Annotated in this window: 58 protein-coding genes and 5 pseudogenes; 36 read left to right on the forward strand and 27 right to left on the reverse strand. The window is 43.8% G+C overall.

Annotated elements, in window-relative coordinates; translation table 11 throughout:
- Nucleotides 1–50: 50 nt before the first annotated feature.
- Entirely contained in the window at nucleotides 51–1,799 is a 1,749-nt protein-coding gene (locus BJP37_RS04475) for a vWA domain-containing protein (RefSeq protein ID WP_229415194.1), read from the reverse strand.
- An 873-nt stretch (nucleotides 1,800–2,672) separates the two neighbouring features.
- Here BJP37_RS04475 and BJP37_RS04480 point away from each other — a divergent pair.
- The gene (locus BJP37_RS04480; protein WP_075896820.1) at nucleotides 2,673–3,623 is read left to right on the forward strand and encodes a DMT family transporter; all 951 of its coding nucleotides are present in this window, start codon (nucleotides 2,673–2,675) and stop codon (nucleotides 3,621–3,623) included.
- Nucleotides 3,624–4,113: 490 nt separating this feature from the next.
- On the opposite strand, the gene BJP37_RS04485 is transcribed toward BJP37_RS04480, so the two are convergent.
- Nucleotides 4,114–6,270 carry a serine/threonine-protein kinase gene (locus BJP37_RS04485; protein WP_075896821.1) on the reverse strand — a complete coding sequence of 719 codons (2,157 nt, stop codon included), beginning with the start codon at nucleotides 6,268–6,270 and terminating at the stop codon, nucleotides 4,114–4,116.
- A gap of 214 nt (nucleotides 6,271–6,484) precedes the next feature.
- Nucleotides 6,485–6,640, reverse strand: coding sequence for a hypothetical protein (locus tag BJP37_RS38470; RefSeq protein WP_158069415.1), 156 nt, complete (start codon nucleotides 6,638–6,640; stop codon nucleotides 6,485–6,487).
- An 89-nt stretch (nucleotides 6,641–6,729) separates the two neighbouring features.
- On the opposite strand from BJP37_RS38470, the gene BJP37_RS04490 reads away from it, so the two are divergent.
- From BJP37_RS04490 to BJP37_RS04505, 4 genes are all read left to right on the forward strand, one after another.
- Nucleotides 6,730–7,134 carry a type II toxin-antitoxin system RelE/ParE family toxin gene (locus tag BJP37_RS04490; RefSeq protein ID WP_198953953.1) on the forward strand — a complete coding sequence of 135 codons (405 nt, stop codon included), beginning with the start codon at nucleotides 6,730–6,732 and terminating at the stop codon, nucleotides 7,132–7,134.
- A 44-nt stretch (nucleotides 7,135–7,178) separates the two neighbouring features.
- Nucleotides 7,179–7,478: a helix-turn-helix domain-containing protein gene (locus tag BJP37_RS04495; protein WP_075896823.1), complete on the forward strand. Its 300-nt coding sequence runs from the start codon at nucleotides 7,179–7,181 to the stop codon at nucleotides 7,476–7,478.
- Between the two features lie 519 nt (nucleotides 7,479–7,997).
- A complete protein-coding gene (locus BJP37_RS04500) occupies nucleotides 7,998–8,984 on the forward strand; it encodes an SMODS domain-containing nucleotidyltransferase (RefSeq protein WP_198953954.1) in 987 nt (328 codons plus the stop codon).
- Nucleotides 8,962–9,561, forward strand: coding sequence for an SLATT domain-containing protein (locus BJP37_RS04505; RefSeq protein ID WP_075896825.1), 600 nt, complete (start codon nucleotides 8,962–8,964; stop codon nucleotides 9,559–9,561). Before BJP37_RS04500 ends, BJP37_RS04505 begins: the two co-directional genes overlap by 23 nt.
- Before the next feature lie 65 nt (nucleotides 9,562–9,626).
- Here BJP37_RS04505 and BJP37_RS43245 read toward each other — a convergent pair whose 3' ends face one another.
- The gene (locus tag BJP37_RS43245; RefSeq protein WP_269086942.1) at nucleotides 9,627–9,752 is read right to left on the reverse strand and encodes a hypothetical protein; all 126 of its coding nucleotides are present in this window, start codon (nucleotides 9,750–9,752) and stop codon (nucleotides 9,627–9,629) included.
- A gap of 57 nt (nucleotides 9,753–9,809) precedes the next feature.
- On the opposite strand from BJP37_RS43245, the gene BJP37_RS04510 reads away from it, so the two are divergent.
- Nucleotides 9,810–10,817, forward strand: a complete 1,008-nt coding sequence (locus BJP37_RS04510) for a zinc-binding alcohol dehydrogenase family protein (protein WP_075896827.1) — start codon at nucleotides 9,810–9,812, stop codon at nucleotides 10,815–10,817.
- 276 nt (nucleotides 10,818–11,093) lie between these two features.
- Here the strand turns inward: BJP37_RS04510 and BJP37_RS04515 are convergent, their stop codons facing one another.
- On the reverse strand, nucleotides 11,094–11,492 hold the full coding sequence (locus BJP37_RS04515) for a hypothetical protein (RefSeq protein ID WP_229415195.1): 399 nt from the start codon (nucleotides 11,490–11,492) through the stop codon (nucleotides 11,094–11,096).
- A gap of 591 nt (nucleotides 11,493–12,083) precedes the next feature.
- On the opposite strand from BJP37_RS04515, the gene msrA reads away from it, so the two are divergent.
- Complete coding sequence (gene msrA, locus BJP37_RS04520; RefSeq protein ID WP_070395020.1) at nucleotides 12,084–12,548, forward strand: peptide-methionine (S)-S-oxide reductase MsrA; 465 nt, start codon at nucleotides 12,084–12,086, stop codon at nucleotides 12,546–12,548.
- 3 nt (nucleotides 12,549–12,551) lie between these two features.
- Here msrA and BJP37_RS38475 read toward each other — a convergent pair whose 3' ends face one another.
- On the reverse strand, nucleotides 12,552–12,743 hold the full coding sequence (locus tag BJP37_RS38475; protein ID WP_158069416.1) for a hypothetical protein: 192 nt from the start codon (nucleotides 12,741–12,743) through the stop codon (nucleotides 12,552–12,554).
- A 15-nt stretch (nucleotides 12,744–12,758) separates the two neighbouring features.
- Nucleotides 12,759–13,223, reverse strand: coding sequence for a VOC family protein (locus tag BJP37_RS04525; protein WP_075896831.1), 465 nt, complete (start codon nucleotides 13,221–13,223; stop codon nucleotides 12,759–12,761).
- Nucleotides 13,224–13,638: 415 nt separating this feature from the next.
- Here BJP37_RS04525 and BJP37_RS04530 point away from each other — a divergent pair, with 415 nt between their 5' ends.
- The 6 genes from BJP37_RS04530 to BJP37_RS04540 all read left to right on the forward strand — a co-directional run bounded on the left by BJP37_RS04530 (nucleotide 13,639) and on the right by BJP37_RS04540 (nucleotide 18,150).
- Nucleotides 13,639–15,792: a Tex family protein gene (locus BJP37_RS04530; RefSeq protein ID WP_075896833.1), complete on the forward strand. Its 2,154-nt coding sequence runs from the start codon at nucleotides 13,639–13,641 to the stop codon at nucleotides 15,790–15,792.
- A 456-nt stretch (nucleotides 15,793–16,248) separates the two neighbouring features.
- Complete coding sequence (locus tag BJP37_RS34195) at nucleotides 16,249–16,512, forward strand: hypothetical protein (RefSeq protein ID WP_081431067.1); 264 nt, start codon at nucleotides 16,249–16,251, stop codon at nucleotides 16,510–16,512.
- Nucleotides 16,467–16,796: a hypothetical protein gene (locus BJP37_RS34200; RefSeq protein WP_143727464.1), complete on the forward strand. Its 330-nt coding sequence runs from the start codon at nucleotides 16,467–16,469 to the stop codon at nucleotides 16,794–16,796. The genes BJP37_RS34195 and BJP37_RS34200 overlap by 46 nt, the downstream gene beginning before the upstream one ends.
- Entirely contained in the window at nucleotides 16,793–17,140 is a 348-nt protein-coding gene (locus tag BJP37_RS34205) for a hypothetical protein (RefSeq protein ID WP_081431069.1), read from the forward strand. Before BJP37_RS34200 ends, BJP37_RS34205 begins: the two co-directional genes overlap by 4 nt.
- A complete protein-coding gene (locus BJP37_RS35620) occupies nucleotides 17,109–17,318 on the forward strand; it encodes a hypothetical protein (RefSeq protein WP_158069417.1) in 210 nt (69 codons plus the stop codon). The genes BJP37_RS34205 and BJP37_RS35620 overlap by 32 nt, the downstream gene beginning before the upstream one ends.
- Nucleotides 17,319–17,811: 493 nt before the next feature.
- Nucleotides 17,812–18,150: a hypothetical protein gene (locus tag BJP37_RS04540; RefSeq protein WP_229415196.1), complete on the forward strand. Its 339-nt coding sequence runs from the start codon at nucleotides 17,812–17,814 to the stop codon at nucleotides 18,148–18,150.
- Between the two features lie 57 nt (nucleotides 18,151–18,207).
- On the opposite strand, the gene BJP37_RS04545 is transcribed toward BJP37_RS04540, so the two are convergent.
- The gene (locus BJP37_RS04545) at nucleotides 18,208–18,780 is read right to left on the reverse strand and encodes a Uma2 family endonuclease (RefSeq protein ID WP_075896835.1); all 573 of its coding nucleotides are present in this window, start codon (nucleotides 18,778–18,780) and stop codon (nucleotides 18,208–18,210) included.
- Between the two features lie 203 nt (nucleotides 18,781–18,983).
- Here BJP37_RS04545 and BJP37_RS35625 point away from each other — a divergent pair, with 203 nt between their 5' ends.
- Both BJP37_RS35625 and BJP37_RS04550 read left to right on the forward strand, forming a co-directional pair.
- A complete protein-coding gene (locus tag BJP37_RS35625) occupies nucleotides 18,984–19,175 on the forward strand; it encodes a hypothetical protein (RefSeq protein WP_143727466.1) in 192 nt (63 codons plus the stop codon).
- A 29-nt stretch (nucleotides 19,176–19,204) separates the two neighbouring features.
- Entirely contained in the window at nucleotides 19,205–19,567 is a 363-nt protein-coding gene (locus BJP37_RS04550) for a hypothetical protein (RefSeq protein ID WP_075896837.1), read from the forward strand.
- A 52-nt stretch (nucleotides 19,568–19,619) separates the two neighbouring features.
- On the opposite strand, the gene BJP37_RS43250 is transcribed toward BJP37_RS04550, so the two are convergent.
- The gene (locus tag BJP37_RS43250) at nucleotides 19,620–19,751 is read right to left on the reverse strand and encodes a hypothetical protein (RefSeq protein WP_269086943.1); all 132 of its coding nucleotides are present in this window, start codon (nucleotides 19,749–19,751) and stop codon (nucleotides 19,620–19,622) included.
- Between the two features lie 40 nt (nucleotides 19,752–19,791).
- Between BJP37_RS43250 and BJP37_RS04555 the strand changes: the two genes are divergently transcribed.
- The 7 genes and pseudogenes from BJP37_RS04555 to BJP37_RS04585 all read left to right on the forward strand — a co-directional run bounded on the left by BJP37_RS04555 (nucleotide 19,792) and on the right by BJP37_RS04585 (nucleotide 24,419).
- Complete coding sequence (locus BJP37_RS04555; RefSeq protein WP_075905749.1) at nucleotides 19,792–20,049, forward strand: toxin HicA; 258 nt, start codon at nucleotides 19,792–19,794, stop codon at nucleotides 20,047–20,049.
- Nucleotides 20,039–20,368: a type II toxin-antitoxin system HicB family antitoxin gene (locus BJP37_RS04560; protein WP_075896839.1), complete on the forward strand. Its 330-nt coding sequence runs from the start codon at nucleotides 20,039–20,041 to the stop codon at nucleotides 20,366–20,368. Before BJP37_RS04555 ends, BJP37_RS04560 begins: the two co-directional genes overlap by 11 nt.
- 24 nt (nucleotides 20,369–20,392) lie before the next feature.
- A complete protein-coding gene (locus tag BJP37_RS43255; protein WP_269086944.1) occupies nucleotides 20,393–20,518 on the forward strand; it encodes a hypothetical protein in 126 nt (41 codons plus the stop codon).
- A 641-nt stretch (nucleotides 20,519–21,159) separates the two neighbouring features.
- Complete coding sequence (locus BJP37_RS40750) at nucleotides 21,160–21,495, forward strand: transposase (RefSeq protein ID WP_198953956.1); 336 nt, start codon at nucleotides 21,160–21,162, stop codon at nucleotides 21,493–21,495.
- Nucleotides 21,495–21,987 (forward strand): annotated as a pseudogene (locus BJP37_RS04575) (transposase). Before BJP37_RS40750 ends, BJP37_RS04575 begins: the two are co-directional and overlap by 1 nt.
- Nucleotides 21,988–22,619: 632 nt before the next feature.
- Nucleotides 22,620–23,387 (forward strand): beta-carboxysome assembly protein CcmO, encoded by a 768-nt coding sequence (gene ccmO, locus BJP37_RS04580; protein ID WP_075896843.1) that lies wholly within the window; start codon nucleotides 22,620–22,622, stop codon nucleotides 23,385–23,387.
- Between the two features lie 126 nt (nucleotides 23,388–23,513).
- Nucleotides 23,514–24,419, forward strand: coding sequence for a LysR family transcriptional regulator (locus tag BJP37_RS04585; protein ID WP_075896845.1), 906 nt, complete (start codon nucleotides 23,514–23,516; stop codon nucleotides 24,417–24,419).
- Between the two features lie 110 nt (nucleotides 24,420–24,529).
- Here BJP37_RS04585 and BJP37_RS04590 read toward each other — a convergent pair whose 3' ends face one another.
- A complete protein-coding gene (locus tag BJP37_RS04590) occupies nucleotides 24,530–24,646 on the reverse strand; it encodes a photosystem II protein Y (RefSeq protein ID WP_075896847.1) in 117 nt (38 codons plus the stop codon).
- Here BJP37_RS04590 and BJP37_RS04595 point away from each other — a divergent pair.
- The gene (locus BJP37_RS04595) at nucleotides 24,645–25,019 is read left to right on the forward strand and encodes a hypothetical protein (RefSeq protein ID WP_075896849.1); all 375 of its coding nucleotides are present in this window, start codon (nucleotides 24,645–24,647) and stop codon (nucleotides 25,017–25,019) included. The two genes, BJP37_RS04590 and BJP37_RS04595, sit on opposite strands and share 2 nt — an antisense overlap.
- A 494-nt stretch (nucleotides 25,020–25,513) precedes the next feature.
- Here BJP37_RS04595 and BJP37_RS38480 read toward each other — a convergent pair whose 3' ends face one another.
- Nucleotides 25,514–25,654, reverse strand: coding sequence for a hypothetical protein (locus BJP37_RS38480; protein ID WP_158069418.1), 141 nt, complete (start codon nucleotides 25,652–25,654; stop codon nucleotides 25,514–25,516).
- Nucleotide 25,655: 1 nt separating this feature from the next.
- Here BJP37_RS38480 and BJP37_RS04600 point away from each other — a divergent pair, with 1 nt between their 5' ends.
- Entirely contained in the window at nucleotides 25,656–25,991 is a 336-nt protein-coding gene (locus BJP37_RS04600) for a XisI protein (protein ID WP_075905753.1), read from the forward strand.
- Nucleotides 25,978–26,274, forward strand: a complete 297-nt coding sequence (locus BJP37_RS35630) for a hypothetical protein (protein WP_143727467.1) — start codon at nucleotides 25,978–25,980, stop codon at nucleotides 26,272–26,274. Before BJP37_RS04600 ends, BJP37_RS35630 begins: the two co-directional genes overlap by 14 nt.
- 68 nt (nucleotides 26,275–26,342) lie before the next feature.
- On the opposite strand, the gene BJP37_RS43260 is transcribed toward BJP37_RS35630, so the two are convergent.
- The 4 genes from BJP37_RS43260 to BJP37_RS04620 all read right to left on the reverse strand — a co-directional run bounded on the left by BJP37_RS43260 (nucleotide 26,343) and on the right by BJP37_RS04620 (nucleotide 31,036).
- On the reverse strand, nucleotides 26,343–26,465 hold the full coding sequence (locus tag BJP37_RS43260) for a hypothetical protein (RefSeq protein ID WP_269086945.1): 123 nt from the start codon (nucleotides 26,463–26,465) through the stop codon (nucleotides 26,343–26,345).
- On the reverse strand, nucleotides 26,431–27,705 hold the full coding sequence (locus BJP37_RS04610; protein ID WP_075905755.1) for a glycosyltransferase: 1,275 nt from the start codon (nucleotides 27,703–27,705) through the stop codon (nucleotides 26,431–26,433). Before BJP37_RS04610 ends, BJP37_RS43260 begins: the two co-directional genes overlap by 35 nt.
- A 200-nt stretch (nucleotides 27,706–27,905) precedes the next feature.
- Entirely contained in the window at nucleotides 27,906–28,877 is a 972-nt protein-coding gene (locus BJP37_RS04615; protein ID WP_075896851.1) for a CinA family protein, read from the reverse strand.
- 1,412 nt (nucleotides 28,878–30,289) lie between these two features.
- Nucleotides 30,290–31,036 carry a Uma2 family endonuclease gene (locus BJP37_RS04620; RefSeq protein ID WP_075896853.1) on the reverse strand — a complete coding sequence of 249 codons (747 nt, stop codon included), beginning with the start codon at nucleotides 31,034–31,036 and terminating at the stop codon, nucleotides 30,290–30,292.
- 261 nt (nucleotides 31,037–31,297) lie between these two features.
- On the opposite strand from BJP37_RS04620, the gene BJP37_RS35635 reads away from it, so the two are divergent.
- The 7 genes from BJP37_RS35635 to BJP37_RS04650 all read left to right on the forward strand — a co-directional run bounded on the left by BJP37_RS35635 (nucleotide 31,298) and on the right by BJP37_RS04650 (nucleotide 38,347).
- The gene (locus tag BJP37_RS35635) at nucleotides 31,298–31,522 is read left to right on the forward strand and encodes a hypothetical protein (RefSeq protein ID WP_143727468.1); all 225 of its coding nucleotides are present in this window, start codon (nucleotides 31,298–31,300) and stop codon (nucleotides 31,520–31,522) included.
- Nucleotides 31,523–31,911: 389 nt separating this feature from the next.
- Nucleotides 31,912–33,150 (forward strand): RNA-guided endonuclease InsQ/TnpB family protein, encoded by a 1,239-nt coding sequence (locus tag BJP37_RS04630; protein ID WP_075896855.1) that lies wholly within the window; start codon nucleotides 31,912–31,914, stop codon nucleotides 33,148–33,150.
- A gap of 507 nt (nucleotides 33,151–33,657) precedes the next feature.
- Nucleotides 33,658–34,671, forward strand: a complete 1,014-nt coding sequence (locus tag BJP37_RS04635) for a 3-oxoacyl-[acyl-carrier-protein] synthase III C-terminal domain-containing protein (RefSeq protein WP_198953957.1) — start codon at nucleotides 33,658–33,660, stop codon at nucleotides 34,669–34,671.
- A gap of 161 nt (nucleotides 34,672–34,832) precedes the next feature.
- Nucleotides 34,833–35,114, forward strand: coding sequence for a hypothetical protein (locus BJP37_RS04640; RefSeq protein WP_075896859.1), 282 nt, complete (start codon nucleotides 34,833–34,835; stop codon nucleotides 35,112–35,114).
- A gap of 71 nt (nucleotides 35,115–35,185) precedes the next feature.
- Nucleotides 35,186–37,117: a pentapeptide repeat-containing protein gene (locus tag BJP37_RS04645; RefSeq protein ID WP_075896861.1), complete on the forward strand. Its 1,932-nt coding sequence runs from the start codon at nucleotides 35,186–35,188 to the stop codon at nucleotides 37,115–37,117.
- Nucleotides 37,118–37,177: 60 nt separating this feature from the next.
- On the forward strand, nucleotides 37,178–37,345 hold the full coding sequence (locus BJP37_RS38485; protein WP_158069419.1) for a hypothetical protein: 168 nt from the start codon (nucleotides 37,178–37,180) through the stop codon (nucleotides 37,343–37,345).
- Nucleotides 37,346–37,540: 195 nt separating this feature from the next.
- Entirely contained in the window at nucleotides 37,541–38,347 is an 807-nt protein-coding gene (locus BJP37_RS04650) for a Uma2 family endonuclease (RefSeq protein ID WP_075896863.1), read from the forward strand.
- 135 nt (nucleotides 38,348–38,482) lie between these two features.
- Here the strand turns inward: BJP37_RS04650 and BJP37_RS04655 are convergent, their stop codons facing one another.
- The 7 genes from BJP37_RS04655 to BJP37_RS04680 all read right to left on the reverse strand — a co-directional run bounded on the left by BJP37_RS04655 (nucleotide 38,483) and on the right by BJP37_RS04680 (nucleotide 48,707).
- The gene (locus BJP37_RS04655) at nucleotides 38,483–39,241 is read right to left on the reverse strand and encodes a baseplate J/gp47 family protein (RefSeq protein WP_075896865.1); all 759 of its coding nucleotides are present in this window, start codon (nucleotides 39,239–39,241) and stop codon (nucleotides 38,483–38,485) included.
- An 89-nt stretch (nucleotides 39,242–39,330) separates the two neighbouring features.
- Nucleotides 39,331–39,798: a hypothetical protein gene (locus tag BJP37_RS04660; RefSeq protein ID WP_143727470.1), complete on the reverse strand. Its 468-nt coding sequence runs from the start codon at nucleotides 39,796–39,798 to the stop codon at nucleotides 39,331–39,333.
- Entirely contained in the window at nucleotides 39,707–41,038 is a 1,332-nt protein-coding gene (locus tag BJP37_RS04665) for a WD40/YVTN/BNR-like repeat-containing protein (protein ID WP_075896869.1), read from the reverse strand. Before BJP37_RS04665 ends, BJP37_RS04660 begins: the two co-directional genes overlap by 92 nt.
- Before the next feature lie 176 nt (nucleotides 41,039–41,214).
- Complete coding sequence (locus BJP37_RS04670; protein WP_075896871.1) at nucleotides 41,215–45,366, reverse strand: non-ribosomal peptide synthetase; 4,152 nt, start codon at nucleotides 45,364–45,366, stop codon at nucleotides 41,215–41,217.
- A gap of 272 nt (nucleotides 45,367–45,638) precedes the next feature.
- On the reverse strand, nucleotides 45,639–45,812 hold the full coding sequence (locus BJP37_RS38490; protein ID WP_158069420.1) for a hypothetical protein: 174 nt from the start codon (nucleotides 45,810–45,812) through the stop codon (nucleotides 45,639–45,641).
- A gap of 112 nt (nucleotides 45,813–45,924) precedes the next feature.
- Nucleotides 45,925–48,396 carry a putative baseplate assembly protein gene (locus BJP37_RS04675; RefSeq protein ID WP_158069421.1) on the reverse strand — a complete coding sequence of 824 codons (2,472 nt, stop codon included), beginning with the start codon at nucleotides 48,394–48,396 and terminating at the stop codon, nucleotides 45,925–45,927.
- Between the two features lie 2 nt (nucleotides 48,397–48,398).
- Nucleotides 48,399–48,707, reverse strand: a complete 309-nt coding sequence (locus BJP37_RS04680; protein WP_075896873.1) for a GPW/gp25 family protein — start codon at nucleotides 48,705–48,707, stop codon at nucleotides 48,399–48,401.
- A gap of 16 nt (nucleotides 48,708–48,723) precedes the next feature.
- Here BJP37_RS04680 and BJP37_RS04685 point away from each other — a divergent pair, with 16 nt between their 5' ends.
- From BJP37_RS04685 to BJP37_RS44855, 4 genes and pseudogenes are all read left to right on the forward strand, one after another.
- Nucleotides 48,724–49,311, forward strand: coding sequence for an IS607 family transposase (locus BJP37_RS04685; RefSeq protein ID WP_075896875.1), 588 nt, complete (start codon nucleotides 48,724–48,726; stop codon nucleotides 49,309–49,311).
- Nucleotides 49,214–49,513, forward strand: a pseudogene (locus tag BJP37_RS04690) (helix-turn-helix domain-containing protein); the annotation flags it as partial. The gene BJP37_RS04685 and the pseudogene BJP37_RS04690, both read left to right, overlap by 98 nt.
- Nucleotides 49,514–49,621: 108 nt before the next feature.
- A pseudogene (locus tag BJP37_RS42155) lies at nucleotides 49,622–49,942 on the forward strand (RNA-guided endonuclease TnpB family protein); the annotation flags it as partial.
- A 130-nt stretch (nucleotides 49,943–50,072) separates the two neighbouring features.
- Nucleotides 50,073–51,128 (forward strand): annotated as a pseudogene (locus BJP37_RS44855) (zinc ribbon domain-containing protein); the annotation flags it as partial.
- A gap of 277 nt (nucleotides 51,129–51,405) precedes the next feature.
- Here BJP37_RS44855 and BJP37_RS43265 read toward each other — a convergent pair.
- The 5 genes and pseudogenes from BJP37_RS43265 to BJP37_RS04720 all read right to left on the reverse strand — a co-directional run bounded on the left by BJP37_RS43265 (nucleotide 51,406) and on the right by BJP37_RS04720 (nucleotide 54,154).
- Nucleotides 51,406–51,531, reverse strand: coding sequence for a hypothetical protein (locus BJP37_RS43265; RefSeq protein WP_269086946.1), 126 nt, complete (start codon nucleotides 51,529–51,531; stop codon nucleotides 51,406–51,408).
- A gap of 132 nt (nucleotides 51,532–51,663) precedes the next feature.
- Nucleotides 51,664–51,873, reverse strand: coding sequence for a bacteriocin (locus tag BJP37_RS04705; RefSeq protein ID WP_075896877.1), 210 nt, complete (start codon nucleotides 51,871–51,873; stop codon nucleotides 51,664–51,666).
- Between the two features lie 487 nt (nucleotides 51,874–52,360).
- Nucleotides 52,361–52,567 (reverse strand): hypothetical protein, encoded by a 207-nt coding sequence (locus tag BJP37_RS42160; protein ID WP_229415199.1) that lies wholly within the window; start codon nucleotides 52,565–52,567, stop codon nucleotides 52,361–52,363.
- Between the two features lie 175 nt (nucleotides 52,568–52,742).
- A pseudogene (locus BJP37_RS04715) lies at nucleotides 52,743–53,628 on the reverse strand (Uma2 family endonuclease).
- Between the two features lie 262 nt (nucleotides 53,629–53,890).
- Complete coding sequence (locus tag BJP37_RS04720) at nucleotides 53,891–54,154, reverse strand: hypothetical protein (RefSeq protein WP_075896879.1); 264 nt, start codon at nucleotides 54,152–54,154, stop codon at nucleotides 53,891–53,893.
- Nucleotides 54,155–54,405: the final 251 nt, after the last annotated feature.

Below are 54,405 nucleotides of genomic sequence, written 5' to 3' on the forward strand. Positions count from 1 at the left end.
ATTCCCGATTCCCGATTCCCGATTCCCGATTCCCGATTCCCGATTCCCGATTACCTACTCTCTATTTCCTCCGCACTCTCAATCAAATCAATAAACTCAGCTCGATAACCCTCTAAATCTACTCCTTCGGATTCCTTTGCTAATTGTAATGCTTGGTCAAAACTAGCTTTACCTTTGTAAGGAGAATCTCTTAACACCATACCAAAACTGGCAACGGCAGCGGAAAACTTAAAGTTATCGGAAGCATCGTCTAGCTTGACTGCTTTATCAACCAAGGGATAGGTGAGGAGTTGAGAGGTGTTACCATCAGGTTCTTTGTAACGTAACTTGACCTGCATTAATTCTTTGGAATTGGTTGTTGAAGCAGCATTGGATTGATATTTCAGAGGGTCAATATCCGGTAATTTGACATTAGTTTTCGCTCCCACAGGAATAATTTCATACAGTGCAGTAACAGTATGTCCAGCTCCTAATTCTCCGGCATCTTTAGTATCATCATTAAAGTCTTCATCCTTCAGCCGCCGATTTTCATAACCAATCAAACGATACCCTTGGACTTTGGCAGGATTAAATTCTACTTGAATCTTAACATCTTTGGCAATAGTGAGTAGAGTGGCTCCAATTTCGTTAACCAGAACTTTCTTAGCTTCTAACTCGTTATCAATATAAGCATAATTGCCATTTCCTTTATTAGCAATTTTCTCCATCTTGGAGTCTTGTAAATTACCGGTACCAAATCCTAATACAGTCAGAAAAACTCCTTTTTTTCGCTTCTGTTCAATTAGTTTAACTAATTCGGTATCACTGGAGACTCCGACATTAAAGTCTCCGTCGGTTGCGAGAATAACTCGGTTATTTCCTGATTTAATAAAATTATCCTGGGCGAGTTTATAAGCCAGTTTAATTCCTGCTCCCCCAGCAGTAGACCCTCCGGCATTGAGATTCTCAATAGCTGTTAAGATTTTATCTTTCTGGTTGCCTGGAGTAGGAGGTAAAACCACGCCCGCAGCGCCAGCATAGACGACAATACTAACCTGGTCTTCTTCTCTCAATTCATTGACAAGCATCCGAAAGGCATCTTTGAGCAGGGGAAGCTTATTGGGACTATTCATAGAACCGGAGACATCCAGCAAAAAGACAAGATTGCTGGGAGGTAAATCTTCAATCGCCATCTTTTCCCCTTGGATACCAATGTGAACTAATTGGTGAGTGGGATTCCAAGGAGCTTGAGAAATTTCTGTGGTAATCGAGAAAGGGCGATCGCTTTCTGGTTCGGGATAGTCGTAGTTAAAGTAGTTAATTAATTCTTCGATACGGATGGCATCAGTAGGGGGAAGTTGACCGTTATTAAGGAAACGACGAAGATTGCTGTAGGAGGCGGTATCAACATCAATAGCAAAGGTAGACAGGGGATTATGCTTTACTCTCTTAAAGGCGTTCTCATCAATGGGACTATAGTTTTCTCTGTTGCTGACTTCTGGAATAGCTTGCTCTGGAATTGAGCGACTAGGAACTGGTTGAGAGGCTGCATTTGGGCTACCGGAGAGTGGCATTGAGGCTTGGGGTCTCAAAACTCTGTTACTGAAATTCTGATTAACACTATCCGCCGACCTCCCGACCTGGGCTGATTCCATAAGTTCTGATTGGCGCTGTCTTTGGTCACGTTCTACGTCTTTCGCTACAGGTAGATTAGAGCTTTCTTCTAATTGGGCTGATGGCTGATTGTGGCAAGCTGTTGTTAGCTGTGCCAAGATAGCAACCATTCCGGAAAGGAGGAATAGTCTAAGTAATTTGTTCATTTGATTTGCCCTCTGTATTGCTTATTCCTAAGCTAATCGACAACAGAAGGCTGATGGTCTGTGTTGCGCTTTCTGTAACAGTTAATCGGGAATCGGGAATCGGGAATCGGGAATCGGGAAGTTAGAATTTAGAATTTAGAATTTAGAATGGGGAATCGGGAATCGGGAATCGGGAATAGATTAATCGTTTGGTGGGCAGTGCCTAGCAATCCTATGGTCAGCTAATGAATCTGGAGGAAATTACGCTGACCACTGACGGCTGACGGCTGTTCGCGTAGCGTGCGCGTAGCGCATATGCTTACGTTAGGCTCTATATTAAATGGTATTTTGCAGGGTAAACGGATCTAATTTTGTTAATTCCTATCTATAATGTTTTTACCATCAAATAAACACTATATGTATAAAATATATTGTCAACTATCGCCATAAGGCCAGGTTTATTGAAAACTCCCCTGGTTGATTGACAAGATGGGTTTATTCTATGATACTTTTACAGATATAGGAGTGGAAGCAAAGCTTAAGATATCTTATGCTTCCTGCTCCAAAGCTACCTGATACCTTTCAAGAAAAATACTATGTCTTAAACTGTACTTCTCTTCCTATAAAATTAGATAAACAATGGCTACTTGCCATGGTGTTACTGATGTTGTTAACCTTGATGTTGTTAACCTTTTTTAGAGACGTTATACTAATTAGGAGGTAGACGTCATTTTTTTTGGTTCGCTATTCCCTATATCCTTTTATAGGTTCCGGTAATCCACTTTTCTGGTGATCCGCTATTTCCTGTTGTCTAAAATTCAGGATTATCTACCTCAAATCGTTTAAAACCACTGTTTACAACCACTATATAATCCCTAATTAAGGAAGTTGATCATGTCTACTAAAAGTTCTGCAATCTGGGGATCTTCTTCCTTAGCAATTGCCATTTTTGCCCTATCGTCTTCACCAATTCTGACTCGCATAACAGAACATGATATGGGCCCTTATGGAACAATATTTAATCGGTTTTGGATTGCCAGCCTAGCGTTGGGCCTTGGCAAGGTTATCAAACTACTTTGGGATAAGCACAGCGGACGCTTATCTACTACTGATAACACTGATAACAAGGCTTATACTGTAAAGGATTTTTTCTCCTTATTTCTTGTTGCTAGCTTAGATTCAATTTGCCTAGTGACGTGGGCTTGGTCTCTGACAAAAACAAGTGTTGCTAATTCTAATCTTCTCCACAACACCACTCCTATTTTTGCAGCTGTCGGCGGATGGTTACTGTTAAGCCAATCCTTTAATCGTCGCTTCCTAATCGGCATGATGCTGGCTCTAGGAGGAACGTTCTTAATTGGTTTTAACGATTTTCATATCGATCGAGATACATTGATAGGGGACAGCGTTGCATTACTATCTGCCCTTTTCTATGCGGCTACACTTTTGGTAACAGAGAATCTCCGAGTAAAATTTGACACAAGCACAATTTTACTATGGCTTTATACCTTGGGTGGCCTATTGTTGTTACCATTAACATTGCTATTTGAAGATAGACTATTTCCTGCTTCCTTTTCATCATGGTCTGCTGTTATTGGCCTAGGACTTTGTGGCTCTATAATTGGATTGGGTGCATTATTCTATAGTCTCAAACAATTTTCATCTAGCTTTGTCTCTCTCATCCTATTGCTGGAACCCATGATTGCAGCATTATTTGCCTGGCTAATTTTTGCAGAAAAATTGAGTTGGTTAAATGGCTTGACGTTTATAATCGTATTATCTGGGATTTATCTGGCTCAATCAGATGGAGAATTAGATAATATTGGTTCTACTGAACCTACTTAAGATTAATCCTCTGGTGGGCAGTGCCTAGCAAGACTATGGTTAGGAAATAAATCTCTGTGAAGCACTGCCCACCCTACTTTAACTATTCGTCTGGTGGGCAGTGCCTAGCAAGACTATGGTTAGGAAATAAATCTCTGTGATCCACTGCCCACCCTACTTGAACTATTCGTCTGGTGGGCAGTGCCTAGCAAGACTATGGCCAAGGAAATGAATCTCTGTGAAGCACTGCCCACCCTACTTCAACTAGTTAAGATTAATCCTCTGGTGGGCAGTGCCTAGCAAGACTATGGCCAAGCAAATGAATCTGTCTGATCCACTGCCCACCCTACTTCAACTAGTTAAGATTAATCCTCTGGTGGGCAGTGCCTAGCAAGACTATGGCCAAGCAAATGAATCTCTGTGAAGCACTGCCCACCCTACTTGCACTATTCCTACTGAACTTCCCACACCTCCCACACCTCCCACACTCCCCACACCTCCCTCTCTTTCCCTATTCCCTATTCCCTGTTTCCTGTTCCCTATTCCCTGTTTCCTGTTCCCTAATCTCTGCTTCCAATGCCCGATTTGCCCAATCCCGTGCTTTGATAGCGTCTCGGTAGTTTGGCTGGTAGCGCACTGCTTTATCATAAGCAGCGATCGCTTTTTTATACTGGTTGACTTTAACTAATGCATTGCCTAGGCTATACCAGGCTTGGCTGTAGTCAGGTTTATAGTTAACTGCTTGTTGGTAAGATGCGATCGCATCTTTATATCGTTCCAATTTATAGAAGGTATTGCCTCGACTGTACCAAGCTTGGTAAGGCTTGGATTTTAGTTTAATGGCTTTGTCGTAAGCTTCCAGGGCATCTTCATATCGCTGGACTTGATGGAGTGTCCAACCGCGACTGTACCAGGCTTGATAGGAATTAGGCTGGAGTTTAACGGCTTGCTCAAAGGACCCTAAGGCTTCTTGGTATTTCCGTAATTTATTTAAGGTATTGCCCCAGCTATACCAAGCTTGGTAGAAGTTGGGCTGGAATTGAACGGCTTGCTGATAAGACTTGGCTGCATCTTTATACTTTTGCAAATTGCTCAAGTCATTACCCCGCTGATACCAGGCTTCAGCGGAATTAGGTTTGTAGTCTAAGGCTCGGTCGTAGGATTGTACCGCTGCTTTATATTGACGCAAATTATGTAATGCCCAGCCCCGTCTATACCAAGCTTGGTAAGAATCGGGTTTGAGTTTAAGGGCTTTGTCAAAGGATGCGATCGCATCATAATAATTCTTGGACTTAACCTGAACATTACCAAGACTGATCCAAGCATCCAGGTCATTGGGCTGGAGTTCCAGGGCGCTATTAAACGCTTTAATTGCTGCGTCATAACGCTCCAACTGCTCCAAGGTTTTACCCCTACCCTTCCAAGCTGCACTATAATCCGGCTCAATTTGAATGGCTTGGTCGTAAGCATTTAGAGCTTCTTCATAGTACTTGAGGGCAAACAAGGTCTTACCCTGACCTTGCCAAGCTGGAGCATATTCCCCTCGGATTTCTACAGCTCGATTATAAGCATCCAGAGCCTGTTCATAGCGCTTCAATTCTAAAAAGGTTTCGCCCTGGTTATACCAATCCGTAGCAGTAACTTCCTTGAATGCATTCACCATAAAAACCGTTGCTGCAAACCCCAATCCAATCACCCCGGTGTACAGTAACACTTGGTACGGTTTTAGTCTGAATCGTCGGGGTTTCGGGAGCAGCGGTTGTATAGATGACGCAATTCCCAACATTAAGGTAGCGCCAGTTTTAGTAGTGTTAGGATTGCTGTTATTATTAGTTTTATTACTAATTGCAGTAGTCAGTGCTTGTAAGGCTAAGGTTGCTGATTGGTAACGCTCTCGGAAATCATAGCACACCATTTTATCTAAAGTATCCGCTAATTCAGCACTTACTGATATTTGGTTATGCCAGCTAATTTCCCCTGTATCAGCGTCAAGGGGCAATTGGTGAGGACGTAAACCGGTTAAACCAACAATCCCGATCATCCCGACAGCATAGATATCACTGCTTAATTTCGGGTAACCATTGGCTTGTTCACTAGGTCGATAGCCAGGAGTACCAATAGCAACCGTAAAGCCAGTATTACCCCCTTCCAGGATTTGGGTACTCACTTGTTTAACCGCACCGAAGTCAATCAGTACTAATTTGCCATCTGATTTACGCCGAAGGATGTTTTGAGGATTAATATCTCGGTGAATAATACGCCGTTGATGAACAAATTCTAAAACTTCCAGGATTTCCTGTAACAGGGAAATAATCTGATCTTCATTAACCTGGGTTCCCGGTACAAGTTCCTGGCTGAGGTCTTCCCCTTCAATCAATTCCTGGACTAGATAGAAGTCTTGATTTTCTTCAAAATACGCAAAAAGCTGGGGAATTTGCTCATGACTTCCCAACTGGTGTAGGATTTGGGCTTCCGTGTCAAACAGTCGCCTAGCCGTCTGCAATGTCAAGGGATCCGTGGCTACTGGCTTGAGCTGCTTAACTACACACTGATTGTCACCAGGCAAGTGTTGGTCTTCAGCTACGAAAGTCTGACCAAATCCACCTTGTCCCAGTTGACGAATAATTTTATAGCGTCCACCGATCGTTTGTCCAAGACCCAAGTTCATGGAATTTCTGCTGCTCCGGGAAAGCCTCACCACCGATTAAAGGAGGTAGAGCACTAGTTATAGTGCTATGCGCAAGGCAAGAGGCAAAAGGCAAAAGGCAACAGTTAACTACAAGAGTTTTTCACTTTGTATCAATGTCCTAACCTTAATGCGTACTGCTATATAGTGCTACCAATCATAGTATACAAAACCCTTTTGGGGATTTTCAGAACATTCAGCAGAAAGTAGGGTGGGCAGTGCCGCCGTTAGATTGATTTGCTTGGGTACACTTGTTGTAAGCACTGCCCACCAAAGGATTAATCACAGAAAGTAGTAGGGTGGGCAGTGCAGCAGTGAGATTGATGTGCTTCGGTACACTTGTTTTAGGCACTGCCCACCAAAGGATGAATCTGGGGGACTGACGCAACGCCCCCTAATCCCCCAATTCTAAGTAAGGTGAAACTTCCTAGTTGACATAGTATGGCAAAGTTTGATAACATTAGTGTTATCAAACTAGCAATAGTTAAAATTTTGCAATGGATAATTGAGTTTTACCAATTAGCAAATGGTAGTTCCCCTCCCTTAGATTGGTTCTTGGAACAAGACACTAAGGTACAGGCAAAATTTGCTCGTATATTTAAACTTCTCCAGGAACATGGTATTTCCGTAGGAATGCCCCATGTCCGTCCCATAAAAAACTCGAAGCTATTTGAAATTCGTGTAGAACAGAAAACAAATATTTATAGAATTTTTTATATTGCTTATACAGGTAGGCGCTTCATTTTACTGCATGGTTTTCAGAAAAAAACTCAGAAAACACCAGCCAAAGAAATTGAAATTGCCGAATCTCGTAGAGCGGAATTTTTAGCACAGGAAAATAATTAATTGAGCAATCGGCAAAGTAAGTGCCAAAATAGGAGGAAGAAAAAATGAGTGCAAAGACAATTAAATGGGATGATATTCGTTCCCAAGTTCTAGCAAATCCAGAGGTCAAAGCCGAGTATGAAGCTCTAGAATTTGAGTTTAATATTGCTAGTCAGGTTATTGCCCTCAGAGCTGCTACTGGTCTAACTCAACGAGAATTTGCTCAGCGCTTAGGTATGAAGCAATCTCAATTAGCAAGAATTGAATCGGGAAAACAAGTTCCAAAATTACAAACCCTTGCCAAATTAGCAGCTAGTGCTGGTTATGCTATAGAACTTAAATTTACTCCCCTGGTTAAACCTTGAACCCATTAACTGAAGCCTGATTCCTGAAATTCGATAACGCGCGATCCCATTCCCTTTCATTGTTGCTGAATCAAGGCATGAATATAAGGTGGTGCGTTACTAGAGGGTTTTTCCCAAGACTTGATAGGAGGAGGTCAGAGCGAGTCCGTCCCTAAGGCACCCTAAACAACTGACAAGGTGCGAACACAGGTGACCAAATTTCCAATTCCCGATCATTGGTTACAAATTGCATTCATTCTTAATTTGTCACCAATGAACCTACATCGATAACTACATCATCCTGAACCGAAAGCATCAACTTGAAACCTTTGTGAATACAGCGTGGGATATGCAACAGATAGGAAGGCACGGCAGCGCTTGAACAGGAATTGATTCAAAGGTGGAAATCGCCGTTTAATAAGGAGTATTGGAAGTGGTGGGGTAAACCATTAGGATAATTTGTTCTAATATAGGGGTGTATTTGGTAATGTCATGATAGATTCCTTAGACTTTATGAGGCTTCTATTGGCAAACTAAATAATGAATAGCCAAGGGGTCAACAGTATATCTACGGAATTATTTAGTATTTTGGCTTGGCAAATATTGACTGGTGAAGATATGAAGAGTATTCCGGGGAGTGATTCAATGTCTGTAGCTAATCAATTCAATACCCTTTGCAACAACTTAAAGGTTCCACAGAGTACTCGCAGCAAAATTTCAAACCGTTATCAAGGGATAACTCAAAGGCTAAATATAGATTTTTGGGGAATTAAAAATAACAAAAAACATAGTCTTTATGTAGGATCTTATGCTAGAGGAACAGCCGTTCAAGGTTTTAGCGATTTAGACATTATATTTATTTTGCCTCATGATTTATATAATAAATATAATAGTTACCAATCTAATGGTCAATCAGCACTTTTACAATCCGTAAAAAAATCATTACAATTCACCTATCCTACAACCGATATAGGTGGAGATGGACAAGTAGTAGTAATTCAATTTAAAGATGGGATAAAATTTGAAGTTGTTCCTGCTTTTGAATGGACTGACAGTAGTTTTCGTTATCCAGATTCTAATAATGGAGGAAGCTGGAAAAGTACTAATCCTAGACCAGAAATTCAAACTATTAAAGATAAGAATAAATTAATGAATGGAAACTTGATTAACTTATGTAGAATGGCAAGAGCATGGAAAAAAAAATGGAATGTCCCAATGGGAGGCCTTTTAATTGACACTTTATGTAATAATTTCTTAAAAAGTGGGAAATATAAAGATAAATCTTATAGTTACTATCACTTGATGAGTAGAGATTTTTTCAAATATTTATCAAGTCAGAAGCAAAATCAAAAATACTGGTATGCTGTAGGTAGTAAACAACGTATTTACAGAACAGGAAACTTTGAGTACAAGGCTAAAAAGTGCTATAAAATTGCATTAGAAGCCATAAAAAATCAATCAAGCAAGAGGAATTATTCTGCACAAAAAAAATGGAAAAAAATTTATGGAACATCATTCCCAGGATGAATATTATAATGCAGTTAAGATTTTAGAGTCTCAAATTCGTGAATGTTTTGGGCGTGTTGTTTGGACTCAAAAAAATCATGACAAATGCTCAAATCTTTATAAAAATAAGCTAGATAGACTAAAAATAACTGAAATAATATTATCTGCTTTAGTTACGACAAGTTTGTTGATTAGTATTTTTGGAAATCATAATACGGGTACTATTGTTGCTGCTATATTATCAACATTTTTATTAATTATTCAAATTTATACAAAAGATTATGATCTACAAAAATATTCAAAAGACCATGCAGTAGCTGCTCACGAACTCTGGAATATCCGAGAACTATATATTTCATTACTGGCAGATATAAAGTCAGGAATTATCAAAGTTGATGATATTAAGGCTCAACGAGATGAATTACAACAACAATTAAAGCTTATTTACAAAAATGCACCCAGAACAAATACTAAAGCATATATCCAAACTGGAAAGGCTCTCAAGCAAAATGGAAAAATTAATCAAGGTGAAGAAATGACTTTATCAGATGAAGAAATAGATCGATTTTTACCTACTGATTTACATAAAAATTCCTAATATAATTCAATATTTATCCCTCTCAAAAACTAATTCAATAGAATCATAAACTTAACTCTCAACCCTCATTTGTTCTCCGACAACAATCGTACCACATCATCAAGGTTGTTAGCATCCGGATGATAATCACAGGCTTCCTCCCAAGTTTTCTCCATAAGTTGATTTAGGGTGGGCAGTGCAGCAGTTTTCAACTAAAAACCACTATACAATCGAATCGGCGGCATTGATCATAAAAGGAAAACCAACATATGAAAGCCATAGGATATAATCAGCCTGGACCAATCACTGCACCAGACGCGCTGATCGAATTTGAAACCGAAACACCGGAATTAGGGCCACAGGACCTGTTGGTGGAGGTTCGGGGAATTTCGGTCAATCCTGTGGACGTGAAAGTGCGCGCCAAGATGGCACCGGAAAAGGGCACCAAGGTCATTGGCTATGATGCCGCAGGTGTTGTTCGAGAAGTTGGCAGCGATGTCAGTAAATTTAAAGTAGGTGATGAAGTCTATTATGCGGGTGATATCACTCGACCGGGCACCAACTCCGAGCTCCATGCCGTTGATGAGCGGATTGTCGGGAAAAAACCCAAATCCCTGGGCTTTGCGGAAGCAGCGGGTTTTCCACTGACCTCCATTACTGCCTGGGAAATCCTGTTCGACTGCCTCGGGGTCAAAGAAGGAGAAGGCAAGGGCGAGAGTATACTGATTATCGGTGGCGCGGGAGGTGTTGGGTCAATCCTGATTCAACTTGCCAAGAAACTCACTGGGTTGACCGCGATCGCAACTGCATCTCGTCCGGAAACCATCGAGTGGGTTAAAAAGATGGGTGCGGACCATGTGATCAATCACCGCAAGTCCCTTGTTGATCAAATCAAGGAATTGGGACTCGAGCCCCGCTACGTTGCTTCCCTTTCAGGATCAGGCGGACATTTTCCTGGCATCATCGAGCTGATCAAGCCTCGCGGTCATATCGCACTAATTGATGACCCTCAATCCCTAGACATGAAATTGATCAAACCCAAAGCCCTAAGCTTCAGCTGGGAATTCATGTTTACTCGCTCGATGTTTCAAACCGAGGACATCGACAAACAGCATGAATTGCTGAATCGGGTGTCTGAGCTTATTGACGATGGCACGCTAATTTCCACTGTGACCAACAATCTTGGGAAAATCAGTGTGGAAACCCTCAAGACGGCTCATTCCCAGCAAGAGAGCGGTCGTGCCATTGGCAAAAATGTGCTTGATGGCTTTAACTGAAACAGCATAACCAAGAGTGCTAAGTTATCGTGATCAGATTGTAAGCATTCAGCCGTCAGCCGTCAGCCGTCAGCCGTCAGCCGTCAGCTAATCAATGGGAGGTAAGCACCGATCGCAGAATTAGTAGGTAATTAATTCTGCGATCGGTGCTTAAATTAAAATTTATACCTTTTGCCTTGTCTTCACCACGGTTGATGAGATGCAAGAGGTCTAATTTTTAATTCACCATTCTACATTCTAAATTCTAAATTCTTAATTCTTACAGACAACACGCCTTTACCGAACAACCCTAGAGCAAAGTCGATTCAATAACTCCTTGGGAATTGCCTCGAAATTCTCCAAAAGAAAATCCATCAAGGCTAGATGGTATAAAGAATCCGCACTAGGAGTTTTATAGCGAGCACCTTGAGCCAGCCAGGTATTTACAGCATAAGTTGAGCGGCAGCAGATGTTACCCATGTCTTCTTGATTGACTTGCCACTTGCGGTAAAACCCCTGGGGAGTCATGGACAGTCGGCAGTTGCTGTATAGGTAGATCAAAATTTCCTCTCGCTCCGTGATGGCACGAGGCATTGAATCTGGGCGTGTGGATTGCCTTTCAGCAATTTGCGCAAGCCGGTCTAGGGCTCGCTGACAGTGAACGAGATGATCTACTGACCGTTTGTTTGGCATCATAGGAATTACCTCACACATAGTTTGTGACTGGGGGTAAAGCCGCGCTTTGTGTGTCAACTTGGAAGCGCGGCTTTTTGTCCAGAAATCTTATCGAAATATCCGACATTTTTATTATTACTAATATCTCGGAAAAAATCAAGATATTTTTGGAAAGTTAAACATTTTGTTACAAATAAAAAATTAAGTATTATGATTATAATTTAGATATAAAAATGCTAGTTTTCAGCTATCAGCTATCAGCTATCAGCAAAAGGCCTTTAGCCTAATCATGTCAACATATTTTTTTACCTGTTCTCTGTTCCCTGTTCTCTCAAAAATAAAAAACTACTATATAATGAATAAATTCTGAGCAATGATTGATCAATAATGTAAGCATTCAGCCGTTAGCCGTGAGCCAAAGGCTCACGCTACGCGAACAGCCGTCAGCCGTCAGGCTTTGGCTCATGCTGCTTGAGGTGCTTATTTTGTTCAAAAGCTGTTTGGTGTAGCGTACGCTATGGGCATAAATTGTTTAGGTAGCGTCGCCACAGGCCAAAGGCTGATAGCTGATAGCTGATAGCTGATAGCTTACTCAATAACTACGTAAAAACGATGGAAAAAGCGACATTTGGTGGTGGTTGTTTCTGGGGAGTAGAAGCAGCATTTCGGAAAGTGAAGGGAGTAGTCTCAACTTCTGTTGGTTATATGGGCGGACATTTTCCTAACCCATGCTATCTGGATGTATTATCAAGAATAACGGGTCACGCGGAAGTGGCACAGGTGGAGTATGACCCGGAAAAAGTCAGCTATGAACAATTACTTGAGGTGTTTTGGTCTATCCATGACCCTACGACATTGAACCGCCAAGGTCCTGATCGAGGAGAACAATATCGATCTGTGATTTTTTTCCACAATCAGGAACAAGAAGTGTTGGCAAGACTTTCAAAACAAAAGCTGCAAGTTTCTGGTAAGTTTGATAAGGATATTGTCACTGAAATTAAGCCAGCTTCGGACTATTATTTAGCTGATGACTATCATCAACAGTATTTTGAAAAGAAGCAGCGGTCTTTAACTTAGATATTAGACTTCTTGCAGAAGTAGGGAACAGGGAACAGGGAACAGGGAACAGGGAGCAGGGAGCAGGGAGCAGGGAGCAGGGAGCAGGGAGCAGGAGTTACTTATTGTTATGAAAAACCCTGTAATTTTTATTTCCAATTCCCAATTCCCGATTCCCGATTCCCGATTCCCGATTCCCGATTCCCGATTCCTCACAACTGTAACGAAGTCTCATTCAATCGCATCGCAGCGAATTTCAACTATAAATCCATCGGGGTCATAAAAATAGATACCTCTGCCGGTGGGACGAGTTACTGGACCATGATCGATGGGAATTTGATTTTGTTTTAGGACTTCTACGGCTTGGTCAAATAACTGAGGATCGATATCAAAGGCGAGATGATTGACCCGAGTAAAGCCACGATGGGGGTCTGGATCCGGTGGTGATAGGTCTGGCTCGGAAAACAAATCCACAACAATGCCATCTGGGGTAACGAAATTAGTGACTTTTCCGGCTGCGACTAGCGATCGCAAAGTACTGGGCACTTCTTCTCCAGTTAGTTCATGTAAACCTAGCACTGTACCATAAAAGTGGCGCGATGCTTGGATATCCTTCACATTCAGAGCAATATGATGGACTCGACGGAGACTACCTGGACTTAGGGTAGGTTTGATCAATTCAGGGCTAGAAACCATAATTGTTACTTGTGAATTGAACTGTTAATTGTTAATTATTAATGGTAATAAGCGCGTTTGGATATAGGTTGTAAATACCCGTATTGCCGAAAAAGGCAAGAGGCAAGAGGCAAAAGGCAAGAGGTGCAAGAGATCAGGAGTTTTATTGTAAACTAAAAAAAGACCTTGTAGGTTTACATCTCAAATAAAAACGCTATACCGTTCTCAATGGGTGCATGTCAGTTTTGTTAATCCCTGATTCAGATCCCCCATTATCCCCCTTAATAAGGGGGACTTTTCAATCTAATTCCCCCCTTTTTTAAGGGGGGTTAGGGGGGATCTATGTACCTAATTACAAATTTGACATGCTCCCGTTCTCAATTTGCTAGTTTAAATTTATTTCAAATTTATTTGAATTTCTGCTTTTCCTGGTAACATGAGCACTTTTTCTCAAATCTTAGCCCAAGAACTGTCGTTAAGCGCCACTCAGATCGAGAATGCCCTGTCTTTATTTGCTGAAGGGGCAACTATTCCGTTTATAGCTCGCTACCGTAAAGAGGTGACTGGTTCTCTCGATGAAGTTCAGCTACGCACCATAGCTGAGCGCCATACTTATCTAACGGAACTTGAGCAACGGAAGTCAGTAATCCTGAATGCGATCGCATCTGCGGGTAAGCTCACCGATGAACTAAAGGCTAAGATCGAAGCTTGCCAGCAAAAGACTGAATTGGAAGACCTCTACCTGCCCTATAAACCGAAACGACGCACTCGGGCAACCATGGCGAGGGAGAAAGGACTTGACCCCTTAGCGGACTGGATTGGGTCGATGAACACTCCGGAAGTTAAATCAGTATCCTTATCTGAAGAAGCCGCTAAATACATTTCCCCAGACCATAAGCTCAATACGGTAGAGGACGTTCTTCAAGGTGCCTCAGATATTTTAGCGGAAGCTGTAGCTGAAAAAGCCCACTTACGAGCGTACTTGCGGGATTATTTCCTGAAATCGGGAGTATTCGTGTCTCGGATTAAAAAGGATTATCCCGAAGGTACCACTAAGTTTGAAATGTACCGGGAGTTCCAAATCCCAGTGAAATCTGTAGCGCCACACAATATGTTAGCCCTGCTCAGGGGTGAGGCTGAGGGAGTAATAAAGCTGGAACTCTCTTTTGATGAAGACTATGTTATGTCCTACCTAGAGTCTGAGGAAATCCACACCAAGGTTACCCTACTGCGAGAGTTTTACCAGACCATGCTCAAAGATGGGTTTAATCGGCTCATGAAAACCTCCCTAACTACGGAAGTACGCGCCGATCGCAAAACCTATGCTGATGCAGAGTCCATTAAAACCTTTGAAGCCAATCTCCGAGAACTGTTGTTATCTGCTCCAGCAGGAATGAAACCAACCTTAGCCATAGACCCAGGCTTCCGCACTGGTTGTAAAGTGGCTATCCTGGATGAGACAGCTAAATACATCACATACCAGCCAGTGTTTCCCCATCAAGGCAGCCAAAAGCGCGAACAAGCTGCCAAAACCATTAAGAATTTAATCGAAACCTACCAGATCGAGCTAATTGCCATTGGTAACGGTACAGCCTCTCGTGAGACAGACGAGTTTATCTCGGAAGTCCTCAAAACCATGGAGCGCAAACCAATTAAAGTAATGGTGAATGAATCTGGGGCATCGATTTATTCCGCCAGTGAGGTAGCACGAGAGGAGTTTCCAGATTTAGATGTCACAGTCAGAGGAGCGATTAGTATTGGCAGACGCTTACAAGACCCCTTAGCCGAGTTGGTCAAAATTGACCCTAAATCCATTGGTGTGGGACAGTACCAACACGATGTTGATCAGAAATTGCTCAAGAAGAAACTTGATGACACCGTTGAAAGTTGTGTAAACTATGTAGGAGTAGATTTAAACACTGCTTCTGCTCAACTGCTAACCTTTGTATCTGGGATTACCCCGACCATTGCTAATAATATTGTGACCTATCGCAATCAGCAAGGTGCATTCAAAAACCGTCGGGAAATCCTTAAGGTACCAAAGCTAGGGCCAAAAGCCTTCGAGCAGTCAGCAGGATTCCTAAGGATTCGCAACGGGGATAATCCATTGGATAACACAGCTGTGCATCCAGAGAGTTATCCCGTAGTGAAAGCGATCGCATCGGATTTGCAGTTACCTCTAGCCAAGATTAAACAAGGATCAGAACGGTTCAAATCAGTAGATTTGAACCGTTACGTCACAGATACCATAGGCTTACCAACCCTAGAGGATATTGTCCAGGAATTGGAAAAGCCAGGACGAGACCCCAGGGCTGAGTTTAAGTACGCCACCTTCAAAGAAGGCGTAAATGAGCTCAAAGACCTTAGTCCTGGAATGGAATTAGAAGGAATTGTCACCAATGTGGTAAACTTCGGAGCCTTCGTAGATATCGGCGTTCATCAAGATGGGTTAGTGCATATCTCCCAACTAGCCGACCGGTTTGTAGAGGATCCCAAACAGATAGTCAAAGTGGGACAGGTGGTCAAGGTGCGGGTAATGGAAGTAAATGAAAAACTGAAGCGGGTTAGTTTATCAATGCGATCGCGCTAAATGTTGCTTAGGGTGCGTTAGGGGGGCTCTGATTTTCTTGGTAGCCAAGGTTGGGACAGCCCACCCCGGATGCTGCTGGCGAAATATTGCTTAACAAAAAAATGAGTAAAAGCATTGACGATATGGTAAGAGTTGGGAGCTAAAAGGAGAAAGAGAAATGCTTGATGTCAAGCCCATCGGTGCCAGTGTTCCTGAAGCTTACTCGTCGGGTAGCCCTAGCAGCATTTCCCCAAGGGAATCTCTAGATCTGGCTCAGGGATGAACTCCCAGAGATTTATCACGATCAATACTTTGCGGACTTGTTAAGCAGCATGGTTCGTCATTGATTAGTGCAGGACAATTAGCCCTGGTGAGGGTTATGCAATTTCTGGAAAATTTACCAGACCGTCAGGCAGCGGATGCAGTCATTTGTCGGTAGAACAGGAAATATTGCTTGGGTTTGGAGGAACGAAGATAGTGGCGCGTGACCATACGGGCTTGGGTGAATTTCGCAATCGCCTGGTAGACGGAGGTGCAGGAGACAGAGTATTAGATCACTTACTCAGCCAACTCAAAGCAGGGGGATGGATTAAGGAATTAGTTAAACAACGCAGTGACTCAACCCAAGTGCTTGCAACCCTTCGAGAACTCAACCGTCAAGAAGCAGTGGGGGAAATGCAACAGAGCAACACTATATGTATTTGCCCTCAGAGAACCAAAGTGGTTACTTGCGTTGGGTAGACCCTGAGTGGAAAGAGCGTTATGGCAAAGTCATAGACGATTATCGTCTCCCCAAAAAGCAGCTCATCAGCACCGCCGATGGGGAGCCAATTGGCCGTGATGGGATGAAATTGCTCGAATGTCTGTGGCTTGAGGAAACTCCAGAGCACCTACGCCGTTTACCCAAGGTTGAACAACTGCGTCAATATTGGGTCTATCAGTATGATGAAGACCCACGGACAGATCAAACTCCGCCCACCAAAGGAAATGCCATCCCCTGGAGAGGGTTTGAGTTCCCCCTATGAAAGTGATGCTCGGGTTGGAACTTTGCGCTCAGAGTCTTGGACTGGATCTAAGGTACAACAAGGGTGAAACCTGTGAAACGAACCAAGTTCACCTGATTACTCATGTCGAAACTACTCCAGCTCAAGTCCAAGATGTTGAACAAACTGCTATGATTCATCAGGCTTTAGCGCAAAAATCAAAGTTACCGAGCCAACATTTTGTGGATGCAGGCTATGTGGATGCACAGCTGCTGGTCACCAGCCAAAACGATGATGGCATTGAGCTGATTGGACCTGTCAGAGCAGACACCAGTTGGCAAGGGACTCGTGAGGATGCCTATGACTTTTCTCGCCCATGTAATTGACTGGCAGAATCAGCAGGCCACTTGCCCTGAGGGACATCAAACCCGCACTTGGCTAGAACGTCTTGATAATCGTCTAGATACGCCCATTAAAACCCATCGAGTTTACCAAATCCATATGCCCTTGATGGTTCCGTACTTTAGTTGTGTACTCGCTCCCTCAAAGCTCCCCGGACTTTGACCTTACAACCTATAGCTCAGCCAACTTGCTTTACTACAAGCCCGTGAGCAGCAAGCCTCACCACAATGGTGGAAATACTACGGCCTCCGGGCAGGCATTGAAGGAACGATTTCTCAAGCTGTTACTGGCGTATGTTACCGACACAGCCGCTACCCTTGGACTGGCCAAAACCCATTTGCAACATGTCATGACTGCAACGGCTATCAATCAAAGCGCTTCTGTTGGCTTGGGTTCAAGGGATTCCTCTCCCTGGTACTCGCATTTCTAGCAATGAGCTCTAAATACTGTCCCAGGCTAATGTTGCACAATATTTCGCCACCAGCATCACAAAGTGTAACGCAGCTGTTTAAATTATCAGTAATGGAATGGCTTATCCTAGGATTAATACTCCCATGGTAAAATCTACAACTAGTCGATTTTAATTGAGTCCTACATCCATGATTGAATAACTAAAATGGATTTAATGTTATAACAATCCCAGAAAGAAAAGCCAATGGAAGTTACCTTTGATCTACCTGATGAAGTTGTCACTCAGCTTCAACCCTTTTGTGATCAGCTACCTCAAATTATAGCCTTAGGATTGCGAGAATTTAATGCTATTCCTCAAGAAGGTTTTTCTGGTCTGGCTGAAGTCTGGGAATTTTTGGCAAGCCTCCCTACAGAATCAGCTATTATTGCTCTACGCCCCTCAGAAGCCTTACAATCTAGCCTTACAATCTCAGTTATCTATTCTCTTAGAGAAAAATCGGACAGTAGGTTTGACTCCAGCCGAGGAACAACTATGGCAACATTATCAATATTTAGAGCATATTGTCAGAATCGCCAAAGCTAGGGCATTTTTGAAGCTAAAGGCTAAGGCTCAATGAGCAAAACCTATATTCCTGTCGCCCTACAAGTATCTGGGTAAACGTAACCTAAATCCAGGCAATAGATTCTCAGCAGATAATTCCGTGGGAAGGTTTCGCACCACTACCTCTTGCCCTTGACAATAAATTTCCACTTGCTGCTGTTGGGGATTAATCAACCATCCCAACTGTACCCCTACATCCCTATATTCCCCCATCTTAGAACGCAGCATTTCCAAATCATCCGTTGCTGACCTTAACTCAATCACAAAATCCGGTACAATCGGGGGAAACTTGCGTCTTTGTTCTGGGGTAAGGGCTTCCCAACGTTCCCTTTGAATCCAAGCGCAATCAGGAGAACGATTTGCGCCATTGGGCAACTTAAATACAGTGGAGGAACTGAAAGTATAACCGAGACCAGTTTGCCGATTCCAAATTCCCAAATCAATAATTAAATCTGCTTCTCGATTGCCGCTCTCTCCGCCAACAGGTGGCATGATAATTAATTCTCCCTTGGCCGTTCGTTCAAACTGTAACTCGCGGTTATTCTGACATAGCTGATAGAACTGTTCGTCAGTCAGCTCAATGGTGTCTAAATTTAATGCCAAAGGAGTCATATAGCAAAGGGAACAGGGAACAGGGAACAGGGAACAGGGAGTAGGGAAAAGGGAGTAGCGAATATGGCATCAAAAATTCTCACAATTCCTACACGGTACCCTATAGTGGTCAAGTCTCTCCTATAGGACAATCATACAAGAATCGAGAACAAGGGATGCGCGCCCATTGAGCCGCTACGCGATGAAGGGAAGCTTCCGCGCTTATGCGATTGACCGTAGGTCACGCTATGCGATCGCACTCGAGAATTGATGACCAACTCGACATCCCCAATCCCTCATCCCCGGCAGGCGGAGACTATTTAGTATCAGTGCCAATTCAGACTGCCTTAAAAGCTGCCCTTTACAGGATTTCAAAGAGTCCTACATCCATGATTGAATCACTAGAATGGATTTAAAGCCATAACAATCCCAGAAAGAAAAGCTAATGGAAGTTACCTTTGATCTACCTGATGAAGTAGTAACTCAGCTTCAACCCTTTTGTGATCAGCTACCTGAAATCCTAGCCTTAGGATTGCGAGAATTTAATGCTATTCCTCAAGAAGGTTTTTCCGGTATGGCTGAAGTTTTGGAATTTTTGGCAAGTCTCCCTACAGAATCAGCTATTATTGCTCTACGGCCCTCAGAAGCCTTACAATCTCAGCTATCTATCCTCTTAGAGAAAAATCGGACAGTGGGTTTGACTCCAGCAGAAGAACAGCTCTGGCAACATTATCAATATTTAGAGCATATTATCAGAATCGCCAAAGCTAGGGCATTTTTGAAGCTAAAGAAAACTGAGGCTCAATGAGCAAAACCAGCAGGGATTTTCAAGCAGCTGTACCAGCCCGTAACTTTGTTTACTACCTCCCGTTGATTAGCTGACGGCTGACCACTGTTCGCGTAGCGTGGCCAAAGGTCTTTAGCTGAATGCTTACATTCCCTCGATTGTGACACAAGAGGGTTAAGTTGGCATTCGGAAGTTGTCTTGACATTGACCATTATAGTATCAATAATGATACTATGGGTGAACAGATGGCTCGAATAAACGATATTGTTGCCGCTATGCGGCATAACCCCTGTGATGTTCGTTTTGCTGATTTAGTTAAAGTCTGTACTCATTATTTTGGTGAAGCTAGGCACAACAAAACCTCTCACCTTGTTTATAAGACGCCGTGGAAAGGGAATCCTCGTGTCAATATTCAAAAGGGAAAGAGTGGAAAGGCTAAAGTTTATCAAGTTCGTCAAGTCTTAGAGGCTATTGATAAGTTGGAGGACAGTAATGAAAGTTAATCACCAACACTACACTTACAGCATCACATGGTCAAAAGAAGACGGGGAGTTTGTGGGATTGTGTGCAGAATTTCCCAGTCTCTCTCACCTTGACACATCTCTGATCGCTGCTTTAGAAGGGATTAGTAGTTTAGTCGCAGAAGTCCTCGAAGACATGGAAACCTCTGGAGAAGCTATTCCACAACCTCTTGCCGAGAAAAAATATAGCGGTAAATTTCAAATACGAATTCCACCGGAGCAACATCGTTCATTGGCAATAAAAGCCGCTGAGTCTGGAGTAAGTCTTAACCGTTACATAAGTTTGAAGCTATGTAGCTAGGGATTCGAGCATCATATTGAAGAGATGAAAAAACTAGAGGAAGAGTATCACGGAATAGACTTAACAGAAGAGACGACTGTTGATAATCCAGATTGCTTTGAAGAAGAATTTTACATCTACGACGGTTATTTAGACGAATACAGAACTTGATTTTAAGTCACCGGCTTGATCTAGCATATAGCGTTTCTCGTACCTCATGATTCCTAGAAACGCTATATAAAAGTTAATTAAAAATATCAAAAGTAGGCAAACGATAGGAATTAAATCCGTAAGGATTTTTTGGACTGCACTCTGATAACTGGTATCTCTTCCATGAAGAGAATTTTCTGTAATCAGCGATAGGGCTATGTAATAGTCAAACTTGCTAAACCTATAACAATAGAAACAACTACAAAAAAAGCCAGAAACAATCCTGAAGGGTTATTTTGATTTTCCGGGTTCAAAGCTGACAAAATTATCAGCAAAGGGAAATAGATTGTACAAAACAACAGTAGGATAGGCTTCAAATTTTTCAGATAAACATCAACCCCCATTCAAATTAATTCAATTAATCCAAGTTTTCGGCTTTGAAGTTGAGATAGACTACTCATAGTTACGGCTCCATCAACGGGTATTTATATAGTAGTTATTAACTAGGGTGAGGGTGAGGTTACTTTTTGAGTTTAGGTAATAGGTAAAAGGTAACCGAAAAAAAATTATGTTTACCTTATTACTAGGATAAGCGCTATCAAATAAACAAGGGTTTAATTCTATGTGATTGAATCTAAATTTCCTGCTGGTATAGAACCCATTTGAGATCTCTGTTATGGAGTAAAATAGGTAAAAAATGCCGTACTCAAGCAGTCGAGCGTGATCTTGAATGGGAAATAATCGAGCCTCTGTTGCCCAAAAAGAAGCAAACTAGGCCACCAAAGTGGAGCAAGAGGCAGATATTAGATGGTATCTTGTACCAACTCAAGAATGGTTGTAATTGGTGCGATTTACCTAAAGACTTACCTCCTTATTCCACAGTGTTTTGGTACTACAAACAGTGGCGAGAACAAGGAGTAATTGAAAACCTTAGGGACATCCTACATCGTCGAGTACGTGAGCAAGTAAAAAAAAAGGGCAATGGACAACCCTCATGATGATTGACTCCCAAGCAGTCAAAAACACCTGTAATGCCAGTGTCTCCTCCAAAGGATTTTGTTTTTACAAGTCTACCAATGGCATCAAAAGACATTTAGCAGTAGATACTTTGGGTTTTCCGTTTTTTAGCCATTGCACCAAAGCATCGGTGTCTGACGATGTTGGGTTGATTGAAATGTTGTCGGACAACATCGACTACTTCAAATCCAAGCCTGTCAATATTCCCAAAATTACCATATTGCTTGACCATGGATATCACCCAGAAAAACTGACACAGGAATTAGAGAAAATTTATCCTCAGATTATGAGCAAAATTAGATTTCAGCTTTCGGCTAAGCCATCCAAAGCTCAGAAGAAAAAAGAAGGGAAAACTGGGTTTGTACCAGTAAAAGCGCGGTGGGTAATCGAAAGGACGTTCTTCGTGGATGGAAAGATGTAAGAGTTTGGTCAAGAATTTTGAAAGGACTCTTGAGCATGCTAATACCAAGTAAGGTTTGTGTTTTGTTCGACTGATGTTGAAAAGATTAGCTACTGCTTAAAAAGATCTCAAATAGGTTCTATAGAAAAAAGGACTCGAAAGCCAATTGTCAGAACTTTGATGGCTAGCAGGAACGCCCTTGGGATAGCTAGAAGGACACAAGTTGGGAGTCTCAAGCCAACACCCACCCCATATGCCTCAATGTGACGCTCTATAGTTAGTTGTCCTAGCGGTTTCGCCTACAGTTTTATTAGTATAATTAATTGTAATTATAAATTATAGTTATAGCAGTTTTCGTAGTAATGAGGTTAACAGGATTTTTTCCCACTTTCGTTCCCCCCTTATTAAGTTCCCCCCTTATTAAGGGGGGTTAGGAGGGATCCCTTTTCTGACTTCCCGACTCCCGACTCCCGACTCCCGACTCCCATTAACCCTGCAACTGTCTACCTGACCGATTTGAGAAATGCTAGATCATACCGGTGGTCGGCACACTACTCCCAGACAAAACCCATGCCAATCATCTAGTCCAATGGCATGAGCTGCTTCTTGATTGACCTTTGTAGGTTTCTGCTGAACACTTAACTTTCTAAACTTGATATAAGCCAACAATTAACAGCCGACAACCAAAGAGAGGTCTTCTGTCTGATGGAGTTATACAAACCTGGGCTTGTCCCTGACGATCCCTTGACAAAGAGAAAACGGTTTAACCAAGCCTCCCTAGGTTTAGTCTCTACTCTAAGTTTTCCAGTGATTGTTAGTACTGCTGACGCCATGCTCAAGTCAGCAGAAGTTACCCTTGTGGGTTATGAAAAAACTGGTAGTGGTCACTGCACTGCCATTGTGCGGGGAGCGATCGCTGAGGTGCGAATTGCTGTCGAATCGGGTAAGGATTATGCTCAACGAGAGGGTGAGTTGCTCTCCTCGACCATCATTGCCCGACCACTTCCCAACCTGGAAGTGATATTTCCCATCGGTGTTCACCTACTCGATCAAGTTAACCAAAATCATCGTAGCCGGGTCAGTAATCATGCCCTAGGTCTTTTAGAAACCAGGGGATTGCCAGCAATGGTTGGTGCCTCGGATGCCATGCTCAAAGCTGCCAATGTACAGCTTACTGCCTACGAAACCATTGGGGCGGGTTTATGTACTGCCATTATTCGGGGTCGTGTGGCAGATGTAGCAGTTGCTTTACAAGTTGGAATGGCTGAAGCCCAGCGTATTGGTGAACTAACCGCTGTGACAGTGATTCCTAGACCTCTTGAAGATTTAGAGAAAAGCTTGCCAGTAGCGAGTTGCCTGATCGAGGAGCAACCACAACCGTTGAGAATACCAGTTAAGGTAAAGGAAGCAGAAAAAGAGCTAGTAGAACTACCAGATTTAAGAAACTTACCCATACGTACCAAAGATTCATAATAGCTACCATGGAAAAAAGTCCACCATGAACACCATGAAATTCCCTTTTCCCCATTTCCCACTCCCTACTCCTGACTTTCAAGACTGTCAAAGACTAAGATCTATATCCTCATAGGAGTAATATCATTGAAGCAAGCCACATTGCATCAGTTAAGGGTCTTTGAAGCAGTCGCTCGGCACCACAGCTTTACACGAGCTGCAGAAGAACTGTTTCTCACCCAACCCACTGTCTCTATGCAGGTGAAGCAGCTAACCAAAGTTGTTGGTATGCCTCTGTTTGACCAGGTAGGTAAGCGAATCTACCTGACCCAGGTTGGTGAGGCACTAGTTAAAACCTGCCGCGATATCTTTGAGAATTTAGACCAGTTTGAGATGAAAGTGGCAGATCTCAAAGGTTTAAAACAGGGGCGTCTGCGCTTAGCAGTGATTACAACTGCGAAATATTTTATTCCTCGTTTACTAGGTCCGTTTTGCCAGCGTTATCCAGGCATTGATATTTCTCTCCAAGTCACCAACCACGAATACATCCTTGGTCGTCTCAGTGAGAATCTAGATGACTTATACATTATGAGTCAGCTTCCGGAAAACCAGGAGACCTGCTATAAACCAGTGCAAGAAAACCCCCTGGTTGTGATCGCACGGGTCGATCATCCTCTAGCTCAGGAAAAAAATATCCCCCTTAAACGTCTAGCTCAAGAAACCTTTATTATGAGGGAGCCTGGTTCGGGAACACGCAAAGCTGTACAAAAACTATTCGATTACCACCAGATTTCACCAAAGGTGCGGCTGGATTTGGGGAGTAATGAGGCAATTAAGCAAGCGATCGCAGGGGGTTTAGGAATTTCTGTATTATCTCGTCATACCTTAGTTATGGAAGGGGTTAACTCTGAGCTGGTGGTTTTGGATGTAGAACACTTTCCGATCGAGCGTTACTGGTATGCTGTCTATCCGCGTAGCAAACAACTATCGATTGTTGCTGGTACTTTTCTAGATTATCTATTGACTTCAGAGCCACTGATTTGCCAAAAATAAGATTGGTCAATAGCTCAAGCAAACCAGCTGTATCCTCCTTTTGACGGAACAGCTGGCTATTGTGCTTTTGTGCAAAGCTACTATTGCTCAATTCGTTGACGCGCGATTTATTAAGATTTATTCAAATAATTTTGAGCTTGCTTGATAGCGATCGCACCAATATTGTAAACTACCCAGCCTATTGCCAAGACTAAAGGCAATAAGACTATTAATAGACGTAAATCCATGGTTCTAGTGTCCTGTTCTATAAAACGTGAACATCGCGGACAAAAACGTCACAACGATGCCTGTTTACTTCCTGTTTCAACTAGGACTGTCGGCAGCACCCTATCCACAGGCTTCAAATCGGCTGGAACCCAACCTAATATTGAAATTGAATTTGAGGTGACAACTTTGTTGCTCTACTCCGTTATTTTCGGGAGATTTAAAACTGATGGCTTTACTCAGTTACCTTTTCACAGGCTACCCACTCTTGTAGAAGATGATCTGGATGTCAAGCCTAATACTGTTATTGCTTGGTTATTGCATAGGCTAATTTTACCACATTCCCAGAGGAGTTTTGTTGAAAACATGCGTAAAGTTACGCATGCGTTACGCTAATCATGTACTAGATTGCTACTGCCGCGTTTTTCCGTGTTTTTACGAAAAAATTTGGGTAATCGCGCCCCGTCCTTATAGGACGGCTTTTTTTGAAAACAATTACCTTGACAGTTTGTACTAGGTATGCTAGCCTCAAAATCTAAACAATAGACTAAAAAACTAGATAAATACTATCTAACCATAAGTAGGCAACGTAAAAAATATGTATCAGATACATATTGCGTAATTTAGTCTAGCGATGCAGCGCGGTCTTGGGGGTTTCCCCCATGAGCGACTGCATCAAGACAACGACTTAAACGTCTATGAAAAATTTAGATAAAAAAAGTATCTATCTATATAAAAAAAAGATCTAAAAAAAAGGTACGGTGGGGTTAGAAGTTACCGTAAGAAGAGTGGAGCCTTTATAGTTAGTCGGCTATGAGTCAAAAGTTTTAACCTTTTTGATTAAGGCTCCACTCTTCTAAGGTTTCGTTTCCGGCACACCGGAACCTGGATCATTGATCAATCACGCTCATGGAGAATTGTCCTCTACTCTCCCTGACTCCGGTTTGGGTGAGCAAGACAGCTCGCTGTTCGCGTAGCGTGGCCATAGGCCAAGTGAGAATCCCCGTCCATAAGCGGGCGGGGAGTGTCAAAATGGATACCGTAACATTCTACCAAGATACCGTCGAAAAAATTCTCAAAGACTATGCGGCTATCCCATACAGTTATGGTGATATTAAGCAGTATGTCATTATTGATGCCGAGCGTACTCATTTCCTACTGTTTAACGAAGGATGGAAGGGCAAAAAAAGAGTCCATGGGGTTGTCACCCATGTTGAGATTCGTCAGAGCAAACTCTGGATTCATTATGATGGCATCGAAGACGGCATTACCGATGAACTAGTTGCGGCGGGTGTGCCAAAGGATCATATTGTCCTCGCGTTTCATCCTCCCCATTTACGTCAACATACTGGATATGCGATCGCATAACCCAAATCACAAATATAGCAATTATCATAGCTATGAGGTACACAATTTCTGGATTTTAGGGAACAGGGAACAGGGAACAGGGAACAGGGAACAGGGAATAGCGATGCGCTGGATCAAGACAGGGAATCAAAGTCAAAGAATACTGTACCTCATAACTGCGAGAAACGCTATAAACCGAGGAATAAGACAATTCTCAAAAAAGTGCGATCGCATCAGCGCTAACCAGTCAGTCCGCAACTTGATGCGATCGCATCCCATAGTTATTCAAGTAAGAAGTCAGTAGTAGGGTGCGTTCATAACCCACCCATCCCATTAACAATTCCCTCTTCTTTCTTCCCTACTCCCTACTCCCTACTCCCTACTCCCTGGTTCCTGTTCCCGACTCCCGACTCCCTCCTGTTCCCGACTCCCGACTCCCGACTCCCGACTCCCTAAAATCCTAACCCAATCGAGATTCAATAATAGCGATCGCATTAGCAATGCCATCTTCATCGCGGATTTGTTTCCCCAACGCTTCAGCATTTTGCCGAATGGTCTGGTTTGTCGTCACTTCGCGGATAGCAGTAGCCAGCTTCTCGGCAGTCAATGTCTTCTGGGGAATCGGTTTACTGCCGACACCAAGGGCATGAACACGCTCGCCCCAAAAGGGTTGGTCCCCAAAAAAGGGACAAATGATAGTGGGACGACCTGCCCGTAAGCCAGCAGCAGTAGTCCCAGCCCCACCATGATGCACCACTGCGGCCATACGGGGGAAAAGCCAATCGTGGGGAGCGCTGTCAATTTTTAAAATGCTGTCGGGCAAGTCACCCACTGCCAACCCACCCCAACCGGTAGCAATAATCCCCCGCACATTGGCTTGCTGTAACCCTTCAATCACAATTTCCGTCAGCCGCTGGGGATCTCGTCCAGCCATACTGCCAAAACCCACATAAACCGGAGGATTACCAGCATCAAGGAAATCCTGTAACTCAGCCGGTGGTTGCCATGTATCTTGTTGGTCTAGAAACCAGTAGCCGGTTGCTACCACACTCTCAGGCCAGTCCGTAGCTTGATCGGAGACAAACTTACTGTAACAATATAAAACCGGAATCTGTTCACCCGTCGTGGTACGCAGAATATTAAAATTGCCGGGTTGGGGTGGCAAATCATGGTTAGCTCGCCACTCTTTAACAGGTTTGCCTGCTGAAAACTCCATTAATCGATTGACGAAGCGATAGGTCAGTTTGTTATACCAGCCCCCTAAAGGCCATTTCGGGAAGCCCATGTTAGGAAATTCAGCGGTAGGCACCAGCATCGGCAAGGGAACCGCCATGATCACGGGAATGCCCAATTTTTCCGCAAAATGAGGGCCCCCATAGGTTTTGGGGTGGAAGATGATCAGATCAGGGTTGGCTTGTTGTGCGGAATTCCAAGTATCCTTAAGCATCATCCGTTGCATGGGAGCAACTTGTTTAGATAACTTGCGAGTGAGTTTGATGATTTCCCAGAGGTTGGTCGTATTTTCCATGGCATCGCGACCTTGATCTGAATTCATCAACTTCATCATCTCATCGGTCATATAGCCATAACTTAAGCCATGCTCCCTGATGAATAATTCAAAACTGGCACTGGTACAGACTGTGACGGTATGTCCTGCTGCTTTTAAACCTTTGCCCAATGCCACATAGGGCTGGACATCGCCACGGGAACCGAGAGTTAGGATAAATATATGCATAGGTTCAGAGACTTCTTTGCTGAAGTCGGAAGGAAAAGCCGAGATCGGCATAAGGTTACCTGAATCAATTGTGATATTTTTGTTCCCTGTTCCCTACTCTCGTCTTGATGCAGCGCGGTCATGGGGGTTTCGCCCATGACCGTAATGGTGCGTTCTTACCATTAAGAATTAAATTCGCCACGGGTCGCACCTCTGCATCGCTACTGCCTGTTCCCTGTTCCCTGTTCCCTTTTCCGTCTTTTCTTTGCCATACCCACTCGACAACGCTCGCTGTGCTCCTTGATCACCCAAGTTGGTTCACCGTACCTGATGTAACGGCCATCATAGGGTTCTTGACACATGGAGTCGAGAGTTTTACAAGTGACATTATCGCCGTCGCTGGCACAGACAAAATTTTGGAGGTGTTGTTGGGCCAGTTCCAGAGCTTCAATCACCACATTTTGCCGAATCAATTTCCGGGTCATGGACAAGATTGGAGCAGATACATAGCCATTAGGGTCGGCCTCAGCTTCGGAACGATATTGTTGGCACACAACTTCCGTCATAGGCAATCCATCACCATCGCAAAGTGCCATGCGCCGGTGCCTGGTATTGAAGACAATGGGCTGTTCTTGGATGTCACTGTCTTGGCTCTCAGAGGTGGTGCGAATAGAAACTGCTGCGTTAACAACACCGAGGTCTTCCAATTCATCTTTGTCAACCGGTCCGGCGTGTCCGGTAACTGCAATGGAGACCATCGCCCGACTATTTTTCAAAGCACCAGCAGCCATTTGTCGAGCTGTGGTTTCTGTATAAACATCGCCTTTTTTGACCCCGAGCATCTTGCGCTTAGCATCACTATCATAGGTAGAAAATCCACCGTAGGTGTAAGAGCCATAGAGGGGAATGTTGACAATTGTGGAAATAATCATGCCACTGGTCAAAGACTCCGCTGTGACAACATTGAGCTGCCGTGCCTTAATTTCTTTCAAAAAGCTTTCAGCTTTGTCATTCATCAGAGGAGTGTAATCAATGGACATATAATCTACTGTAGTGCAACCATTGTCCATGTAAAGTAACCCTCGTAAGCAGGTTTGAGCTGAGTCGCTGGTATCAGCCATTGCTACTTGCACACCAAGCAGAAAGGGTAAAATTAGCGAGACCAGTACCATCAAAACCTTATTTTTCGACATTTTCGACTGTCTTTCTCCAAACGATAGATGAATTGACTTTGATTACACTATCAATTCTTGGGTTGTATCAGCTGGTCTTTATGTGAAGTACCCCAACCTGCTTGACCTTTGGTCACGCGGGGCGCGTTCGCTGATGTTGGGGCTTCCCATTCTCAGGTCAGTTCAGGGACGGTCTTATTCGTCTTTTGGGCTTCCCGCTTCATCCGCCGACGCCTCTACCAGAGGCGCGCGCCTGCTGGAATTGGTCTTACTCAGCGTCCACAGGCAGACATCCGCCTTCCGCAGACGTATAGTTTTTTTTTCGACAGACTCACCTTGGAATTACGACTCTATGGTCAACCAGCCGGGGCAAGTCTCTTCCCGGAGACGAAACCTTAGAATAAGGCAGCCTTAATCATAAAGTTTTAACCCTTTTACCCATAGCCGACCAACCATAAAGGCTGCCTTATTCTTGCGGTAACTTCTGACCCTGAGCTGGAGCTAGTACTTTGTAGACCTAATGGTCTTAAAACTGATAGGATATCAGACCATTTGTAAGGTAGCCTTTTAGTCAGTCAGGCGGGTCAGCAACCAACTTTATTATAACACAAATTATTGTAATTTGTCGTCTCGCTATCCATCCCCACCCGTCGCAGGGTTGGGGAATTCCGCGAGTTGTGTTAAATTTAATGGTTTTGACAGCAAGGGAGTAGGGAGTAGGGAGTAGGGGGAGAGGGGTTGACGTTTTTTTTATAACTGAATAATTTTTAAGTTAAATGCACAACAGTTTAAGTACTAAAGAAGCACAATAATTAATAAAAACGTAAGCATTCAGCTATCAGTTATCAGCTATCAGCTTTGGAATAAAATCAGCTTATGCGCGTAGCGTGAGCCTTTGGCTGACGGCTGACGACTGACGGCTGAATGCTTACAAAACTCTTGATGTTCCTTACTGGCCAAGCCAGCTTGCNAACCCTTAAAATAAGGCAGCCTTAATCATAAAGTTTTAACCCTTTTACCCATAGCCGACCAACCATAAAGGCTGCCTTATTCTTGCGGTAACTTCTGACCCTGAGCTGGAGCTAGTACTTTGTAGACCTAATGGTCTTAAAACTGATAGGATATCAGACCATTTGTAAGGTAGCCTTTTAGTCAGTCAGGCGGGTCAGCAACCAACTTTATTATAACACAAATTATTGTAATTTGTCGTCTCGCTATCCATCCCCACCCGTCGCAGGGTTGGGGAATTCCGCGAGTTGTGTTAAATTTAATGGTTTTGACAGCAAGGGAGTAGGGAGTAGGGAGTAGGGGGAGAGGGGTTGACGTTTTTTTTATAACTGAATAATTTTTAAGTTAAATGCACAACAGTTTAAGTACTAAAGAAGCACAATAATTAATAAAAACGTAAGCATTCAGCTATCAGTTATCAGCTATCAGCTTTGGAATAAAATCAGCTTATGCGCGTAGCGTGAGCCTTTGGCTGACGGCTGACGACTGACGGCTGAATGCTTACAAAACTCTTGATGTTCCTTACTGGCCAAGCCAGCTTGCAAGGTTGTCATCACCTTCACCATATCTTCCGCCAAAAGTGCCGAAACTGCTAACCATAATCCCGGAAAAATTTGGCTGCGGATAATTCCTTCTTGATCAGCTACAAGAGAAACATAGTCTCCGTCTTGCCAAGAAAACCAATCAAAACGCTGGTCAATTACCTGCCAAACCAGATATTCTTTTACTCCATTGCGACGATAAACTCGTTTTTTATCCCGGAGGTCAATGGAAGCAGTACTTGCTGCAATTTCTGCCACTAGTTCTGGTGCGCCCTCAATATAACCATCATCGTCCAGGCGACTTTGGCCACCACAATTGCTATCAATCAGTAAAACCACATCAGGTTGGGGTTCATTATCCAGATCCAGCCGCACTGTAGGGTTATCACCTAATCTTACACCAGGAGTCGCAATCTTATAATTGCCCAACCACACTAGTAAATTAGCATGGGGCTCAGCTTGGGGTTCAAACCGTAAGGAGGATCCCATATAAACAATTCCTTCAATTAGTTCTGCTTTTTTGAGATGGGGCATGGCTTGATAACGCCGCTCAAATTCTCCACGAGAGAGCAGGTCTCCATTTTCTAGGACTGGAAGAGTTCTCTGTCTGTTACTAGTGGGAGCACTCATAACTTTTCTACTGTTTCCTGATGGGTTTGTAATCAAGTTATTAGTTATTAGTTATAGCAGTTTTAAATTGGGTGAGGTACATTTTTTAGGGAGCAGGGAGCAGGGAGTAGGGAGTAGGGAGTAGGGAGTAAGGAGTAGGGAGCAGGGCTGTTTGAGTAAAACGTAAGCATATGCGCTACGCGCACGCTACGCGAACAGCTGAATGCTGACAGCTGTCAGTTGTTCGCTTAAAATAAATCTGGGGAAAAGTTTTGCTTAGCGATGCGCTACGGGCAGCCAAATGCGATTGGCCTATGGCCTCAGCTTCCGCGCTTATGCGATCGCAAAGCGTGGCCTATGGCCTCAGCTTCCGCGCTTATGCGTTCGCGTAGCGTGGCCTATGGCCAATCGCATTTGAATTGGGATGTTGGTTTTTGCTGGAGTAATTCCAACGCAACGGTCAAAGTTGGCTTCAGCTACGACAACCTATCCCTGGATGTCTGTTAGTAACAGCCTTTTTTTTAACTGTCCGGCAAAAGAAGTCCCACATCTCTATGCGCAGGATGAGTGCTTAAAGTTACCGTAAGATAGTGGAGCTTTTATGGTTAGTCGGTTATGCGCAAAAGGGTTAAATCTTTTGTAATAAAGCTCCACTATCTAAGGTTTCGTCTCCAGGGATGAATTTTGCACAGGGTCTCTAGGATCAGGGAAGCGAGCTATCAAACTTCTCAGTAATTCGGATGGAGTCATCCCCCTCCTGTCAGCTTCTTGTTTTAGTTGCTGTTTTTCAAAGCTGGTTAACCTGATCACAAATCTTTGATCTTTCATTTTAGTGTTGACACTTGTTACAATATAGGCGATCCTAATAATAGGTCGAAAAACAGGATATGGCAACAATGATATCAGCTTATCAGTACCGACTAAGATTAACTAAAAAACAGGAATCAGAAATCGAAAAGTGGTTAGATATGTTGCGCCACCAGTACAACTATTTACTTGCTGAGAGATTTAGTTGGTACGAGCAGAATCGTTGTTCCATTAACTCTTGTCCTTTGGTATGTCATCTACCAGAATTAAAAAATAATCCCGATTACTTTTCACAGCAAAATTCTCTGCCTCAGTTAAAGAAAGACAGACCCTGGTACAAGGTAGTTCAGTCTCAAGTTTTGCAGAACTGTGTCAAGAGAGTCGATCTAGCTTTTAAGCGTTTCCTGAAGGGCGATAGTAACGGTAAAAAAAGCGGGAGACCTAGATTTAAAGGGAAGAACAGATACAAATCTTTTACGTTTCCCTCTCTTGGCAAAAATCCTATAAGTGGCAATATACTGACTCTTCCCAAATTTGGGAAAGTCAAAATGATTTTCCATAGACCTATCCCAAAAGGTTTTCAAATTAAGACAGCCACCATAACTCGAAAGGCTGACGGGTACTATGTTACGTTATCCATTCAAGATGATTCTGTGCCGGATATTATCCCAGTAGATAGCGTCTCTAGTCCTGTTGGGATAGACATGGGTCTCAAGTCTTTCCTGGTCAAGTCTGATGGTTCAGAGGTACCAATCCCTCAATACTATCGGAAAGCTCAAAAGCGACTAAAAAAGATCCAAAAAGCTGTCAGTAGATCCAAAAAAGGAAGCAACAATCGGAAAAAAGCTGTAAACAAACTAGGGAAAGCTCATAAAAAGGTTGCTGACACTCGAAAAGATTTTCATTTTAAAACTGCTAAAAGCTTACTAGACAACCATGACTTAGTTGCTCATGAAAAGTTGAATATAAAAGGTTTGGCTAAAACTAAAATAGCCAAATCTATTCTTGATGCTGGGTGGGGTCAATTTTTGTCTATCTTGTCAAACAAAGCCGTTCGCGTAGCGTGGCCTACGGCCATAAATGCTGGTTTGATTACAGTTGCAGTGAATCCCCGTAATACTAGTCAAAACTGTTCTAATTGCGGAACGAAAGTACCCAAAAAGTTGAAAGATCGCATTCATTGTTGTCCTCACTGTGGGTACACGGAAGACCGAGATGTAAATGCGGCGATCAATATATTGAAATTGGCGGTGGGGCATCCCGTCAGAAGTAAAGCTTCCAGAGTATCCGAACCGATAGGTGGAGTTGGGAAGAAGCCCACACTGTAATCTACGATTCAGTGTGGGAGTATGTCACTAAACAGAACTAGGCAGGGTTTATTAAGAATTATCTGAGGGGGTGACATGCAAGCTAAAATCCTTATTGGGTAATACTTTCAGCCGATATGTTACAAAAAGATACATACTAGTTTGGCCTGACCTTGGACGTAGTTATAAGGGTTTTAGCTTCTAGAACATCATTCCTAGGGTCAATTGCCCAGTTTAGTTTATCTTTGCTAAGATAAACTGGCATCAAAGCATTATCTAGTAAGCTTTTAAGGGCTCATGTCACCCCCTCAGAAGAATTATTTACAGTTGCTTGACAAGAATTGTTGCTCATAGTCACTGACTTCAAGTAAACTTCCCGACTCCCGACTCCCGACTCCCTATTTCCTATTATGACTTCGGAGCAGGGAAAAGTGCTGCTTTGCTTGACAACAACGATAGAAAAACATCAGCCATTTTTGGAAACTTGTATTACTGGATTCAACACTTATGGGAATAGAGAATATAGAGATGAGTCATCAGTCAATCGGTATTACTTCTCTTGGTTACTATTTACCAACTGGAAGAATGACTAGTTTGGAAATGTCCCAGCTTTCTAATACTCCGGAAAATGTCTTTATTGAAAAAATCGGCATCTTTCAAAAGTGCGTAGTCACTGATGATGAGCAACCCTCAGAAATGGGAACCAAAGCGGCATTGTCTGCTATAGATAATGCCGGGATTAGAGCTAGTGATATCGATCTTATTGTTTACTGTGGTGTAGGGGATTATGATTATCGACTATGGTCACCGGCTGCTAAGATCCAATCTGAAATAGGAGCTGATCAAGCTTTTGCTTTTGAGGTCAGAAACTTCTGTAATAGCGGCAATCTAGGGATAGATATATGCCGTAATATGTTAATAGCAAACACTGAGTTTACCTATGGGTTAGTTGTTTGTAGTGACAGATTATCAAGTCTTGTGGACTACTCTAATCAAGATAGTTTATCCACATTTATGTTTGCCGATGGTGCTACTGCTGCCATTCTGAAGAAAGGAGAAACTAGTAACCAAATTTTGGCTTATCACGCGGTTACTGATTCAGAAGCTGTGGACTGTTTTAAAATTCCACTAGGGGGAACTAGGCTACCTTTTCATTCTGACAATGTAGACCAAAGCTTAAATTATATGCAAGTTGCTGACCGTGAAAAGCTAGAAAAAATTATTTCAGAAGTTTACCTGGAGACTTATAAAAAAGTAATTTTTAAATCCCTACAAAAAAGCTCATACACTATCAATGATGTAGATTTTATCTTTACTAATCAAGGAAAAAAAAGCCTATTAATAAAAATTTTTTCCTGGTTGGGCTTGACCCTAGAACAAACATTTATCTCTCTTCCTGAACATGGAAACTTAGGGGCTAGTGATACGTTACTTGGCCTCTGCAAAAGTAGAGAAGAGGGTAAGATTAAACCCGGGAATTTGGTAGTGCTAGCAAGTAGCGCTGCTGGCTTTTCCTGGGGGGCTTTGACTATTAAATTTTAAATCCATGTACCTGGAAAAAAGCAGAGTAATCAAAAAGTAAGCATATGCGCTACGGGCACGCTACTTGAGGTGCCGTCAGTTGTCAGCTGTCAGTTGTCAGCTTAAAATAAACCTGGTTTCCATGGCAAAGTTTTGCTTAGCGATGCGCTACGGGCAGCCAAATGCGATTGGCCTATGGCCTCAGCTTCCGCGCTTATGCGATCGCAAAGCGTGGCCTATGGCCTCAGCTTCCGCGCTTATGCGTTCGCGTAGCGTGGCCTATGGCCAATCGCGTTTCCATTGGGATGTTGGTTTTTGCTCGGGTAATTCCAACGCAACGGTTAAAGTGGGCTTCAGCTACGACAACCTATCCCTGGATGTCTGTCGATAACAGTCTGTATGTTAATAAACACAATAAAGCAGGGTTTATTAATAATTATTTCCAGTTTCTTGACAAACAATAACAAGCGTTTATTATAATAAAAGTATTACAACTAAAATTCCCTGTTCCCTTTCCTATATATGATTATCGCTGATGAAAGCTAAAGAAGTTGTGAGACGATATGCAGCAGGAGAAAGGGATTTCCGCAGGGTAAATCTTAGAGGTCAGTCATTTCAGGGGAAAGACCTTTCAGGGGCAGATTTTAGTGAAGCTGATATTCGAGGAACAAACTTTAAGAATGCTATTCTAACAGGAACTAAGTTCTGTAAGGCGAAGGCTGGATTACAACGACCCTGGGCAATTGGTTTGCTCATTGTATCATTATTGCTGTCAGGAATAATAGGAACCTGGTCAGTAATTGCTGCGAGTTATGTAGCCAGATTGATGAAACCTGAATATACTCAGCAATACAGCTGCTTACCTGGAATACTATTTTTCATTGTTTTAGCATTTATACTTATCACTTTTGCCTCTAAGGGGTTTACAGAAAAAGCTTTTCGGTCAGTCGCTATCGCTGTACTTTTCGCTATTGTTGTCTTATGCGTTGGTATTATCTATGGCTTTATTGAAAGCAACCGGGAGAATTTATCGAAACATGTAATGGAATTTTCCAATGCTGTAGGAGGGGGCACTGGTGCTATTATAGTGGCACTCAATGGTTCGGTTTTAATTACTATTGCTGGTATTGTTGGGGGTTCTGTATGGAGTATTTTTGCTTCTACAATTAATGCTATTTTTGCCATATTATTTTTTTTATTTTACAGATATTTGATTAATGAGGCGGAGATTTTTCATAACTTCGCTTATGACGCTGTTTTTATAATTAGCACTATTCTTGTTGTTTATTCAAGTATTTTGATTGCTTGGGGTGCATTAGGGGAAGACAATAATTTTACCTTAGTTAGGGAAATTTCCATAGCCTTGGCCGCGACCAGAGGTACAAGTTTTTATAATGTAGACCTAACCAATGCTGATTTTACGGGAGCTATCCTCAAAAGTACAGATTTAAGGGAGGCTACTATCACTCATACTTGTTGGCGAGATACTATAAAAATTGACCAAGCTAGACCAGGTAAAACTATCTTAGCTGATACTGCTGTCAGAGAATTCTTGGTTAATGGTAATGGTTATAAAAAGTATTATAGGGGTTGTGTTCTTAGTGGTGCGAATTTAAGAGGAGCTAATCTAAATTATGCTAATCTAAAACAGGCTGATCTTAGCGAAGCCACTTTAGAAGAGGCTAATTTAGAATGGGCTAATTTAACTGAAACTAATTGTATTGATACGGATTTTACTCATGCTTATTTTACGGGAGCTTGTTTAGAAGCGTGGAATATTGATTCAACAACTAGGTTAACTAACGTTGATTGCCGGTTTGTTTATCTGTTAGAAAACCCTGAGCCAGGAACAGATAACCGTGAGCGTCGTCCAAGTAGCGGCGAATTTCAACCAGGAGAATTTACTAAGCTATTCCAAGAGGTCTTAAATACTGTTGACCTGATTTTCCGAAACGGTGTTGACTGGAAAGCTTTTGTTACTGCTTTCAAAAAAGTCCAAGTAGAGAATGAAGATACCGAACTAGCTATTCATAGTATTGAAAATAAAGGGGATGGTGTAGTTGTTGTTAAGGTAAGTGTTCCCCCTGACACAAATAAGGAAAAGATTCATAGTGACTTCACGCAAAACTATGAACTTGCCCTCAAAGCTGTAGAAGAAAAATATAAAGCAGAACTAAAAGCTAGAGATGACCAGATAGTAATTTATCGTGAGCAAAGCGCAGACTTAATGAAAATTACTGAACGACTGGCTAGTAGACCTATTCAAAACATGATTGATGTTACAGCTAAAGCGGAGAATGATATGTCAGATAATTCACAGAGTTTTAATATTGATCAAAGCCAAGCTACTAATCCTAATGTTAATACTAATCATAATTTTGCTGTTGCCAACGACAATGCTAGACAATTTAACATTGCTAATTTGACACCAGAGCAAACCCAAAGCTTAGCCGAAGCAGCAGCTTAAATTCAGCAACTCCTAAACCAACTATCCCAGAATAATCCCACTACAACAAGCAAAGATAAGATGATAGTTGTAAGTGAAGTTGTTGACCAAATTGAGAATAACCCAACCCTAAAAGCCAAGGTGATCAATGCCCTGAAAGCAGGAGGAGTAGAAGCCTTCAAGGAAGCCATAGATCATCCTCTGGTTAATATTTTGATGGCTACGATTGAGGGATGGAGAGAGGTTTAGGCGTAAGCTATCAGCTATCAGCTTTCAGCTATCAGTTATCAGCTATTAGCTAATGGGCTACGCCCACGCTACTTGAGGTGCCAAAGGCCAAGGGCTGACGGCTGACCACTGACGGCTGACCACTGACGGCTGAAGGCTGACCGCTGACCGCTCAATGCTTACAATAGGATTATCAGCTCAAGTAACAATTTTCCAATGGTTCAGCAGCTAACTCCCACCACCGATGACATTTTTTATCCGGAAAGTGACGGTAAGCCCTTGGCGGACAATACCCTTCAATTTGAACTAATTACCACCATTAAGTTTGGCCTAGAAGCCCAATTTAAAGATGACCCCAATGTCTTTGTCGCTGGGGATTTGTTGTGGTATCCAGTACAAGGACAACCAAAAATTAACCAAGCCCCGGATGTCATGGTAGTTATCGGTAGACCAAAAGGGCATCGGCCTTCTTACAAAACCTGGGTTGAAGATAACCTTAATCCCCAGGTGACCTTTGAAATAGCCTCACACACAAACACTATCAAGGAACTAGAAGAGGATAAACTCAAGTTTTACCAGACCCATGGAGTAGAAGAGTACTATCTTTTTGACCCAAATCGAACAAAACTAAAAGGCTGGTTGCGTTCATCAGAAACCTTAGAACCCATCCCCCAGATGCTTGGTTGGGTTAGTCCTCGTTTAGGAATTACCTTTGACTTAGTAGACTCGGAATTGGTACTGTATTATCCTAATAGAGAGCGCTTTGCTACTTATCTGGAAATTGTTGAACAGAGAGATATGGCTCAACAACAAAGAGATATCGCTCAACAACAAAGAGATATGGCTCAACAACAGGTAGAGTTTGAAAGGTTGGAAAAAGAGCAAGCCCAGGAAGCTTTAGAGCAACAAAGCTTGGCAAAAGCACAAGCCCAGGAAGCTTTGGAGCTTGAACGAAGTCGTATGAAAGCCTTACTGGAACAATTACAAGCGAAAGGGATAAATCCAGAGGATTTTGAACTATAATCTAAGTTATCAGCTATAAGTAGTCAGCTATCAGCTTAAAGCTGACTACTTATAGCACTCGAACTAAAGGTTAAGACATATTTCTGCTCCCAGATCCGCTGTTCCCTATTCCCTATTCCCTATTCCCTGCTCCCTTTAAACCAAATGCAAACTAACCCCATCTGTCTGAGAATTAAGCAACAACAACTGAGCCGGTAGAGCCTGTTTAGTCTGACTATTCCAGATAGCCAAACGGGCTTCTAAAGATGACTTCAGCTCCTGAGTGGTTCCAGTTAAATATAGTGCTTCTAAATTAACCGCTTCTACGCCATCAACGGCCTGAATTAATGCTGTTACTTCTGCGGCTGTTACCCCTTGACCAAAGGTACGCTGTTCAAAGTCAAAAGCAGACACTAATAGTGTTTTAACTTCAGATAAAACCAGATCGCTGCGATAACGAGAATCCACCCATATCCCGGCTTGAAGATTAAAGTAAAGGGCTTCATAACTATCAATTTCAACCTTAGACGCTACCGCCAGACGGCGCTGCTGAGCTGGGTCACGAGCAGCATTAATCCCGTTGAAGAGATTAGTATATAATATCGAATCAGGGCTGACTTGATTGCCATTACGGTCTGCAATGGTAAGGTGAATCAAGGGCAGGTTTTGCCCAATCTCTAAAGTAGCTACCGTAGCTTTACCAATACCAGCAAAGGTACGGGTAAATGTCTCAAAATCTTGCACTGAGACAATGCGCTCCATGGGCAAAATATTGACAGGAGCTTGAGACCGAGCTTGGTCACGGGTTTCTGCAGAAGCTGCTCCGATGGCGGGTAGGGGATTAGTAACCTCTACAATTCCCAAGGGTCTGGTTTGGAGAACAGTAAGACTGCCAGCCCCTACTTCCCCATCCAAGCCGATTCCACTGCGATAGGTGGCGGTAATATTTTCATCTCCTGTGGGTAGACGAGCACCGCTTTGTCCATCCCCAAAGGTAATGTTAGTTAGGACTTACGCATTTGCCCCCTAAATCCCCCAATTCTGGGGGACTTTGACATCATTACCCCCCAGAATTGGGGGGCTAGGGGGGCGAAATAAACTTCACCGCGTAAGTCCTGATTAGTGTTGCCATTATCATCAATACGGACAATGTAGGCTTGGCGGCGGTCGTCTAAACCATAAAGCGATCGCACTTCTTCCCACACTATATTATTGACCCTTACCTCCAAAGTGGTTTCACTACCGCTAGAGGTAGCAGCAGAAATGTAGGTTAAGGGAGGCTTCTGGAGTACAAACTTCTGATTTCCTAAGGTACCATCACCACTACCAAGTACTTCATCCACCACTGTTTCACCATGAGTAGCTTGAGCAACATTAGCATTAATGGTTACTGTGGTGCGGTCGTAACGGTTTTGGAGTGACTGAGTCAGGGTGAGAGTAATAGCAAGAGTAAGTAAATAGCGATCGCACAACAGTATTGGGCAAGCTGGTATTCACAGGAGTCCAACTTTCGGAACCCTCTGCTGTGGCGGGAATGCGATGTTCAACAATAGTCAGAGACCCAGTCCCAATGGTTATCCAGCTTTCCCCGCCATCAGTGGAGCGAAACACATTACCACCAGTGGCTCCAGCAAACAGATGGCCTTGAGAGTTAATCGTCAGGGCATGAATATCAGTATTGGTCAAGCCTTGGTTAATGGGAATCCATTCCTGACCACCATCGGTAGAGTAAAAAATCCCCTTATGAGTGCCAGCAAAAACCACATCTTGCCAGGTAGCCAAAGCTCGGATATCAGCATTTTTCAATAGACCTGTAGACACGGAATTCCAATTGTTTCCGCGATCGGTAGAGTAAAAAATACCACCTGCGATCGCACTATACTTACGCTTGGTATCATCTGGTAACTCTTTCCAATCGGGAGCATTGCTACCAAATAGGTTAATTTGCTGTCGAAAGGCAAAGACTTGGGGGGATTCGATGCTGGGTTGGTCTGGTGCTGGGGACCAAGTAACTTTGGTGTAACCGTCTTGAGTATTGGGTTCAACGGTTTGTAAGGTCAGAAAATGACCTTGATTGGATGCTGCTGCAGACGGGTCGATCAGTATCAGTAAATTACCAGGTTGGAGTTGGGTATTGATGCCTTCTAGGAATAGTTCGGTAGTGTTACTACTAATTGACTGGGTTTGTTTGACCAAAGGTCGATAAGGTGTCAGGGCATTCCATTGTGCTCTGGCTTCAATCTCCTCAATCGTTTCAAAGGTCTGAGGTAGTTCCCCTTGTCCTGGAACACTTTGAACTTTGGTTCCTTTGGGAACTGTAGCAACGCTAGTCGTACCAGGGGTATCGTCAACGGTGAAAGCTAGGAAAGTACTAGCCGCAACACCAGGATTAAGCTCGTAGCCGATAGTGCGAGTTAATTCCAGAACCGAGAGCCGTTCAGTGGCTGTGTTGAGATACCCTTCATTAGCAATCCGTTCTTGGTAGAAGCTAAGCACATCAACAACAGTAGCTAAGCTATCCAGAAATGCGATCGCAGGGTCATCTCGGTGGCTGGTATTGAGAGTAGCCAGAGGTCGGTTACCTTGGTCTGAGTCATTTGGGGAAGCCGTTTGAGTACGCAGACCAGCTAGCATCCGTTGGAAGCTGGTGCCATGGGTGCTAACTCGATAGGCTAATGTGGTTAGGCCAGGGGAATTGTAGTGAGATGTCATATGTATAGAACAGGGAGTGTGGGGAGGGTGGGGAGATGGGGAGATGGGGAGATGGGGGGATTTTTATTAAGGGTCATTATCCGGACATTCTATCCTATAGAATAATCCGGGCATCCTATCCTGTATAATAGAACTGGGAACAGGTACGGTAGAGCCCTAATTATCCGGACATGATATTATTTGATCGCTGCCATAGCGCGATCACGACAAAGCTTCAGCCGTTCAGCTAAAACCAGCACTTGGGGTTCCCGGATAACCGAGAAATGGTCGCCGGGAATTTCGTGTACTTCTATTTCCCCACCGACCAAATTGCGCCAACCTAGAGTGGGATCACCAGCTATGTCTATGGGCTGCTCGCTGGCATTGAACAGGGCAATATTCCCTGGATAAGGTTGCGGTTCATAATTATAAGACGCAAAAGCCGTAGTTTTAAAAACCTCGAACAAGCTTTCAACATCCTCCACTTTTACCTCTTCCGGCAGCAAATCAATCATTTTAGCTCGTTCCAGGACATATCCCAATCGCTGCTCTGGCATCAGTTGTTGGAGTTGATCGACAGATACCGGCACTTCCTTCCCCCGAGGAGCGCTCATTTCCTGAGCAAATTCTCTTGGATAGTAAATATCCAGACCCAAGTTTCTTCCAGGCGTGCTGTCAACTAGAAGCCTGTGGTGTTCTGGACCGGAGGATTGTATCAGTGCTAGCAATCCTAAGGTATCCCCTTGTTGGTGTAACTGTTGTGCCATTTCTAATGCTAAGTGACCGCCCACACAAAAACCAACTAAATAGTAGGGACCCCGAGGTTGAATAGTTTTAATCCCTTTGATGTGGTGAATAGCGAGGTCCTTGAGAGTGCTAAAAGGTTCCCGTTCCCCATTGAGACCGGGGGCTTGCAAGCCGTAAATCGGTTGCTCGGTCCCCAGATTGCGGACTAAATCGAGATAAAATAAGACAGTGCCGCTGCTGGCAGGGACTAAGAACAGAGGTGGTAAATTTCCATCGGGCTGCATTGCCACCAGGGTAGACATTGACCGAGAATCTGGGTCAGAGCGAATAGAAGTAGCAAGCTGCTCGATAGTCGGATTTTGTAACAGCGTGGCCAAAGATAGATTTTTGTCAAACTGCCGTTGAAGCCGAGCGATTAAAGCGATCGCTAACAACGAATGACCACCGATATCAAAGAAATTATCTCGGACTCCTACCGGAGAAACCTCTAAAACCTCCGACCAGATTTGTGCCAGTTGTAATTCAAGGGTATCCCGAGGTGCAATAAAATTAGCATTGCTACCGCTAGTTCCCTCCGGTGCGGGAAGGGCCCGGCGGTCAATTTTACCATTGGGAGTCAGGGGCAGGGAATCTAGCATCACAAAAGCCGAAGGCACCATATAGTCCGGCAGCTTTTGCTTCAGAAAATCCCGCAGTTTCGGCGTCAGTTCTCGCACCTGCTTCCGATACAAAGGGTTATTGGCAAAATCGCTCCAATTCTTCCAAGGAGATAGAGAGCGAGGCCGATCGAAAACTATTGTCGGAACCACATAAGCCACGAGGCGCTTGTGACCTGCTTGATCTTCCCGGACGATGACAGCACTTTGCCCAACTTCCGGGCGGGTCGCCAGTACCGATTCGATTTCTCCTGGTTCGATGCGGAAGCCACGAATTTTTACCTGGTTGTCGATGCGACCGAGAAGTTCGATGTTACCGTCCGGGAGATAGCGTGCCTTATCCCCCGTTTTGTAAAGACGTGCTCCTGCCTCTTGGCTGAAAGGATTGGCAATAAACTTTTGCGCGGTTAATTCCGGACGGTTGAAATAGCCTCGGGCTAGACCCACACCCCCGATATGCAGTTCCCCCGGTACGCCGATGGGAACCGGTTGGAGAGCATCGTCGAGAATATAGAGAAGTATGTTGGCAAAGGGTTTGCCGATAGGAACTGGAGACTCTAGGGGTAGATTAATCTCGGTACTTTCAAAATAGCAACTGTCAATAGTTGCTTCGCTCGCTCCATAAGAATTTACTAACCGAGTTTGGGCACCGCAGAACTGTCTAAATTTTTGGTATTCTTTGACAGACCAACTATCAGAACCGATCACCAGTAATCCCATGAAATCGAGGTTTTGCTTGGTATTCTCCAAATACTCAATTAAATACCTCATCACTGCTGGCACAAATTCGGCACAATCGACTTGCTCTTGGAGCATCAACCGATACAGCTTTTCTGGTTCCAACAAAAATTCCCTCGGACAGAGAACTAATTTAGCTCCTGAACAAAGGGCTCGCACCCAATTTCCTGTAAAAACATCAAAGGAGAAACTCGCCATTTGCAGATGGCTGTTCTCTGGACTTAGTTGATAGGCTTGCTCCCAAGCTCGATAAGCATTCACCAGACTTTGATGCTCGACCTGCACCCCTTTCGGTTTTCCTGTCGAGCCTGAAGTGTAGATGACGTAAGCCAAAGAAGTCGGTTTGGCACGAAGCCCGAGATTTTCCTGACTATACTGAGAAATGACCGACCAATCTTTATCCAAGAAAACAATCCGCCCCTGGCTTTCTGGCAGTCGAGCCACGGATTTTTCTGAAGCCAACAGCAAAAACAGTTGGGAGTCTTGTAGTAGATAAGTCAGGCGATCGCGCGGATAGCTCGGGTCTAAGGGCAGATAAGCCCCGCCCGCTTTGAGAATGCCCAGCAATCCTACCATCATTTCGATAGAGCGCTCTACGCAAATCCCTACCATTTCCTCCAGACCGACTCCGATCGATTCTAAATAGCGAGCTAATTGATTGGCGCGATCGTTCAATTCTCGATAGGTAATTTTTTCCTGCTGAAAAACTACAGCCACCGAATCAGGCGTTCGTTGTACCTGCTCTTCAAATAACTGATGAATGCACTTATATTGGGGATAGTCTGTGAAATTATTGTTCCATTGCACTAACAATTGATGTGTTTCCTCTCCCGTCAGCAGGGGTAAAAACGCAATTTGCTGCTCTGGATTGGTGACAATGGACTCTAGCAAACAAATAAACTGTCTTGCCCAGCGGTGAATAGTTTTGGCATCAAACAGGTCGGCACTATATTCCCAGATCACATGGAGAGATTTGCCAATTTCCTCAATTCCCAAAATCAAATCAAATTCCGAACCCTGTTCGTGTACGGCTAAGTATGGCTCCATAGACAGTACTTCTTCCCCTGCCAGGCGCTCGGGTGTCTGCGGGTTGTACCAGCGATGCTTGCGCCAAGTGAAATCGACTTGAATTAGGGGATTTCGGCTGGCATCTCGGGGAGGGTTGAGCCGTTGTACTAATAAATCGAAGGGATAATCTTGATGAGCTTGTGCCTCTGTTACCGTTCGATGGATGCGGGCGAGAAATTCTGCGAAGGTAGGATTGTCTGCTAGATTTGCCCGCCATACCACCTCGTTGGCAAAGTAACCGACAATGCTTTTAAACTCCTCAACGCTCCACCTCGCTGCCATTGGGCTTCCTAGCAGGATGTCGTCTTGGCCTGATAAGCGATGTAACAGGACAAAGAAGGCAGCCAGCATAATCCGATAAAGACTGACTCCTTGCTCGGCAGCCAGTTGTCGCAGTTTCTTGATCAGTCCTCCATCAAGTTCGACAATATGGAATTCATTCCGACCGCTCAAAACCTTGGGTCGCCTTCTGTCTGTTGGCAAATTCAAAGTCGGTAAGGAGTCGGCGAGTGTTTGGTGCCAATAGCGAAAGAGTTCTTCTCCTCGGGCGGACTCTAGCATCTGAGTAGCCCAAGACACATAGTCGGCATATTGCCAAGGGGAATCTGGCAGCAAGTTAGCAATTTTTGCTTCTGGGAACTTCTTGACTTCTGCCGCATATAAAATTTGGAATTCTTTGAGAAGCAAGTCAAAGGACCACCGATCGCCTACAATGTGGTGCAGGGCGATTAATTGGACAAACTCTTGGGTTGAGCGGGCAAACAGCCCCAGCCGCAAGACCGGGCCCGTTTCTAAATTGAAGGGACCCTCTACTGCTACCAGAATTTGCGTCTTTAACTCGTCCTCGTCCCATCCAGAAGCGTCTGTTACCTCAATCTCAATCTTGGAGTCTTGACTAACTACTGCAACGGGTTTGCCGTCCCGAGTCCTATAGGTAGTTCGCAGAATCGAATGTCGTTCAACCAGCTTCTGCCATGCCCTCCGCCAAGCCTCTAGGTCCAACTCGACCGCCAGACGAGTGGTGATAAATATGTTGTAAGCTAAGCTTTCTGGATTCTTCTGGTATATGAACCATAAGGCTTGCTGTCCCTGTGAGAGAGGGAAAAAATACTGATCGTTTTCTCTAAATAGGTTCTGCATTCGGACTCTATGCAATAAGAATTTGAGAGTACTTTTCCAATTACTTACAGTTGTTTACCTACCTACCCCCAACCCTTTAAAATAGTGGATCAGTTGCTTGGCTTTGGCATTCAACTTTCTATAAATGAGTTACTTTTCATCAAATACAAAAAGACAACTGGGATTGTATCACAGGGCAAACGCCTATTGTGAATAAACCGGGGATAGTTCTCAATAAACCCTGGCTTTTTGTGCTTGTTGACAAGGCATTTTATACATATAGTGTTTATTTTCTATTGATAAAACACTATATATAGTAATCCTAAAGAATTTGTAAAATCTGCAAAATCTAAAATCCTTGGTGGGGAAGGGTTATAGCGATTCGGCGTTCGCGCAGCTTGGCCTACGGCCACAGCCGACGCGATCGCGAACGCGATCGCTTCTGCCACTATATTTCTATATTTCACGAATCATATAGGATTGCTATATAGGACAGACGAAAATTAGATGGGTTTTCCCTCTCACCCTCCCCACAATCCTTTGAGTTATAGATTTACAACAAGAAGGTGTACCCTCTAATCACAAACCGCCTTGTAAATAAAACTGACTTCTGCCATTTTCAGGAGTATCGGGGTTATTATCCAAACGAGCAACAGCTAATGGCTCAATCAAGATTTGACCTGCTGCCAATTCCCCTCGATCGGTTTGTCCCCACTCACGGAAGCGGGTTGGCTCAACCCAGTCAACCCCAGGCACTGCCATGGCTTGGTTAACAATTTGGCTAAGATAGACCGCTTGACCGAAGGTAAAATTGTCAGGATGGAAGAAACCCCGTTGACCGACCGCTAAGTCTGTGTTGCTGAAGGTTTCCATAAGCGATCGCTTCACACTGCTCTGGAAATAGTTAGGCAAGACATGTACTGTCAAAGCAATATCGAGATTAACAAAATAGGGAGCCTGGATTTCGATATCATGACCCATTAAGCGATAGGGAGCCATAAAAGCCAGTAGCTCTTCCCTAAATTGGGCATCAATCGGTCTACCACTATACCGATCCACAACAATAAATACGCTATACCAACTCCCTGTCCAACGCAACTGAGCTGCTGCTTTTTGGACTTCTGGATGACGCTGGATGGTAGTGGCATAGTCGGATTCGGTCACGCAGCGTTCAGGGGTTCGGAAGGCTTGGGGAGCGTATAACCGTGCTTGCTCAATCGGTTCCGGGTCAATTCCCCCTTGAGCTGCGATGGGATTCCGTACTCCAATTACCTGTTTGACCAATTCACCATAGGCTTCACTAGTGACTGGTTCCAGATGAGCGATCGCATCAAGTCCCACATTACCCACCAAACCATTACCAATCCGGTAGTTGGTCATCAGCTGGGAATCTGGACTAGGTTGCTTGCCTTGAACACTATCACCAAAGCGCAGATAGGCAGTGCCATCACTCTCCATTTCCACCACAAAATCCGCAGCAAATCGGTCACTATTCAATAGGTCACGATGCACCAACCAGGTTTCACCAGTATCCGATTGTAAAGTGATCTGAGGCACTGCGGAACGGGGGTCTTGAACAAGCGTTGTTGCCACCGCTTCCAGAATTGCTTGCTGGTGGTTGTAAGGCACACTGTGGGTGAGACCAGTGCGAGACAACTTGGGACGATAACGACCAATGGTTGGGATAGTGGGCAGTATCTCTGTCCCCTCTTTAGGATAAGGCTCGCCATGGTCAGCCAAAACAATATTCCCCCGAGCCACTGTGATATCTGTGATTGGGCCAGTGCTACTCAGAGTTGCTAGCCATAGTTGGTAAGGCAGAGCATCCTGGGGGTGCCATTCAATCTCAGTAATATCTACTGGCTGATCAGTTGGGGGATGATGAAATTGACCACCAAGGGGGTCTTCTGTGGGAGTTACCTTAGTTAACCGTACTGGATGACGGTTTTGGGGGTTAGCCCCAGCCCTTAAACCAGTGTTTGGGTCTCTTACCTCTTCAAAGATCAACACATCCCCTGGTTGCAAAGCCAGATGTCCCATTAATGTTGCTTTGGTCTCTTGCTTCGACAGAAACCATTCCCTTGCTCCCCAGGTATAAAATTTAATCTCATTGTGGGCAGCAAATAGTTCCTGGGAATGTAAGGTTTGAAAGGTTTTTGCCCCTTGAGCCAAGACCTCACTCTTAGCAGAAGAATTAGGATCGATTACCGACCCTTGACCAGAAACATGGGTTAGTAAAAGAGTTCCGTTTTCTAGCAGCCCCTCATTAACATTTACTGCTACCTGCACCCAGACTCTAGCATTGCAGCCCTCGTGCAACACGTAATCTACCAGCCTGCCGTGGCGGCGTACAGACGTGCGGCGGCGAGCTGTACCAAGGTAGGCTTCAGTAGCTACAGCATCCTGATAGTAACTGAGGTAGTCAGCAGAGTAGGCCAATACTTCCACCAGCGCAATCCCTAAATCCGCAGGATTTCGCTCTAGCCATTGAGGCATCACTTCCGACAAGCGGTTGAGCATTAATTGCCGAAAGCTGCTATAGTCTTTAGCTAAGTAATCTATCTCCGGTACCGACAGGGTTTCTATATCACTTGAGGATACTGGCTGGGGGTCAAAAGTAACTTGGTCTGGACGTTTGAAGGAAAAATTGACCCGCTCAAAAAACGGATCGAGGTTGCTAATATTAACCAGTTGTAGCGTATAGGTAGATAAATCACTAACCTGGGACTTAGTAGGAGCTTTGTATTCCACCAACAGTGTCAGCACATTCCCACTAGGTGGTTGGATTTCCAGGAGCCTAACATCAGTAGTTGTAACCGCCGTACCTCTAGTGATGCGAATATTTCTAGAGGTCAGGTTTGAGAGCACTTCCTGGGTTGCTTGTGTGGAAGCTGGTACAAAATGAAGCTTTAGCGCCCACTTATTCGGTTCATTCGGTGTCTGTTGTGATTCCACCTGAATGTAATCCAGCCCGATCTGTTTAGTTTGACGACTAAGAGCGATCCGGCGTTGGTGTCGGAACATGTGTTCAGCTGTTACCAAGTCTGTCATCATCACAACCCTCGCTCAAGCTCAGTTACCTGAGGCTGTTGATTACGCCGAATCACATACTGCACTGTGACTCGCAATTTAGTATCTTCACTCTCCACTTGCACCCTCTCGACTTGAATTAACTCCCCTAACCACTGCTGCAACGACCCTTGAACCAGAAACTGAACCGCAGTACTGAGTTCCTCACTATTCGGAGAAAAGACCAGCTGCATCAGACTGCAGCCCAAGGTCGGGCGGTTGACCCGTTCTCCTGGGGAGGCTAGGGAACAGCAGCAATAAGTATAACAAAGTATACTAAAGTCTAGAATTATATGTTAGACTTTAATTATGGCATTAGTACCAATCCGTAAGGCGGTCGAACTTACAGGACTCTCTAGAAACACTTTGAGGAAGTATGCAGACAATGGCACGCTCAAATGTGAGCGGACTCCAAGCGGATATCGCCTCTTTGACACAAACAGCCTCCTCAGTCTCGGAAAAAACAAAGGGAGTGGACAAGCTACAATCTGTTACTGCCGAGTCAGTAGTGGTAAACAATTTGACGACCTCGCCAGACAGATCGCCTACATGCACTCCCTCTTCCCGGAAGCGGAAATCGTCAAAGACATCGGTTCAGGACTCAACTACAAAAGAAAAGGTCTTCGAGCCATACTGGAACGACTTATGCGTGGCGATCAACTCACAATTGTTGTTGCCTATCGAGACAGACTCACCCGATTTGGGTTTGAACTCTTTGAGCACTTAGTCAGTCTCAACGGTGGAAAAATCCTGGTTCTCGACAACCCTGAAAGTTCTCCAGAATCAGAACTTACCGCAGATCTTCTCTCCATCATTCACGTCTTCTCTTGCCGGGTTCACGGACTCAGAAAATACGGCCAAAAAATCAAAGAAGATTCGAGTGTTCCTAAACCCTGAACAGCGAGCAATTGTCCGCCACTGGTTTGGGGTATCCCGTTACGTTTTCAATAAGACCGTCAAAATACTCGAAAATGGCGAAGTTAAAGCAAATTGGAAAGCCATGAAAACTGGTATTATAAATGACCTTCCTGAATGGTGTAAGACAGTGCCTTATCAAATCAAATCTATAGCGATAAAGGATGCTTGTACCGCTGTCAGGGTCAGAAGTTACCGCAAGGATAGTGGAGCCTTTATAGTTGGCAGGCTATGCAGATAAGGGTTAAAACTTATTGATTAAGGCTCCACTAACAATCAGGTTTCGTCTCCGGAGGCCAAGAAAAAATACAAAAAGACAGCGCAGATTAATCGGGTAAAGTTCAGATCTCGTAAAAATTGGGTACAAACTTGTTATATTCCAAAGTCGGCGGTTTCTATTAAAGGAATTTATTACACGATATTAAGTGAAATAACCTTTACTGAAACACTTCCCGTTCGCGCAGCGTCGGCTACGCCGAATCACATCTGCGATTGTTGATTGACTAGCACCAACGGGGACTATTATTTAGTAGTTCCCTATAAGACAACTCAAGGAGAAACCGAAAACCAAGGTAGAGTAGTTGCCTTAGATCCTGGTGTTAGAACTGTCTTGATGCAGTCGCTCATGGGGGAAACCACGGCAGTCGCTCATGGGGGGGACCCCCAAAACCGCGCTGCCTCCCCAAGACCGCGCNTTAAAACTTATTGATTAAGGCTCCACTAACAATCAGGTTTCGTCTCCGGAGGCCAAGAAAAAATACAAAAAGACAGCGCAGATTAATCGGGTAAAGTTCAGATCTCGTAAAAATTGGGTACAAACTTGTTATATTCCAAAGTCGGCGGTTTCTATTAAAGGAATTTATTACACGATATTAAGTGAAATAACCTTTACTGAAACACTTCCCGTTCGCGCAGCGTCGGCTACGCCGAATCACATCTGCGATTGTTGATTGACTAGCACCAACGGGGACTATTATTTAGTAGTTCCCTATAAGACAACTCAAGGAGAAACCGAAAACCAAGGTAGAGTAGTTGCCTTAGATCCTGGTGTTAGAACTGTCTTGATGCAGTCGCTCATGGGGGAAACCACGGCAGTCGCTCATGGGGGGGACCCCCAAGACCGCGCTGCCTCCCCAAGACCGCGCTGCATCGCTTTTTGACATTTTTCAGTGAGACTTCTATTGGGAAGATTGGCCATGGTGACTTTTCTCGGATCCAACGATTATGTCATCACTTAGACAATTTAATTTCAAAAATTAGCAAAGCTAAGGGTAAGCAAAAGCGTCGAAGGAGAAAAGCCGCCAGGAGGATGATTATTAGAATTCAAAATCTGGTAAATGAACTGCATCACAAAGCGGCAAGATTCCTAGTTGATAACTTTGACGTAATACTGCTTCCTACCTTTGAGACGTCTGAGATGTCTAAAAAGCAAAATCGATAACTTAGATCTAAAACGGTTCGCAATATGCTTTCTTTTGCCCACTATCGGTTTAAAGAGTTCTTAAAGCATAAAGCAGCCGAAAACCGAAAAATAGTTGTTGATGAAAGCGCAAGCCTATACTAGCAAGACTGTTAGCTGGACTGGTGAACTAGTCAATATCGGCGGGAGCAAGATTATCAAATCAAAAATCGATAACCAACAAATGGATTGACCTTTGGTCACGCTTCGCGAACGTGACATCAATGGCGCTCGTGGGATATTCCTACGGGCTTTGGGAGATACCCCCTGGCTGAGAGATTCGGCAAAGCCGACACTTCGTGAACAGCTTGCATTGGCGGGTAATGGTCTATCTTGGTAGACTTTGGTAGCTAAAAAGTATCGGTAAACAGTAATTGTTCCATCAGCTGAGGGATGTGTTCCTCAGAGGTAGCCTCTGCTGTCCGCCTCCGCCCATCGATTTGGAAAGCATAGCCAATCTCCATTGCTAGATAGATAGCTCTGACAACTCATTCACCCTTAGCCTGCTCCCTAAGTGAGTTTATCTGGCTTACCAGGTTGGGTTGATTTGGGTTAAAAATAGTGAAACCCAACCTTGGTAAGGGTTTGGTTCGGTTTTGTTACTGCTCCAGGGCTCTCTAGGGAAAATCTTTGATTTTGGGAGTTTTCTGGAAAACTATTGAAGCGATCGCTTGAAAATGCGAACGCGCCCCGCGTGACCGTTCGCGTAGCGTGGCCTTTTGGCCAAGGTCAATCGCATTCACAAATCTTAATAATTTCTAGACTACTTTGCTGCTACTGGGGGCTTGAATTGTTTGCTATAGGGTACCTAAATCAATGGTGAGAATTTTTGATGCCATATTCCCGAATCCCGACTCCCGACTCCCTGTTCCCTTTTAGATAACTGGGGTTTTAGGGGACAATAGTATTCCCTGAATTTTATATCTAAGTCTCTGAAGAAAACCTGCATCTGGGGGCAGGGCTAACCTCAATCCACCGATGATTTGTTGTAGGTCATCATTAGTCAATTCATCTAGAAAACTTTCCGGGTCATCAAATAATTCAGCACCACTGGGTTTGAGGTCATTAATCTTGATATTACTCATGCCGTTTATTCTCCAAGTAATATATAGTTTGAGGCTCAATCCATGAGGATTTTATGGATTAATTATCATCCTAGCTAGCTAAAATTAACTATCCATAATAATTAATAATAAAATTGGACATAAAAGTAAAAATTATGTCTTATTACTTAGGGTTTGCTGAAAAAGTCTTTTGGTATGGGATTGAGTCAGCGAGTGTGGAGTCAGGAGTTAGGATAAATGGGAATTATATAGGAGGTAGTCGGAAGAATTGTCCCTTGATTTTTCTGCTCTTGTCTGCCCAAAATGTGAATTAAATGAGCTTTTTCGACCGAAAAGCTTGCCCTTTTTTCGATCCAAAAAGGCTAAAACCTTTATCTGTCAATGCTTTGAGAGTTAATCAGCCAGCCCTACTTACCCATCAAAACTGGTTTATTGTAAGCGGTCAGCGATCAGCTTACGGCTGACCGCTGACCGCTAAATGCTTACAGCAATCCGTGGCGAGATCAGTTCATACTTGATCAGGATCCACTCCCATGGCTCGTAAGCGAGCAGCCAGTTGCTCAGCTCGTTGTTGAGCTTGGGCTAATTGCTGTTGAGCTTGGGTAGCTTCTTGTTTAGCTTGAGCTGCTTGTTCTTGAGCTTGCACTGCTTGTTGTTGAGCTTGAGCTGCTTTTTCTTCAGCTTGCACTGCTATCTCTTCAGCAGTAGGTAGCACAATTCCCTCTAAAGTAGCCCAACGTAACCAAGTCGTATCGACATTATTTTTATAGACCCCTTGCCAACGGACTAAGGCTAATCCTAATCTTTCGCTAATTAGTCGTCCTTGTTCNATCAGCTTACGGCGGACCGCTGACCGCTAAATGCTTACAGCAATCCGTGGCGAGATCAGTTCATACTTGATCAGGATCCACTCCCATGGCTCGTAAGCGAGCAGCCAGTTGCTCAGCTCGTTGTTGAGCTTGGGCTAATTGCTGTTGAGCTTGGGTAGCTTCTTGTTTAGCTTGAGCTGCTTGTTCTTGAGCTTGCACTGCTTGTTGTTGAGCTTGAGCTGCTTTTTCTTCAGCTTGCACTGCTATCTCTTCAGCAGTAGGTAGCACAATTCCCTCTAAAGTAGCCCAACGTAACCAAGTCGTATCGACATTATTTTTATAGACCCCTTGCCAACGGACTAAGGCTAATCCTAATCTTTCGCTAATTAGTCGTCCTTGTTCATCTTCAGTTAAAGGCTGATACACGCCATTGTGCAACCTAAATCCGGCAAAATCCTCTGGATTAAACGGGTCGTACCAAAAATATTCTGGTACTCTGACTTGGTCTTGATAGACTACTTTTTTAGTAGTTTTATCGGTGTTAGCTGTACTATCATAAATTAGCTCAATGATGACATCAGGTCCTTTACCTTCTTCCCAAACTACCCAACTTAGTCGTTCGACTTTGGGAACTCCAAGCACTACAAATACATCCGGACCAAGGCCGTAGGCCACGCTTCGCGAAGCGATGCAGCGCGGTCTTGGGGGTTTCCCCCATGAGCGACTGCATCAAGACACGGAAGTCTTGATTCCTAATTTGTGCTGCACTGAAATGAAGAAACATATTACCCCCAACATAGCCATCTTCCCACTGGGCTAACCAAGGGTATAACGGATCAATCAGCAATTCCATCTGAAGTTTATGTCGTTCCGTTTCCATGGGAATACCGTCATCACAGGGAAGTTCATATTGGGTTGGCGGTACAGGAGTATTAGGCACAACAGCAGAGGTCATGGTTTTAGACATAGTTTCTCTTTGGTGGTATCACCTACTCAACGATAACGCCCATCGCTACGGTATCGTTGAAACTCGCAAAAAAAACTAGCACTTGGTTATGTATTTTTTGACCAAACTATGGTAGAAGAGTTGCTACACTAGTTATTCTATTAGTAGTAAAATTTTATAGGACAGTATCGGAATAGTTGTTATAGAAAAGGGAACAGGGAACAGCGGATCTGGGAACAGAAATATGTCTTAACCTTTACTTCGACTGCTATATTTAGTCCGATTAGTAAGATGCGATCGCGTAGCGTGACCAAAGGTCAATCCCGTAGCGGCTCGTACCGAGCATCGCAATGCCACTTGCTTCAGTAGGGTCTAGGTCAGATTTACCCTGTGCAGACAAATCCGCTCCTGCTGTCCGGGGCGTAAGCGATCGCGTCATGGTCTCCGGATTGTACTGGAAAATAATCACACTAGCTAGGGGGTTAGCAGGGTCTAGAGCGACTATTGCCCCTCTCAACAAACGAGGGGAAAGGGGAGATGTAGCCATGAAATCCTTGTGGTTAATAAACTGCTGATCTCAAGTCCAGTTGAATACTTATTATTGAGCTAACTCATCACTTGTTAATTGTTAATTTTTGATTGTCAATGGTCAAAGTCAATATAGCAAGGGAGCAGGGAGCAGGGAACAGAGAAGAGGGAATAGGGAATAGGGAATAGCAATGCGCTGCATCAAGAGGTGCGACCCTGGCTGCCTGACACAAGTGGCTCAAAGCTTGCAATGACGTTGTTTGCTAGAAT

Origin of the sequence: Moorena bouillonii PNG (assembly GCF_001942495.1) — a bacterium.
Taxonomy (GTDB): domain Bacteria; phylum Cyanobacteriota; class Cyanobacteriia; order Cyanobacteriales; family Coleofasciculaceae; genus Moorena; species Moorena bouillonii.

Coding starts and splice junctions, on each gene's coding strand:
- BJP37_RS04475 (WP_229415194.1), bottom strand. CDS start 1,799: ATGAACAAATTACTTAGACTATTCCTCCTTTCCGGAATGGTTGCTATC.
- BJP37_RS04480 (WP_075896820.1), top strand. CDS start 2,673: ATGTCTACTAAAAGTTCTGCAATCTGGGGATCTTCTTCCTTAGCAATT.
- BJP37_RS04485 (WP_075896821.1), bottom strand. CDS start 6,270: ATGAACTTGGGTCTTGGACAAACGATCGGTGGACGCTATAAAATTATT.
- BJP37_RS04490 (WP_198953953.1), top strand. CDS start 6,730: ATGGCAAAGTTTGATAACATTAGTGTTATCAAACTAGCAATAGTTAAA.
- BJP37_RS04495 (WP_075896823.1), top strand. CDS start 7,179: ATGAGTGCAAAGACAATTAAATGGGATGATATTCGTTCCCAAGTTCTA.
- BJP37_RS04500 (WP_198953954.1), top strand. CDS start 7,998: ATGAATAGCCAAGGGGTCAACAGTATATCTACGGAATTATTTAGTATT.
- BJP37_RS04505 (WP_075896825.1), top strand. CDS start 8,962: ATGGAACATCATTCCCAGGATGAATATTATAATGCAGTTAAGATTTTA.
- BJP37_RS04510 (WP_075896827.1), top strand. CDS start 9,810: ATGAAAGCCATAGGATATAATCAGCCTGGACCAATCACTGCACCAGAC.
- BJP37_RS04515 (WP_229415195.1), bottom strand. CDS start 11,492: ATGATGCCAAACAAACGGTCAGTAGATCATCTCGTTCACTGTCAGCGA.
- msrA (WP_070395020.1), top strand. CDS start 12,084: ATGGAAAAAGCGACATTTGGTGGTGGTTGTTTCTGGGGAGTAGAAGCA.
- BJP37_RS04525 (WP_075896831.1), bottom strand. CDS start 13,223: ATGGTTTCTAGCCCTGAATTGATCAAACCTACCCTAAGTCCAGGTAGT.
- BJP37_RS04530 (WP_075896833.1), top strand. CDS start 13,639: ATGAGCACTTTTTCTCAAATCTTAGCCCAAGAACTGTCGTTAAGCGCC.
- BJP37_RS34200 (WP_143727464.1), top strand. CDS start 16,467: ATGTATTTGCCCTCAGAGAACCAAAGTGGTTACTTGCGTTGGGTAGAC.
- BJP37_RS34205 (WP_081431069.1), top strand. CDS start 16,793: ATGAAAGTGATGCTCGGGTTGGAACTTTGCGCTCAGAGTCTTGGACTG.
- BJP37_RS35620 (WP_158069417.1), top strand. CDS start 17,109: ATGCCTATGACTTTTCTCGCCCATGTAATTGACTGGCAGAATCAGCAG.
- BJP37_RS04540 (WP_229415196.1), top strand. CDS start 17,812: ATGGAAGTTACCTTTGATCTACCTGATGAAGTTGTCACTCAGCTTCAA.
- BJP37_RS04545 (WP_075896835.1), bottom strand. CDS start 18,780: ATGACTCCTTTGGCATTAAATTTAGACACCATTGAGCTGACTGACGAA.
- BJP37_RS35625 (WP_143727466.1), top strand. CDS start 18,984: ATGCGATTGACCGTAGGTCACGCTATGCGATCGCACTCGAGAATTGAT.
- BJP37_RS04550 (WP_075896837.1), top strand. CDS start 19,205: ATGGAAGTTACCTTTGATCTACCTGATGAAGTAGTAACTCAGCTTCAA.
- BJP37_RS43250 (WP_269086943.1), bottom strand. CDS start 19,751: ATGTCAAGACAACTTCCGAATGCCAACTTAACCCTCTTGTGTCACAAT.
- BJP37_RS04555 (WP_075905749.1), top strand. CDS start 19,792: ATGGCTCGAATAAACGATATTGTTGCCGCTATGCGGCATAACCCCTGT.
- BJP37_RS04560 (WP_075896839.1), top strand. CDS start 20,039: ATGAAAGTTAATCACCAACACTACACTTACAGCATCACATGGTCAAAA.
- BJP37_RS43255 (WP_269086944.1), top strand. CDS start 20,393: ATGAAAAAACTAGAGGAAGAGTATCACGGAATAGACTTAACAGAAGAG.
- ccmO (WP_075896843.1), top strand. CDS start 22,620: ATGGAGTTATACAAACCTGGGCTTGTCCCTGACGATCCCTTGACAAAG.
- BJP37_RS04595 (WP_075896849.1), top strand. CDS start 24,645: ATGGTTCTAGTGTCCTGTTCTATAAAACGTGAACATCGCGGACAAAAA.
- BJP37_RS04590 (WP_075896847.1), bottom strand. CDS start 24,646: ATGGATTTACGTCTATTAATAGTCTTATTGCCTTTAGTCTTGGCAATA.
- BJP37_RS04600 (WP_075905753.1), top strand. CDS start 25,656: ATGGATACCGTAACATTCTACCAAGATACCGTCGAAAAAATTCTCAAA.
- BJP37_RS35630 (WP_143727467.1), top strand. CDS start 25,978: ATGCGATCGCATAACCCAAATCACAAATATAGCAATTATCATAGCTAT.
- BJP37_RS43260 (WP_269086945.1), bottom strand. CDS start 26,465: ATGCGATCGCTATTATTGAATCTCGATTGGGTTAGGATTTTAGGGAGT.
- BJP37_RS04610 (WP_075905755.1), bottom strand. CDS start 27,705: ATGCATATATTTATCCTAACTCTCGGTTCCCGTGGCGATGTCCAGCCC.
- BJP37_RS04615 (WP_075896851.1), bottom strand. CDS start 28,877: ATGTCGAAAAATAAGGTTTTGATGGTACTGGTCTCGCTAATTTTACCC.
- BJP37_RS04620 (WP_075896853.1), bottom strand. CDS start 31,036: ATGAGTGCTCCCACTAGTAACAGACAGAGAACTCTTCCAGTCCTAGAA.
- BJP37_RS35635 (WP_143727468.1), top strand. CDS start 31,298: ATGCGCTACGGGCAGCCAAATGCGATTGGCCTATGGCCTCAGCTTCCG.
- BJP37_RS04630 (WP_075896855.1), top strand. CDS start 31,912: ATGATATCAGCTTATCAGTACCGACTAAGATTAACTAAAAAACAGGAA.
- BJP37_RS04635 (WP_198953957.1), top strand. CDS start 33,658: ATGAGTCATCAGTCAATCGGTATTACTTCTCTTGGTTACTATTTACCA.
- BJP37_RS04640 (WP_075896859.1), top strand. CDS start 34,833: ATGCGATTGGCCTATGGCCTCAGCTTCCGCGCTTATGCGATCGCAAAG.
- BJP37_RS04645 (WP_075896861.1), top strand. CDS start 35,186: ATGAAAGCTAAAGAAGTTGTGAGACGATATGCAGCAGGAGAAAGGGAT.
- BJP37_RS38485 (WP_158069419.1), top strand. CDS start 37,178: ATGATAGTTGTAAGTGAAGTTGTTGACCAAATTGAGAATAACCCAACC.
- BJP37_RS04650 (WP_075896863.1), top strand. CDS start 37,541: ATGGTTCAGCAGCTAACTCCCACCACCGATGACATTTTTTATCCGGAA.
- BJP37_RS04665 (WP_075896869.1), bottom strand. CDS start 41,038: ATGACATCTCACTACAATTCCCCTGGCCTAACCACATTAGCCTATCGA.
- BJP37_RS04670 (WP_075896871.1), bottom strand. CDS start 45,366: ATGCAGAACCTATTTAGAGAAAACGATCAGTATTTTTTCCCTCTCTCA.
- BJP37_RS04675 (WP_158069421.1), bottom strand. CDS start 48,396: ATGACAGACTTGGTAACAGCTGAACACATGTTCCGACACCAACGCCGG.
- BJP37_RS04685 (WP_075896875.1), top strand. CDS start 48,724: ATGGCATTAGTACCAATCCGTAAGGCGGTCGAACTTACAGGACTCTCT.
- BJP37_RS04705 (WP_075896877.1), bottom strand. CDS start 51,873: ATGAGTAATATCAAGATTAATGACCTCAAACCCAGTGGTGCTGAATTA.
- BJP37_RS04720 (WP_075896879.1), bottom strand. CDS start 54,154: ATGGCTACATCTCCCCTTTCCCCTCGTTTGTTGAGAGGGGCAATAGTC.